At 55.3% G+C, this 57,671-nt stretch carries 46 protein-coding genes and 12 pseudogenes; 29 read left to right on the forward strand and 29 right to left on the reverse strand.

The genetic code is table 11. The features are described 5' to 3' along the window. Positions 1–126 precede the first annotated feature (126 nt). Together ABOC21_RS29755 and ABOC21_RS29760 are read left to right on the forward strand one after the other, a co-directional pair. Positions 127–810 carry a haloacid dehalogenase-like hydrolase gene (locus tag ABOC21_RS29755; protein ID WP_426815674.1) on the forward strand — a complete coding sequence of 228 codons (684 nt, stop codon included), beginning with the start codon at positions 127–129 and terminating at the stop codon, positions 808–810. Positions 811–1,318: 508 nt separating this feature from the next. Further along, positions 1,319–1,474: pseudogene (locus tag ABOC21_RS29760) on the forward strand (IS256 family transposase); the annotation flags it as partial. 149 nt (positions 1,475–1,623) lie between these two features. Here ABOC21_RS29760 and ABOC21_RS29765 read toward each other — a convergent pair. The 8 genes and pseudogenes from ABOC21_RS29765 to nifJ form a co-directional block, all read right to left on the reverse strand. After that, positions 1,624–2,839 (reverse strand): annotated as a pseudogene (locus tag ABOC21_RS29765) (IS91 family transposase). Between the two features lie 83 nt (positions 2,840–2,922). Beyond that, positions 2,923–3,276, reverse strand: a pseudogene (locus tag ABOC21_RS29770) (helix-turn-helix domain-containing protein); the annotation flags it as partial. A gap of 136 nt (positions 3,277–3,412) precedes the next feature. Continuing rightward, positions 3,413–3,577 (reverse strand): annotated as a pseudogene (locus tag ABOC21_RS29775) (riboflavin synthase); the annotation flags it as partial. 32 nt (positions 3,578–3,609) lie between these two features. Then, positions 3,610–5,224: pseudogene (tnpC, locus tag ABOC21_RS29780) on the reverse strand (IS66 family transposase). 20 nt (positions 5,225–5,244) lie between these two features. Further along, positions 5,245–5,592 (reverse strand): IS66 family insertion sequence element accessory protein TnpB, encoded by a 348-nt coding sequence (gene tnpB, locus ABOC21_RS29785; RefSeq protein WP_426811792.1) that lies wholly within the window; start codon positions 5,590–5,592, stop codon positions 5,245–5,247. Continuing rightward, entirely contained in the window at positions 5,592–6,005 is a 414-nt protein-coding gene (locus ABOC21_RS29790; RefSeq protein ID WP_426811791.1) for a transposase, read from the reverse strand. The genes tnpB and ABOC21_RS29790 overlap by 1 nt, the downstream gene beginning before the upstream one ends. Positions 6,006–6,092: 87 nt before the next feature. Further along, positions 6,093–6,167 (reverse strand): annotated as a pseudogene (locus ABOC21_RS29795) (riboflavin synthase); the annotation flags it as partial. A gap of 78 nt (positions 6,168–6,245) precedes the next feature. Then, positions 6,246–9,761: a pyruvate:ferredoxin (flavodoxin) oxidoreductase gene (gene nifJ, locus ABOC21_RS29800; RefSeq protein ID WP_426815675.1), complete on the reverse strand. Its 3,516-nt coding sequence runs from the start codon at positions 9,759–9,761 to the stop codon at positions 6,246–6,248. Between the two features lie 403 nt (positions 9,762–10,164). Between nifJ and nifH (ABOC21_RS29805) the strand changes: the two genes are divergently transcribed. The 14 genes and pseudogenes from nifH (ABOC21_RS29805) (at position 10,165) to nifM (ending at position 23,629) form a co-directional block, all read left to right on the forward strand. Further along, a complete protein-coding gene (nifH, locus tag ABOC21_RS29805) occupies positions 10,165–11,046 on the forward strand; it encodes a nitrogenase iron protein (RefSeq protein ID WP_100684997.1) in 882 nt (293 codons plus the stop codon). A gap of 16 nt (positions 11,047–11,062) precedes the next feature. Next, the gene (gene nifD / locus ABOC21_RS29810; RefSeq protein ID WP_426815870.1) at positions 11,063–12,511 is read left to right on the forward strand and encodes a nitrogenase molybdenum-iron protein alpha chain; all 1,449 of its coding nucleotides are present in this window, start codon (positions 11,063–11,065) and stop codon (positions 12,509–12,511) included. 55 nt (positions 12,512–12,566) lie between these two features. Then, a complete protein-coding gene (gene nifK / locus ABOC21_RS29815; protein WP_426815676.1) occupies positions 12,567–14,129 on the forward strand; it encodes a nitrogenase molybdenum-iron protein subunit beta in 1,563 nt (520 codons plus the stop codon). Between the two features lie 38 nt (positions 14,130–14,167). Beyond that, on the forward strand, positions 14,168–14,386 hold the full coding sequence (gene nifT / locus ABOC21_RS29820) for a putative nitrogen fixation protein NifT (protein WP_426815677.1): 219 nt from the start codon (positions 14,168–14,170) through the stop codon (positions 14,384–14,386). Positions 14,387–14,396: 10 nt separating this feature from the next. Further along, positions 14,397–15,060, forward strand: a pseudogene (locus ABOC21_RS29825) (NifB/NifX family molybdenum-iron cluster-binding protein). Positions 15,061–15,493: 433 nt separating this feature from the next. Beyond that, entirely contained in the window at positions 15,494–16,867 is a 1,374-nt protein-coding gene (nifE, locus tag ABOC21_RS29830; RefSeq protein WP_426815678.1) for a nitrogenase iron-molybdenum cofactor biosynthesis protein NifE, read from the forward strand. Positions 16,868–16,877: 10 nt separating this feature from the next. Beyond that, a complete protein-coding gene (nifN, locus tag ABOC21_RS29835; protein ID WP_426815679.1) occupies positions 16,878–18,263 on the forward strand; it encodes a nitrogenase iron-molybdenum cofactor biosynthesis protein NifN in 1,386 nt (461 codons plus the stop codon). Further along, positions 18,250–18,720, forward strand: a complete 471-nt coding sequence (locus ABOC21_RS29840) for a NifB/NifX family molybdenum-iron cluster-binding protein (protein ID WP_426815680.1) — start codon at positions 18,250–18,252, stop codon at positions 18,718–18,720. Before nifN ends, ABOC21_RS29840 begins: the two co-directional genes overlap by 14 nt. A gap of 196 nt (positions 18,721–18,916) precedes the next feature. After that, a complete protein-coding gene (gene nifU / locus ABOC21_RS29845) occupies positions 18,917–19,741 on the forward strand; it encodes a Fe-S cluster assembly protein NifU (RefSeq protein ID WP_426815681.1) in 825 nt (274 codons plus the stop codon). Between the two features lie 30 nt (positions 19,742–19,771). Continuing rightward, positions 19,772–20,974 carry a cysteine desulfurase NifS gene (gene nifS / locus ABOC21_RS29850; RefSeq protein ID WP_426815682.1) on the forward strand — a complete coding sequence of 401 codons (1,203 nt, stop codon included), beginning with the start codon at positions 19,772–19,774 and terminating at the stop codon, positions 20,972–20,974. Positions 20,975–20,986: 12 nt separating this feature from the next. Further along, a complete protein-coding gene (gene nifV, locus ABOC21_RS29855; RefSeq protein ID WP_426815683.1) occupies positions 20,987–22,129 on the forward strand; it encodes a homocitrate synthase in 1,143 nt (380 codons plus the stop codon). Beyond that, positions 22,129–22,389, forward strand: a complete 261-nt coding sequence (locus tag ABOC21_RS29860) for a nitrogenase-stabilizing/protective protein NifW (protein WP_080888735.1) — start codon at positions 22,129–22,131, stop codon at positions 22,387–22,389. The genes nifV and ABOC21_RS29860 overlap by 1 nt, the downstream gene beginning before the upstream one ends. After that, entirely contained in the window at positions 22,386–22,832 is a 447-nt protein-coding gene (locus tag ABOC21_RS29865; protein WP_426815684.1) for a nitrogen fixation protein NifZ, read from the forward strand. The genes ABOC21_RS29860 and ABOC21_RS29865 overlap by 4 nt, the downstream gene beginning before the upstream one ends. Then, on the forward strand, positions 22,829–23,629 hold the full coding sequence (nifM, locus tag ABOC21_RS29870) for a nitrogen fixation protein NifM (RefSeq protein WP_426815685.1): 801 nt from the start codon (positions 22,829–22,831) through the stop codon (positions 23,627–23,629). Before ABOC21_RS29865 ends, nifM begins: the two co-directional genes overlap by 4 nt. 23 nt (positions 23,630–23,652) lie before the next feature. On the opposite strand, the gene ABOC21_RS29875 is transcribed toward nifM, so the two are convergent. Next, on the reverse strand, positions 23,653–24,183 hold the full coding sequence (locus ABOC21_RS29875; protein ID WP_234580601.1) for a flavodoxin: 531 nt from the start codon (positions 24,181–24,183) through the stop codon (positions 23,653–23,655). 322 nt (positions 24,184–24,505) lie between these two features. Between ABOC21_RS29875 and nifL the strand changes: the two genes are divergently transcribed. The 4 genes and pseudogenes from nifL to ABOC21_RS29895 all read left to right on the forward strand — a co-directional run bounded on the left by nifL (position 24,506) and on the right by ABOC21_RS29895 (position 29,639). Beyond that, on the forward strand, positions 24,506–25,993 hold the full coding sequence (gene nifL, locus ABOC21_RS29880) for a nitrogen fixation negative regulator NifL (protein WP_426815686.1): 1,488 nt from the start codon (positions 24,506–24,508) through the stop codon (positions 25,991–25,993). Then, positions 25,990–27,564: a nif-specific transcriptional activator NifA gene (nifA, locus tag ABOC21_RS29885; protein WP_426815687.1), complete on the forward strand. Its 1,575-nt coding sequence runs from the start codon at positions 25,990–25,992 to the stop codon at positions 27,562–27,564. Before nifL ends, nifA begins: the two co-directional genes overlap by 4 nt. 164 nt (positions 27,565–27,728) lie before the next feature. Then, positions 27,729–29,136 (forward strand): annotated as a pseudogene (nifB, locus tag ABOC21_RS29890) (nitrogenase cofactor biosynthesis protein NifB). Further along, the gene (locus ABOC21_RS29895; protein WP_426815688.1) at positions 29,136–29,639 is read left to right on the forward strand and encodes a nitrogen fixation protein NifQ; all 504 of its coding nucleotides are present in this window, start codon (positions 29,136–29,138) and stop codon (positions 29,637–29,639) included. Before nifB ends, ABOC21_RS29895 begins: the two are co-directional and overlap by 1 nt. A gap of 46 nt (positions 29,640–29,685) precedes the next feature. Here the strand turns inward: ABOC21_RS29895 and ABOC21_RS29900 are convergent, their stop codons facing one another. From ABOC21_RS29900 to ABOC21_RS29960, 13 genes and pseudogenes are all read right to left on the reverse strand, one after another. After that, a complete protein-coding gene (locus ABOC21_RS29900; protein WP_426815689.1) occupies positions 29,686–30,759 on the reverse strand; it encodes a sigma 54-interacting transcriptional regulator in 1,074 nt (357 codons plus the stop codon). Between the two features lies 1 nt (position 30,760). Next, positions 30,761–32,269 (reverse strand): sigma-54 interaction domain-containing protein, encoded by a 1,509-nt coding sequence (locus ABOC21_RS29905; protein WP_426815690.1) that lies wholly within the window; start codon positions 32,267–32,269, stop codon positions 30,761–30,763. 308 nt (positions 32,270–32,577) lie between these two features. Beyond that, the gene (locus ABOC21_RS29910; protein ID WP_426815691.1) at positions 32,578–33,183 is read right to left on the reverse strand and encodes a Fe-only nitrogenase accessory AnfO family protein; all 606 of its coding nucleotides are present in this window, start codon (positions 33,181–33,183) and stop codon (positions 32,578–32,580) included. A gap of 13 nt (positions 33,184–33,196) precedes the next feature. After that, positions 33,197–33,697, reverse strand: a complete 501-nt coding sequence (locus ABOC21_RS29915) for a pyridoxamine 5'-phosphate oxidase family protein (protein ID WP_426815692.1) — start codon at positions 33,695–33,697, stop codon at positions 33,197–33,199. Next, a complete protein-coding gene (locus tag ABOC21_RS29920; RefSeq protein WP_426815693.1) occupies positions 33,694–34,116 on the reverse strand; it encodes a hypothetical protein in 423 nt (140 codons plus the stop codon). The genes ABOC21_RS29915 and ABOC21_RS29920 overlap by 4 nt, the downstream gene beginning before the upstream one ends. A 58-nt stretch (positions 34,117–34,174) precedes the next feature. Next, positions 34,175–35,563: a Fe-only nitrogenase subunit beta gene (gene anfK / locus ABOC21_RS29925; protein WP_426815694.1), complete on the reverse strand. Its 1,389-nt coding sequence runs from the start codon at positions 35,561–35,563 to the stop codon at positions 34,175–34,177. A 12-nt stretch (positions 35,564–35,575) separates the two neighbouring features. Next, the gene (anfG, locus tag ABOC21_RS29930; protein WP_426815695.1) at positions 35,576–35,920 is read right to left on the reverse strand and encodes a Fe-only nitrogenase subunit delta; all 345 of its coding nucleotides are present in this window, start codon (positions 35,918–35,920) and stop codon (positions 35,576–35,578) included. Further along, entirely contained in the window at positions 35,917–37,488 is a 1,572-nt protein-coding gene (gene anfD / locus ABOC21_RS29935; RefSeq protein ID WP_426815696.1) for a nitrogenase iron-iron protein, alpha chain, read from the reverse strand. Before anfD ends, anfG begins: the two co-directional genes overlap by 4 nt. Before the next feature lie 56 nt (positions 37,489–37,544). Continuing rightward, positions 37,545–38,372, reverse strand: coding sequence for a nitrogenase iron protein (gene nifH, locus ABOC21_RS29940; RefSeq protein ID WP_426815871.1), 828 nt, complete (start codon positions 38,370–38,372; stop codon positions 37,545–37,547). 256 nt (positions 38,373–38,628) lie between these two features. After that, a pseudogene (locus ABOC21_RS29945) lies at positions 38,629–38,844 on the reverse strand (IS30 family transposase); the annotation flags it as partial. Between the two features lie 174 nt (positions 38,845–39,018). Then, positions 39,019–39,750: pseudogene (locus ABOC21_RS29950) on the reverse strand (IS30 family transposase); the annotation flags it as partial. Between the two features lie 66 nt (positions 39,751–39,816). Further along, a complete protein-coding gene (locus ABOC21_RS29955; RefSeq protein WP_426815697.1) occupies positions 39,817–40,122 on the reverse strand; it encodes a hypothetical protein in 306 nt (101 codons plus the stop codon). A 403-nt stretch (positions 40,123–40,525) separates the two neighbouring features. Next, complete coding sequence (locus ABOC21_RS29960; RefSeq protein WP_426815698.1) at positions 40,526–40,891, reverse strand: hypothetical protein; 366 nt, start codon at positions 40,889–40,891, stop codon at positions 40,526–40,528. Here ABOC21_RS29960 and ABOC21_RS29965 point away from each other — a divergent pair. Continuing rightward, positions 40,873–42,282, forward strand: coding sequence for a hypothetical protein (locus tag ABOC21_RS29965; RefSeq protein WP_426815699.1), 1,410 nt, complete (start codon positions 40,873–40,875; stop codon positions 42,280–42,282). The two genes, ABOC21_RS29960 and ABOC21_RS29965, sit on opposite strands and share 19 nt — an antisense overlap. A gap of 171 nt (positions 42,283–42,453) precedes the next feature. On the opposite strand, the pseudogene ABOC21_RS29970 reads toward ABOC21_RS29965, so the two are convergent. After that, positions 42,454–42,755 (reverse strand): annotated as a pseudogene (locus tag ABOC21_RS29970) (IS30 family transposase); the annotation flags it as partial. 209 nt (positions 42,756–42,964) lie between these two features. Here ABOC21_RS29970 and ABOC21_RS29975 point away from each other — a divergent pair. The 3 genes from ABOC21_RS29975 (at position 42,965) to ABOC21_RS29985 (ending at position 44,544) form a co-directional block, all read left to right on the forward strand. Further along, positions 42,965–43,306 (forward strand): cupin domain-containing protein, encoded by a 342-nt coding sequence (locus ABOC21_RS29975; protein WP_426815700.1) that lies wholly within the window; start codon positions 42,965–42,967, stop codon positions 43,304–43,306. Between the two features lie 72 nt (positions 43,307–43,378). After that, the gene (locus ABOC21_RS29980; protein WP_426815701.1) at positions 43,379–43,816 is read left to right on the forward strand and encodes a ProQ/FINO family protein; all 438 of its coding nucleotides are present in this window, start codon (positions 43,379–43,381) and stop codon (positions 43,814–43,816) included. Between the two features lie 125 nt (positions 43,817–43,941). Further along, positions 43,942–44,544 (forward strand): DUF2913 family protein, encoded by a 603-nt coding sequence (locus tag ABOC21_RS29985; RefSeq protein ID WP_426815702.1) that lies wholly within the window; start codon positions 43,942–43,944, stop codon positions 44,542–44,544. Positions 44,545–44,549: 5 nt separating this feature from the next. Here ABOC21_RS29985 and ABOC21_RS29990 read toward each other — a convergent pair. Beyond that, a pseudogene (locus ABOC21_RS29990) lies at positions 44,550–45,510 on the reverse strand (Rpn family recombination-promoting nuclease/putative transposase). A gap of 241 nt (positions 45,511–45,751) precedes the next feature. On the opposite strand from ABOC21_RS29990, the gene tnpA reads away from it, so the two are divergent. Both tnpA and ABOC21_RS30000 read left to right on the forward strand, forming a co-directional pair. Further along, entirely contained in the window at positions 45,752–46,180 is a 429-nt protein-coding gene (gene tnpA / locus ABOC21_RS29995; RefSeq protein ID WP_426812394.1) for an IS200/IS605 family transposase, read from the forward strand. Between the two features lie 98 nt (positions 46,181–46,278). Beyond that, positions 46,279–47,084 (forward strand): IS5 family transposase gene (locus tag ABOC21_RS30000; protein WP_426815703.1). Its coding sequence is split into 2 segments (ribosomal slippage): positions 46,279–46,629 and positions 46,632–47,084, totalling 804 coding nucleotides; the frame shifts between segments, so codons are not numbered across the junction. Positions 47,085–47,087: 3 nt separating this feature from the next. Here the strand turns inward: ABOC21_RS30000 and ABOC21_RS30005 are convergent. The 5 genes from ABOC21_RS30005 to nifH (ABOC21_RS30025) form a co-directional block, all read right to left on the reverse strand. Beyond that, on the reverse strand, positions 47,088–47,792 hold the full coding sequence (locus ABOC21_RS30005; RefSeq protein WP_426815704.1) for an RBBP9/YdeN family alpha/beta hydrolase: 705 nt from the start codon (positions 47,790–47,792) through the stop codon (positions 47,088–47,090). After that, the gene (locus tag ABOC21_RS30010; protein ID WP_426815705.1) at positions 47,735–48,682 is read right to left on the reverse strand and encodes an IS30 family transposase; all 948 of its coding nucleotides are present in this window, start codon (positions 48,680–48,682) and stop codon (positions 47,735–47,737) included. The genes ABOC21_RS30005 and ABOC21_RS30010 overlap by 58 nt, the downstream gene beginning before the upstream one ends. Positions 48,683–49,064: 382 nt before the next feature. Then, the gene (locus ABOC21_RS30015) at positions 49,065–50,423 is read right to left on the reverse strand and encodes a nitrogenase component 1 (protein WP_426815706.1); all 1,359 of its coding nucleotides are present in this window, start codon (positions 50,421–50,423) and stop codon (positions 49,065–49,067) included. A 12-nt stretch (positions 50,424–50,435) separates the two neighbouring features. Continuing rightward, positions 50,436–51,962, reverse strand: a complete 1,527-nt coding sequence (locus tag ABOC21_RS30020; protein WP_426815707.1) for a nitrogenase component 1 — start codon at positions 51,960–51,962, stop codon at positions 50,436–50,438. A gap of 76 nt (positions 51,963–52,038) precedes the next feature. Continuing rightward, on the reverse strand, positions 52,039–52,890 hold the full coding sequence (gene nifH, locus ABOC21_RS30025; protein ID WP_426815708.1) for a nitrogenase iron protein: 852 nt from the start codon (positions 52,888–52,890) through the stop codon (positions 52,039–52,041). A gap of 540 nt (positions 52,891–53,430) precedes the next feature. Between nifH (ABOC21_RS30025) and ABOC21_RS30030 the strand changes: the two genes are divergently transcribed. From ABOC21_RS30030 to ABOC21_RS30040, 3 genes are all read left to right on the forward strand, one after another. Beyond that, on the forward strand, positions 53,431–54,729 hold the full coding sequence (locus ABOC21_RS30030; RefSeq protein ID WP_426815872.1) for an O-acetylhomoserine aminocarboxypropyltransferase/cysteine synthase family protein: 1,299 nt from the start codon (positions 53,431–53,433) through the stop codon (positions 54,727–54,729). Between the two features lie 6 nt (positions 54,730–54,735). Beyond that, positions 54,736–55,782 carry a homoserine O-acetyltransferase MetX gene (metX, locus tag ABOC21_RS30035; RefSeq protein WP_426815709.1) on the forward strand — a complete coding sequence of 349 codons (1,047 nt, stop codon included), beginning with the start codon at positions 54,736–54,738 and terminating at the stop codon, positions 55,780–55,782. A gap of 586 nt (positions 55,783–56,368) precedes the next feature. After that, entirely contained in the window at positions 56,369–57,409 is a 1,041-nt protein-coding gene (locus ABOC21_RS30040) for an IS481 family transposase (protein WP_426815710.1), read from the forward strand. Positions 57,410–57,671 lie beyond the last annotated feature (262 nt).

Below are 57,671 nucleotides of genomic sequence, written 5' to 3' on the forward strand. Positions count from 1 at the left end.
ACGATAATCAGTGAAAACGATGGATGAACGGCAATCATTTTAGTCATGAACAGAACAATCAATGATTAAATCGCACCTTCCTTAGCCGATCGACTTATTATAGTCTGAAGAGACGTGAGAAATTAAATGAATAAGACGTTAAATACTTCAGGGGTTGATATGAGTAGTGTAGTTGTTTTCGATATGGATAAAACATTGCTTTCTGGTGATGCTACCAAGGAATGGATGTTAATGAGGTTTAAAAGTGGAGTTATTAGATTCTCATTGGCGCTTGTATGTGCGCCATTCGCGTTACTTCTATTACGCACCAATAGATTTAAATCTATTGGTGCGTCAGCTCTTTTCTATGTTGCTTCTTTCGGAATGAATGAAAAAGAGCTTTTAGATAGTTTTCTTTGTTTTGCATCTGATCTTGCCGATGGAAACATGGCCAGCATTCATTGGATGAATGACGGGCTCCATGAAATATCTCTTCATCAGAGAGAAGGTCGACGGATTATTATTGTAACTGGATCGCCTGAGATTTTCGCTAAGGAAATATTTTCCGCAAAAAATATCGATGTTGAAGTTATTGGTACTATTTTATCAAAAAAAACATTAGGCGGATGGGTAGGTAAGCATCACTGTAGGAACCAAGAGAAAGTGAGGAGAATCCTTAACAGGGGGGTTGAATCTAGATGGCATTCTACATATACCGATGACATAGACGAAGACTATCCAATACTGGTCAATGCTCAGGAAAAATTCTTGATAAATTCACGGAGAGGAAAAGATAAGATAGGTGATATTAAATATCTATCATGGAAATAAGTTACTTCATAGCTTCTTATACCGTGAGACCAAAAACAAGCCTATATCAGATAACAGCCCTCCTTAGCAGAGGTTTTTTTTGCAGCCAGCGCAGAACCTGACATACTGCACTACTCTATAAGCCAGTATACGGGGTTCGACGCTCAACGGAACGGCTTCACACACTAAGACTATTTTGTCTTATAAATCAGAGTATTACTGACAGTTAAAATCATATTAAAAAACGGCACATAGTACACATGCGTGTGTGTTAATCGATTTTTCAGACGGATTTTTTCGCGTAACGTGAGATTTCGTTCGACTGAGCATCAAGCCCCTCTTATGACCTGTAAATATCTTGCGTGCGTTTTTTCTACGTATCTTTCAAAACTGCTAGAAGTGAAATTTTTATAAGTCCATCTAGCGATACTGAGTTATGTTCATTTGTGGTGTATGGGGATCCGAAGAGGGTGGCGTATCCTGCTGATTGATTTCTTCCCGGATTTCAACAACAGAGAGATGATACGCCATGACCAAGTCTACCCTACAGGTGTTGCCTGAGCTACTTGAGGCCACCGACCCACTCCATGATTTACTTCGAACCGGCGCACAGCAGTTGATCGCCAGTGCCGTTGAAGCAGAACTGGCAGTTATGCTCGCCCGGTTTGCCGGGCGCCGACTCGATGGTTAGGAATCTGGAAAAACGTTTTAAAAACTCACTGACCATGAACACAGGCTCCCGAAACGCAGTGATGGTATGTTGTCGGGGAAATCATGACAATAAAATACGGTTTTCGGTGTGTTTTTAACCGGAAACCCATTTTTCGGGCGCACTTATCGTGCGGCCTGTGTCAGAAGCCATCGTTTCCGGGCGATGTTATGCAGCCTTTCCGCCACTAATTCCGTGGCATGCCTGCCGGCCTGTGCGCTGACAAAGCGCAGCCGGTTGCCACAGAGGATGCATTGATACGGGTCCGTGCGCAGGAACCCTTTCAACAGCGAGGCGAAGCCGGGCTGTTCCGGTTTTTTCCGCGCTTCCGTCTGCAGGGCTTCATAGACTTTTGGCAGCAGCGAACCCCGTTTGCGGTTGGACAAAAAACCGTAGTAACGCACCATCTTAAAATGCTTTGCCGGCACGTGGCTGATATAGCGCCTGAGCATCTCTTCCTGGGTCAGCGACTGCTGGCGGTACTGCTGCGTGCGGTGGTCGTAGTAATGGTGTATCACTGCGCCGCCGCTGTAGTGCCTGAGCTTTGCCGCCGACACCGGCGGTCGCTTCAGGTAGCGGCCCAGGTATTTGACGCTCCGCCAGGCGCCCCGGGTCTTCTTCGCAAAATGCACCTTCCAGCGGCGCCCGTACTGCGCCTGCAGATAGCGCTGCCACTGCTTTTTGTCGCGGATATGCCCCAGCCCCGGCAGGCTGCCGGGATTTATCAGGTCATGGCTGTGGCGCAGCAGGCGGATGACGGCTCCGCGCCAGATTTCCTCGACGGCATGTTTCTTAAAGAAGAGGTCGCGCCAGACGCCATGCCTGATATCCAGCCCGCCGCGGGTGACGGAGAGGTGAATGTGCGGGTGCTGATTGAGCTGGCGGCCGTATGTATGCAGGGCGCAGAAGATCCCGACCTCCACGCCCTGTCTGCGGGCCCAGCGAAGCATGGCGCGGGTGGCGGCGCGGAAGAGTGCATTCAGTAATGGCCAGTTGTTGTTGAAAAAGGGCCAGAGGAGGTGGGGCATGGTAAAGGTAATGTGCTGCCAGTCGCAGTCGGGAAGGATATGACTCTGCCGGGCTACCCACTGCTCAGTGGCTTTGAAGCCGCAGGAGCTGCAGGCCTTTGATTTGCAGGCTCTGGCAGAAAAAGCGGGAGTGGGTGCAGTCCGGTGATGCACAGCAGAAGCGGCGTACGCCCATGGTCGTGGTGCCGCAGGCGAGCATGCGTTCTACGCAGAGGCGGGTCCAGGGAGTGACGCGGTCACTGAATTTTCCGAGAAACGAATTCCAGCCGTCATCGACGGTGAAGAGCAATTTTGCGGGGCGTGGAATATACATGCTGTAGAGTATAAAACGGGGTTCAGGGCATGCAAAGCCCCGGAACCGCGAAGCGGTGACGCTCGCCCTGTAAGGGCGCTACTGTTCTCCAGGTCGTGTCGTTGCCAGATGGAGCGCACGCCGCTGCCGGAGATAAACACGCCTTTTTTACGCAGTTCATTACTGGTCCGGTGCTGACCATGAGCCGGGAACTCAACGGCATACTCAACAACCGCGTGTTCAGTGGCTTCATCGGCGCGGTTCTTCAGGTTAGGGACTCTGCGGTTTTGATTAATCAGCGCGTCAATACCGCCTTCTTCAGCCAGCGCCTGATAACGATAAAAGGTGTCGCGTGACACGCCCATGATTTTACAGGCTTTTGAAACGTTACCGAGTTCTTCGGCCAGATTGAGCAGGCCGGCTTTGTGTTTGATGATGGGATTGTTAGTATAAAGCATGAGAGTTACCTCGCGTTTTGTATAAGGATTCGACACCCATATCAAAACCGGTAACTCTCAGCCTTTCAAGGCTCAGTGTCAGCTCAAGTCGCGACTAATACACTTAAAGTGATCTACTATTCCGCGCAGCTATTTAGCGAAGCGTTCCCAGATTGGTCACGCATAGCGTCTCTTGCATTAAGTCAAAACTGACTCTCGCCCCAACGATCCTGGTGACGGTCAGGCAACAAACGTTGTGTGCCACCGATCCACCGGTTTCCAACCCAGGGAGTAGTTGTGCAGGTAACTTCACCACATGAGTGTAAGCGCCCCATAATGAACGTGGCGTAAGGATTATTTTACGGAGGATAGGTTCCAGGGCAGCAGCTCATGTACCCGGTTTGAAGGCCAGTCGTTGATCTTGCTTATCACCTCGCACAACCAACCTTCCGGCTCCACACCGTTCAGTTTGCAGGTGCCAAGCAGGCTGTAGATGATGGCTGCTGCCTCACCCCCGTTGTCAGAGCCGAAGAACAGGTAGTTCTTTCTGCCAACCGCCACCGCGCGCAGCGCGTTTTCTCCGATGTTATTGTCGATTTCCACCTGACCGTTACGGCAGTACTCATTCAGGGCGTGCCACTGTTTCAGTATGTACGCGAACGCCTTCGCCGTCTCCGCGTGAACCGACAGCGTCGTCATTTGCGCCTCTATCCACTCGTGCAGCGATGTCATCAGCGGAACCGACCGTGCTTTTCTTATCTGCAGCCGTTTCCCGGCCGGGCTGCCGCGTATTTCCGCCTCGATGGCATACAACGCACCTATACGGTTCAGCGCTTCATTCGTCATTTCTGTCGGGCGTCGAACATGCTCATCGTGGATTTTCCTTCTGGCATGCGCCATGCACGCTGCTTCTCTGATGTGCCCGGACTCATACAGCGTGTCGTAAGCACCGTACGCATCTGCCTGAAGCACGCCTCTGTACCCTGAGAGATGTCGCTGAGGATGTTCCCCCTTACGGTCCGCTGAGTACGAGAACCAGACTGCCGGCGGTTCTGGCACCCCGGCGTTACGGTCATCCCGGACGTAGACCCACAGCCGACCGGTTCGCGTTTTACCACTCCCGGGCTCCAGCACCCTGACCGGCGTGTCATCAGTGTGCACCTTGCCAGCCTGCATAACGTACTGGTTGAGCGCCTCATGCAGCGGACGAAGCCGGTTGCCCATCATCGCGACCCAGCGGACCATCGTGTTACGGCTCAGCGCCAGTCCATGACGGGCGTAGATTTCTGTCTGCCGGTACAGCGGCGTATGCTCCACATATTTTCCGACCAGGATGCGGGCCAGCAGGCTGCTGCCCACACGACTGCCTTCTACCGGCTTTGCCGGGAGCGGGGCCTGCACGATAACGTCGCACCGGCTGCACGCCAGCTTCGGTCGGACCGTTTCGATGATTTTAAAGGCGGTTTTGATGATCTCCAGTTGCTCAGAGAGAGTTTCTCCCATCACCTTCAGACTCTCCACCACATGACAGGCAGACGCTGGTCGCTGGCAGTAAGGTCTGTGTTTCCCGAGGCAGGTCGGCTGGCAGCGGTTTTCGGGCGGTGTGGCGGGTGGGTTTTTCTGGCGTCGTTTGCGACACGACAACACTATCTGCTGGTATATCCGGTACCGGCTCGTTGCCATTCAGGCAGGTTTTTGCCGCCTCCAGTCGGCTTTCCAGCTCTGACAACCGTTTCTCTGCCTGGCGGATTTTGTTTTCCAGCTTATTACGGCTCTTTTCCGAACTCTGACCGAACAGCATTCGCCGTAGTTTATCCAGCTGTGCTTTCAGGCGGTTGATTTCCTGCTCATAACCCGCCACCTGGCCTGCATACTGGCGCAACCGGGTCTGCTGGTCGTTCAGCATCGCCCGCTGTTTACGCAGCATGGCTTTTAACTGGTCGATATCGTCAGGGAGTTCATTTTTCATACACCCGACATTACAACAGGTTACACCCGCAGGCCAGGACGTTGTGATGACTGTGGATGTTTCCAGTTGAGGCCTTCCAGCAGCATAGCCAGTTGCGCCGGGGTCAGATGGATCTTCCCGTCGCTGACAGCGGGCCAGACGAAGTGTCCACGCTCAAGACGTTTGATGAACAGGCACAGACCATCCTCATCGGACCACAGTAGCTTTACCATATCACCACGGCGCCCCCGGAAGATGAACAGGTGGCCGCTGAATGGGTCCTCGTTGAGGACATTCTGCACGCGGGAGGCCAGGCCGTTGAAGCCGTTTCTCATGTCGGTAACGCCCGTCACCAGCCAGATGCGGGAACCCGCAGGAAGGGATATCATCAGCCACCTCTCTTCAGTTCGCGAACCAGAGCCGACAGCATGGCCGGGGTGAGGTTGCCGGACAGCTTCAGGCGTGCACGGCCGATACTGACCTCACAGCATTGCCCGGCATCCGGTGGCAGGCTTTGCGCTGATGCTGCCGGGAGCTCGGGCAGCGCGGGTCGTGAGTATTCGGTGGTCACAACAGGAACGATATCGTCACTGATAATGGCCGGTGCTGGGGGTGTATCAGATGGCTCATCAACCAGATGACGATAGCGCTGACGCCAGGTGAACAGCAGGTTGTCATTAATCCCGTTCTGGCGGGCAAGCCGTGCCACGCAGGCACCGGGTTGCAGTGATCGCTGAACCAGGTCGAGTTTGAACGGCATGGAGTAGGTAGCCCGCTGGCGTGGGACTGTCGGTTGGGTCATTTGTGATAGAGTCCATTTAAAAATTAAGTGGACTCTATCATCACCGGATTAAAGGTACGTCGACAGACGTCGTTGCCGGGGCGCTTACACATGAGTACGAAAATTGTCTTTTTCGTCGATAGACAAGACCTCAGCGGTGCCGCTTACAATACCGGTGAACATATTTTGCTCCTGTTATCATTCGTGAGCGCATCATGGCCATTTGACAGTGAGGCGCCATCATCTGGCCCTCTAGTCCGGCTATTCCTCACCGGACAGCCGCCGATACTGCGCAAAACGGGCCCGTGCATCCTCCTCGGTTCGGCTGAAAAGCGCATCTGCAAGATGCGGCGTCATTTTGTGTAATGAGGCATAGCGAACTTCGCCAAGTAAAAAGTCGCGGAAGCTCTCTTCCGGCTCTTCGGAATCGAGCATAAACGGCGTTTTGCCTTCGGCTTCGCGCTGGGGATGATAGCGCCACAGGTGCCAGTATCCCGCTTCAACCGCCCTCTTCGCCTCACGCTGACTACAGCGCATCCCGGCTTTCAGTCCGTGGTTAATACAGGCGGCATAAGCAATCACCAGCGACGGTCCAGGCCAGGCTTCAGCTTCCGCAATAGCCCGTAGGGTCTGATCTTTATCGGCCCCCATCGCAATCTGTGCGACATAAACATTACCGTAGCTCATCGCCATCATGCCGAGATCTTTCTTACGCGTGCGTTTCCCTTGGGCTGCGAATTTGGCAATTGCCGCCACCGGGGTCGATTTAGACGACTGACCGCCAGTGTTGGAATAGACCTCAGTATCAAATACCAGAATATTGACATCCTCACCGCTGGCCAGTACATGATCGAGGCCACCAAAGCCAATATCATACGCCCAGCCATCGCCGCCGAATATCCACTGCGAGCGCTTGGTAAAATAGTCGCGGTTCTGCCAGAGCTGCTCCAGTAGCGGAGAGCCCTCTTTTTCCTGCGCGAGCCGTTCGCTCAACCGATCCGCACGCTCGCGGGTTCCTTCGCCCTCATCCTGCTGCGCCAGCCACTGGCGCATGGCGTCAATAAGCTCATCGCCTATCGGCAATTCCAGCGCGGCGGTGATATCCGTGGCGATTTGTTTACGCACGGCCTGGCCGCCAAGCATCATACCGAGACCAAATTCCGCGTTATCTTCAAACAACGAGTTCGCCCACGCCGGGCCGTGGCCGCGGTGGTTGGTGGTATAGGGAATTGACGGCGCGCTGGCCCCCCAGATAGAGGAGCAGCCGGTGGCGTTGGCAATCAGCATTCTGTCACCAAAGAGCTGGGTTATCAGACGCGCATAGGGCGTTTCGCCGCAGCCTGCGCAGGCGCCGGAAAACTCCAGCAACGGCGTTTCGAACTGGCTGCCTTTGACCGTCGTTTTACGAAACGGATTGCTTTTTGGCGCCAACGCCAGCGCATAGTCCCAGACTGGCGCCATCTGGCGCTGGCTATCGAGAGACTGCATTTTTAACGCTTTGCCGCGCGAAGGACAAATATCCACGCAGTTACCGCAGCCAGAGCAATCCAGCGGCGAGACAGCCAGGTGGTAGTGATACTCCTTCGCCCCCTGCGCTGGCTTGCTCAGCAGCGCAGGGGGGGCAGCGTCCTGTTCTGCGCAATTAAGCAACGCCGGGCGAATTGCCGCATGGGGGCAGATGAAGGCGCACTGGTTACATTGTGTGCAGCCGTCGGGCTGCCAGACCGGGACTTCCAACGCGATGCCGCGTTTCTCCCAGGCGGCGGTCCCCGATGGAAACGTCCCGTCTTCCATCCCGACAAAAGCGCTCACCGGCAGCTGGTCGCCACGCTGGCGGTTCATCGGTTGCAGAATATCGCGGATGAAATCCGGCATCATGGCTGAAGACTGCTCCACGGGTTCATCCAACGTCGCCCAGTGTGCCGGAATCGTAACCTGATGCAGCGAGGCCATGCCCAGCTCGATCGCCCGCTGGTTCATCTCGATCACTGCCGCCCCTTTGCTACCGTAGCTTTTTTCAACCGCCTGCTTGAGGTAATCCGCAGCGGTTTGCGGGTCGATAATCGCCGCCAGCTTAAAAAACGCCGCCTGCATCAGCATATTGAACCGTCCGCCCAGCCCGAGTTCGCGGGCGATATCCACAGCGTTCAGGGTATAAAAATGGATATTTTCCCGCGCCAGATAGCGCTTAACGCTAACGGGCAAATACTGCTCCAGCTCCGCATCGGACCAGCTGCAGTTGAGCAAAAAGGTTCCGCCCGATTTTAACCCGTCGAGCAGATCATAGCGTTCAACGTAGGATTGCTGCGAGCAGGAGATAAAATCCGCCCGGTGTATCAGATAGGGTGAGGTAATGGGCCGATCTCCGAAGCGCAGGTGCGAAACGGTAATGCCGCCGGATTTTTTCGAGTCATAGGAGAAATAGGCCTGGGCGTAGAGCCCGGTCTTGTCGCCGATAATCTTAATCGCGCTTTTATTAGCGCCTACCGTACCATCCGACCCCATCCCCCAAAATTTACAGGCGGTGATACCCGCGTGAGAAACCGTCAGCGTCGCCTGGCGTGGCGGTAATGAGGTAAAGGTGACATCATCGACAATGCCCAGCGTAAACCCGTCCATCGGCAGCGGTTTGTTCAGATTGTCAAAGACGGCGGCAATATCGTTGGGCAGAACATCCTTACCGCCCAGCGCGTAGCGTCCACCGACAATCAGCGGCGCATCATCGTGATGGTAAAAGGCATTTTTAACATCCAGGCACAGAGGCTCGGCCTGGGCACCCGACTCTTTAGTTCGGTCCAGCACGGCAACCCGCTGAACAGTTTTCGGCAACTGCGCAAAAAAATGCGCCAGCGAAAAAGGCCGGAACAGATGCACGCTGAGCAACCCCACTTTCTCTCCCGCCTCATTCAGCGCATCCACCACTTCCTGAATAGTGTCACAGACCGACCCCATAGCGATAATGACGCGTTCGGCATCCGGCGCGCCGGAATAGTTAAACAGATGGTATTCCCGTCCGGTTATGGCGCTGATTTGCGCCATATAGCTTTCGACAAGGTCGGGGAGCGCCTGGTAAAAGCGGTTGCTCGCTTCCCGCTCCTGAAAGTAGATATCCGGGTTTTGCGCGGTTCCGCGAATGACCGGGTGATCCGGGTGCAGTGCGTTACGACGAAAGCTGTCCAACGCAGTCCTGTCCAGCAGCGTCTCCAGTTGCTCATATTCCAGCACCTCGATTTTTTGAATTTCGTGCGATGTGCGAAAACCATCGAAAAAGTTCACAAACGGAATACGGCCCTTAATCGCCGCCAAATGTGCCACGGCGGATAAATCCATCACCTGCTGGACGTTGTTCTCCGCCAGCATCGCGCAACCGGTCTGACGAACGGCCATCACGTCCTGGTGATCGCCGAAAATATTCAGCGAGTTGGTGGCCAGCGCCCGTGCGCTAACGTGAAAAACCCCCGGCAGCAGCTCACCGGCAATTTTGTACAGATTCGGGATCATCAGCAGCAGCCCCTGGGAGGCCGTATAGGTGGTGGTGAGCGCGCCGGCCTGCAGAGCACCGTGTACCGCACCTGCCGCTCCGGCTTCTGACTGCATCTCCATTAAGCGTACCGGTTGGCCAAAGAGGTTCTTTCTCCCCTGCGCCGCCCATTCATCGACATTTTCCGCCATCGGCGTGGAAGGCGTGATGGGGTAGATAGCCGCGACATCAGTAAAGGCATAGGAGATCCAGGCCGCCGCAGCGTTGCCATCCATTGTTTTCATTTTTCCGGACATTGTTCAATCCTCAAAGGTGAGAGGCATCTTCACCGCGTCAGCGAGCGGCAAAACCTGTTTGAGGCTTAAGCACAGCCTGTGCCAGCTCGCGCATTACAAAACAATTTCCTTTAATTCAATTTGTTATGTGTATTTCTGCGCGGCATGGCGAGGAGAGATTGCGTGGAATAAGACACAGAGCGCGACAAGCTGTCCAACAGGCGACAAAGCGCCACAATTGGCCCGGCGAGCAGAATTGTTCTGTTTCTCACATTTGGTCGTCTTATTGTCCTGTTTTGTTTTACGCCTGCCGCAACCACTCACAAACAAAGTAAGACTAATCAATTAATTAAATGTAATTTCGCGACTGGTATGTTCCCTGCACTTCTCTGCTGGCAAACACTCAACAACAGGAGAAGTCACCATGACCATGCGTCAATGCGCTATCTACGGTAAAGGCGGTATCGGCAAATCCACCACCACGCAGAACCTTGTCGCCGCGCTGGCGGAGATGGGTAAGAAAGTAATGATCGTCGGCTGCGATCCGAAAGCGGACTCCACCCGCCTGATCCTCCACGCTAAGGCACAGAACACCATTATGGAAATGGCCGCTGAAGTGGGATCGGTTGAGGACCTCGAACTCGAAGATGTCCTGCAAATCGGCTACGGCGACGTGCGCTGCGCGGAATCCGGCGGCCCGGAGCCAGGAGTTGGCTGCGCGGGACGCGGGGTTATCACAGCGATCAACTTCCTTGAGGAGGAAGGTGCTTATGAGGACGATCTCGATTTCGTGTTCTACGACGTGCTAGGCGATGTGGTCTGCGGCGGCTTTGCGATGCCCATTCGTGAAAACAAAGCCCAGGAGATCTACATCGTCTGCTCTGGCGAGATGATGGCGATGTACGCCGCCAACAATATCTCCAAAGGGATCGTTAAATACGCCAAGTCCGGCAAGGTACGTCTCGGCGGTTTGATTTGTAACTCGCGCCAAACCGACCGCGAAGATGAGCTGATTATGGCGCTGGCGGAGAAACTCGGCACTCAAATGATTCACTTTGTGCCTCGCGACAACATCGTACAGCGAGCGGAGATCCGCCGGATGACGGTTATTGAGTACGACCCCGCCTGCCAGCAGGCCAACGAATACCGCACTCTGGCGCAGAAGATCGTCAACAACACCATGAAAGTGGTGCCGACGCCCTGCACCATGGATGAGCTGGAATCGCTGCTGATGGAGTTCGGCATCATGGAAGAGGAAGACACCAGCATCATTGGTAAAACCGCCGCCGAAGAAAACGCGGCCTGAGCACAGGACAATTATGATGACCAACGCAACGGGCGAACGCAATCTGGCGCTGATCCAGGAAGTACTGGAGGTGTTCCCGGAAACCGCGCGAAAAGAGCGCAGAAAGCACATGATGGTCAGCGATCCAGAAATGGAGAGCGTCGGCAAGTGCATTATCTCTAACCGCAAATCGCAACCCGGCGTGATGACCGTACGCGGATGCGCCTACGCCGGTTCCAAAGGGGTGGTATTTGGGCCAATCAAGGATATGGCCCATATCTCACACGGGCCGATCGGCTGCGGCCAGTATTCACGCGCCGGACGACGCAACTACTACACCGGGGTCAGCGGCGTCAACAGCTTCGGCACGCTAAACTTCACCTCTGATTTTCAGGAGCGCGACATCGTCTTTGGCGGCGATAAAAAGCTCAGCAAACTGATTGAGGAGATGGAGTTGCTGTTCCCGCTTACCAAAGGGATCACGATTCAGTCGGAATGCCCGGTGGGGCTTATCGGCGATGATATCAGCGCAGTGGCCAATGCCAGCAGCAAAGCGCTGGATAAACCGGTAATTCCAGTGCGTTGCGAAGGCTTTCGCGGTGTGTCGCAGTCGCTGGGGCACCATATCGCCAACGATGTCGTTCGCGACTGGGTCCTCAACAATCGTGAAGGCCAGCCCTTTGAAGCCACGCCTTATGATGTGGCAATTATCGGCGACTACAACATCGGCGGCGACGCCTGGGCCTCGCGCATTCTGCTTGAAGAGATGGGGCTACGTGTGGTCGCCCAGTGGTCAGGCGACGGCACGCTGGTGGAAATGGAGAACACCCCCTTCGTCAAGCTGAACCTGGTTCACTGCTACCGCTCAATGAACTATATCGCCCGCCATATGGAGGAGAAACATCAGATCCCGTGGATGGAGTACAACTTCTTCGGCCCAACCAAAGTCGCCGAGTCGCTACGCAAAATCGCCGATCGGTTTGACGACACGATTCGCGCTAACGCTGAAGCGGTCATCGCCAGATATGAGGCGCAAATGGCGGCGATAATCGCCAAATATCGCCCACGGCTTGAAGGGCGCAAGGTGCTGCTCTATATGGGCGGCCTGCGGCCACGGCACGTTATTGGCGCCTATGAGGATCTGGGTATGGAGATCATCGCCGCCGGGTATGAATTTGCCCATAACGATGACTACGACCGTACCCTGCCGGATCTGAAAGAAGGCACCCTGCTGTTCGATGACGCCAGCAGCTATGAGCTGGAGGCGTTTGTCAAAGCGCTGAAGCCTGACCTTATCGGCTCCGGGATCAAGGAAAAATATATCTTCCAGAAAATGGGGGTTCCGTTCCGCCAGATGCACTCGTGGGACTACTCCGGCCCATACCACGGCTACGATGGTTTCGCCATTTTTGCCCGCGATATGGATATGACCTTAAACAACCCGGCGTGGAACGAACTGATCGCCCCGTGGCTGAAGTCTGCGTGATTGCCCATTTATTGTCCCGTCTGTTCACCGATTTGTGGCGCGGGAGGAGAACACCATGAGCCAAACGATTGACAAGATTAATAGCTGTTATCCGCTATTTGAACAGGATGAATACCAGGAGCTGTTCCGCACTAAGCGGAAGCTGGAAGAGGCGCACGACGCCCGGCGCGTGCAGGAGGTATTCGCCTGGACCACCACCGCCGAATATGAAGCGCTGAACTTTCAGCGCGAGGCGCTAACCGTTGACCCGGCAAAAGCCTGCCAGCCGCTGGGCGCAGTGCTCTGTTCGCTAGGGTTTGCCAACACCCTGCCCTATGTTCACGGCTCCCAGGGATGCGTGGCCTATTTTCGTACCTATTTTAACCGCCATTTCAAAGAGCCGATCGCCTGCGTTTCCGACTCGATGACCGAAGACGCGGCGGTCTTCGGCGGCAACAACAATATGAATCTCGGGCTACGGAACGCCAGCGCGCTGTACAAACCGGAGATCATCGCGGTCTCCACCACCTGCATGGCGGAGGTTATTGGCGACGATCTGCAGGCGTTTATCGCCAACGCCAAAAAAGACGGTTTTGTCGACAGCAATATCGCCGTGCCGCATGCCCATACGCCAAGCTTTATCGGCAGCCACGTCACCGGCTGGGACAATATGTTCGAAGGGTTCGCCAAAACCTTTACCGCCGACTATCAAGGGCAGCCGGGCAAACTGCAAAAACTCAACCTTGTCACCGGCTTTGAGACCTATCTCGGCAACTTCCGTGTGCTGAAGCGGATGATGGCGCAGATGGCGGTGCCGTGCAGCCTGCTCTCCGATCCGTCGGAGGTCCTTGATACCCCCGCCGACGGCCATTATCGGATGTATGCGGGCGGCACCACCCAGCAGGAGATGAAGGAGGCCCCGGACGCCATCGATACGCTGCTCCTGCAGCCGTGGCAGCTGCTAAAAAGTAAAAAAGTGGTGCAGGATATGTGGAATCAACCGGCGACCGAGGTGGCGATCCCGCTGGGCTTGGCCGCTACAGACGAACTGCTGATGACCGTCAGCCAGCTCAGCGGCAGGCCGATCGCCGACGCCCTCACCCTTGAGCGCGGACGGCTGGTCGACATGATGCTCGACTCCCACACCTGGCTGCATGGCAAGAAATTTGGCCTGTACGGCGACCCTGACTTTGTGATGGGGCTGGCCCGCTTCCTGCTGGAACTCGGCTGCGAGCCGACGGTGATCCTGAGCCATAACGCCAACAAGCGCTGGCTGAAGGCGATGAAGAAAATGCTGGAGGCCTCGCCCTACGGTCGCGACAGCGAAGTGTTCATCAACTGCGACTTGTGGCACTTCCGTTCGCTGATGTTCACCCGCCAGCCGGACTTTATGATAGGCAACTCCTACGGCAAATTTATCCAGCGCGATACCCTGGCGAAGGGCAAAGCTTTTGAGGTACCGCTCATCCGTCTCGGCTTTCCGCTGTTCGACCGTCACCACCTGCACCGTCAGACCACCTGGGGCTATGAAGGCGCCATGAACATCGTCACGACGCTGGTGAACGCCGTGCTGGAGAAACTGGATAACGACACCGGCCAGTTAGGCAAAACCGATTACAGCTTCGACCTCGTCCGTTAACCATTTGCCGCCCCGCGAAAGCGGGGCCTGGAGGGGCTATGCCTATCGTGATTTTTCGTGAGCGCGGCGCGGATCTGTATGCCTATATCGCCAAACAGGATCTGGAAGCACGGGTGATACAGATTGAGCATAACGACGTTGACCGCTGGGGCGGCGCGATTTCGCTGGAGGGCGGCGGGCGCTACTACGTCAACCCGCAGCCGGAGCGGCCCGCCTTCCCGATAAGCCTGCGTGCGACCCGTAATACGCTGATATAAGGAGCTGGAGATGTCCGACAACGATACCCTTTTCTGGCGTCTGCTGGCGCTCTTCCAGACGCTGCCGGATCTGCAACCGGCGCAAATCTTAGACTGGCTGGCGCAGGAAAGCGGCGAGACGCTAACCCCTGAGCGGCTGGCCGCTCTGACGCAGCCGCAGCTGGTCGCCTCCTTTCCCTCAACCACCGCGGTCATGTCCCCCGCCCGCTGGTCGCGGGTGATGGCGAGCTTACAGGGCGGGTTGCCCGTCCATTTGCGCATCGCCCGCCCCGCCCAGCGCTCGCCGCAGTCTGCTGGTGGCATTTTGCTCCCGGGATGGCCTGATCATTAACGGCCATTTCGGCCAGGGGCGGCTGTTTTTTATCTACGCTTTCGATGAGCAAGGCGGCTGGCTGTACGACCTGCGCCGCTATCCGTCAACGCCCCATCAGCAGGAGGCCAGCGAAGTGCGCGCCCGGCTGCTTGATGATTGCCAGCTGCTGTTTTGTCAGGAGATCGGCGGCCCCGCCGCCGCCCGGTTGATCCGCCACCGGATCCACCCGATGAAAGCACAGCCCGGGACCACGATTCAGGCCCAGTGCGAGGCCATCAACGCGCTGCTGGCCGGGCGTTTGCCGCCGTGGCTGGCGAAGCGGCTTAACAGGGAGAATCCTCTGGAAGAACGGGTGTTTTAATCTCTGTTTTGTGCCTGTTGCCCGCTGACCCCGCGGGCTTTTTTTTAAGCCTACCGGTGGGTACATCAACAACCTTCCGCATGCAGGTCGTTGCAGGACAGAGCTAGTGCAGCAGCGATGGGTTTGGCGCATCAAGAAAATTGGCGAGAACGCAGGCACGCATCCAGTACTGGCCACCAGGACGGTGGCCAGAGGGCGGGCGCCCCCCATGCCGTTCACCCACAGCGGTCATCAATAAGACGCGCGGTATCGCCGTGATACGGAACATTCCACTTATCTTTATTCGCCAAAACAAGACACGCCCCGTTATCACCTTGTCTGATTGTTGGCTTTGTCGCAAAGCCAACAACATCTTTTCTTTAAAAATCAAGGCTCCGTTTATGGAGCGCGAATTGCATCTTCCCCCTTATCCCCCACCGTCAACGAGGTCACTATGAAGGGAAATGAAATTCTGGCGCTGCTGGATGAACCGGCCTGTGAACACAACCATAAACAGAAATCCGGCTGCAGCGCGCCCAAACCCGGCGCCACTGCGGGTGGCTGCGCGTTCGACGGCGCGCAGATAACCTTATTGCCTATCGCCGATGTAGCGCATCTGGTGCACGGTCCTATCGGCTGCGCGGGCAGCTCGTGGGATAACCGCGGCAGTATGAGCTCCGGACCTGTCATCAACCGACTCGGATTCACCACCGACCTCAACGAACAGGATGTGATTATGGGCCGCGGCGAACGTCGCCTGTTTCACGCGGTTCGTCATATCGTCACGCACTATCACCCGGCAGCGGTCTTTATCTACAACACCTGCGTGCCGGCAATGGAGGGCGATGACCTTGAAGCAGTATGCCAGGCCGCACAGACCACCACCGGCGTACCGGTTATCGCCGTTGACGCCGCCGGTTTTTACGGCAGTAAAAACCTCGGCAACCGGCTGGCGGGCGAAGTGATGGTTAAGCGGGTGATCGGCCAGCGCGAGCCCGCCCCCTGGCCCGACGCCTCGCCGTTCGCCCCGGAGCATCGCCACGATATTGGCCTGATTGGCGAATTCAATATCGCCGGCGAGTTTTGGCATATTCAGCCGCTGCTGGATGAACTGGGGATCCGTGTACTCGGTAGTCTCTCCGGTGATGGCCGTTTTGCCGAAATCCAGACTATGCACCGGGCGCAGGCCAATATGCTGGTCTGTTCTCGGGCGTTAATCAACGTCGCCAGAGCGCTGGAGCAGCGCTACGGCACGCCGTGGTTCGAAGGTAGTTTTTACGGCATTCGCGCCACCTCCGACGCCTTGCGCCAGCTGACGGCCCTGCTGGGTGATGGCGATTTATGTCGCCGCACCGACGCGCTGATTGCACGGGAGGAACAGGCCGTAGAACGGGAGCTACAACCGTGGCGCGAGCATCTTCGCGGACGCAAAGCGCTGCTCTATACCGGCGGCGTAAAATCCTGGTCAGTGGTGTCAGCGCTACAGGATTTAGGGATGACCGTGGTAGCAAGCGGCACGCGTAAATCCACCGAAGAAGATAAACAGCGGATCCGCGAATTGATGGGCGATGAGGCGGTCATGCTGGATGAAGGCAACGCCCGCACCCTGCTCGATGTGGTCTATCGCTATCAGGCCGACCTGATGATCGCCGGAGGGCGCAATATGTATACCGCGTATAAAGCCAGGCTGCCATTTCTCGATATCAATCAGGAGCGCGAACACGCCTTCGCCGGTTACCAGGGCATCGTCACCCTTGCCCGGCAAATCGCTCAGACCATCAACAGCCCCATCTGGCCGCAAACCCATGCCCGCGCCCCCTGGCATTAAGGAGTACACCATGGCAGAAATTTTCCACACCCATAAACCGCTGGCGGTCAGCCCAATCAAAACCGGCCAACCGCTCGGCGCGATCCTCGCCAGTCTGGGGATCGAACACTGCATTCCGCTGGTCCACGGTGCACAGGGATGCAGCGCCTTCGCCAAGGTCTTTTTTATTCAGCACTTCCACGACCCGGTGCCCTTACAGTCAACGGCGATGGATCCCACTTCGACGATTATGGGAGCGGATGGCAATATTTCCACCGCGCTCAATACCCTGTGCCTGCGCAACAATCCGCAGGCCATCGTACTACTCAGCACCGGGCTGTCGGAGGCTCAGGGCAGCGATATTTCCCGGGTCGTACGCCAGTTTCGCGAAGAGTATCCGCGGCATAAAGGGGTGGCGATATTGACGGTGAACAGTCCGGACTTTTATGGCTCGATGGAAAACGGCTTCAGCGCCGTGCTGGAAAGCATTATTGAGCAGTGGATCGCGCCGACGCCGCGCCCCGGACAGCGTAATCGCCGGGTCAACCTGCTGCTCAGCCACCTTTGCTCACCGGGCGATATCGAATGGCTGCGCAGATGCGTGGAAGCGTTTGGCCTGCAGCCCATTATTCTGCCGGACCTGGCGCAATCGATGGACGGGCACCTGGCGCAGGGCGATTTCTCGCCGGTCACTCAAGGCGGGACGCCGCTGCGTCAGATAGAGCAGATGGGGCAAAGCCTGTGCAGCTTCGCGATTGGCGTCTCCCTTAGTCGCGCATCATCGCTGCTGGCCCAGCGTAGCCGAGGGGAGGTTATCGCCTTGCCGCACCTGATGACCCTTGCACACTGCGATGCGTTCATCCACCAGCTGGCAAAAGTGTCCAGACGCGGCGTTCCGCAGTGGATTGAGCGCCAGCGCGGACAGCTCCAGGATGCGATGATCGACTGTCATATGTGGCTCCAGGATCGGCGCATGGCGATTGCGGCGGAAGGCGACCAGCTAGCGGCGTGGTGCGACTTCGCCAGCAGCCAGGGAATGCAGACCGGCCCGCTGGTCGCCCCTACCGGCCATCCCAGCCTGCGTCAGCTACCGGTTGAGCGCGTAGTACCGGGAGATTTGGAGGATCTGCAAAACCTGTTGTGCGCGCAGCCCGCCGACCTGCTGGTGGCCAATTCCCACGCCTGCGATCTGGCCGAACAGTTTGCGCTGCCGCTGGTTCGCGCTGGATTTCCGCTTTTTGACAAGCTCGGTGAATTCCGCCGGGTTCGTCAGGGATACAGCGGCATGCGCGATACGCTATTTGAACTGGCGAACCTGATGCGCGAGCGGCATCGCCACATTGCAATCTACCGTTCGCCGCTTCGCCAGAACGCGGAAAACCCACTCACTTCAGGAGCCGCTTATGTCGCCCATTAACCGTCAGTTTGATATGGTCCATTCCGATGAGTGGTCGATGAAAGTCGCCTTCGCCAGCTCCGACTATCGTCATGTCGATCAGCACTTTGGCGCCACGCCGCGGCTGGTGGTGTACGGCGTCAAAGAGGATCGGGTCACCCTCATCCGGGTGGTTGATTTCTCGGTCGAAAACGGCCATCAGGCGGAGAAGATCACCCGGAAAATTCATGCCCTCGAAGATTGCGTCACGCTGTTCTGCGTGGCGATCGGCGATGCGGTTTTTCGCCAGCTGCTGCAGGTTGGCGTTCGCGCCGAACGCGTGCCCGCAGACACCACCATTGTCGGTTTACTCCAGGAAATCCAACTCTACTGGTATGACAAAGGGCAGCGCAAAAGCGCACGCCAGCGCGACCCTGAGCGGTTTACCCGGCTACTTGAAGAGCAGGAGTGGCAGGAGGATCTGGACCCGCATCGCTAACCGTGTCGTTTCTGTGACAAATCCCACAAAAAATAACGACACTGTCGGCCGTCTCTTGTCATGTTAAGCGGCTAACAGATTAAAAAATAAACGATTTTACGCTTTGGTACTGCATTTGCTTGTTCGTTATCACCACCGTTTTTCTGCGGTGAACCGCGCCCCGGCGTTTTCCGTCATCATCCCTGGAGCTGACAGCATGTGGAATTACTCCGAGAAAGTGAAAGACCATTTTTTTAATCCCCGCAACGCGCGCGTGGTGGACAACGCCAATGCGGTAGGTGATGTGGGTTCATTAAGCTGCGGCGATGCGCTGCGCCTGATGCTGCGCGTTGACCCGCAAACCGAAGTGATTCAGGAGGCCGGATTCCAGACCTTTGGCTGCGGCAGCGCGATAGCCTCTTCATCCGCCCTGACGGAACTGATCATCGGCCACACCCTGACCGAAGCCGGGCAGGTCACCAACCAGCAGATCGCCGACTATCTTGACGGGCTGCCGCCGCAGAAAATGCACTGCTCGGTGATGGGCCAGGAGGCATTGCGCGCCGCTATCGCCAACTTTCGCGGTGAGAACCTCGAAGAGGAACATGATGAGGGCAAGCTGATTTGCAAATGCTTCGGCGTTGATGAAGGACACATTCGCCGCGCCGTGCTGAGCAATGGCCTGACCACGCTTGAAGAGGTGATCAACTACACCAAAGCGGGCGGCGGCTGCACGTCCTGCCATGAAAAAATCGAACTGACGCTGGCAGAGATCCTCGCCCAGCAGCCTGAGCCTCTCCTGCCCCAGGCCAGCAGTAAAGACCCGCACTGGCAGAGCGTCGTCGATACCATCGCTGAGCTACGCCCGCACATTCAGGTCGACGGCGGCGACATGACCCTTCTCAGCGTGGCTAACCACCAGGTGACAGTAAGCCTCTCCGGCAGCTGTAGCGGCTGCATGATGACCGACATGACCCTGGCCTGGCTGCAGCAAAAACTGATGGAACGTACCGGCTGTTATATGGAAGTGGTGGCGGCGTAGGCCGCGGTTAACTGACCCAAGGGGGACAAGATGAAACAGGTTTATCTCGATAACAACGCCACCACCCGCTTAGACCCGATGGTTCTGGAAGCGATGATGCCCTTTTTGACGGATTTTTATGGCAATCCCTCCTCCATTCATGACTTTGGTATACCGGCCCAGGCGGCTCTGGAGCGAGCGCATCAGCAGGTTGCGGCGCTGCTGGGCGCGGAATATCCCAGCGAGATAATCTTCACCTCCTGCGCCACTGAGGCAACCTCTGCCGCTATCGCTTCGGCGGTGGCGCTGTTGCCGGAACGCCGCGAAATTATCACCAGCGCGGTCGAGCATCCGGCGACGCTGGCGGCGTGCGAACACCTTGAGCGTCAGGGCTACATGATTCACCGTATTGCGGTAGACCGCGATGGCGCGCTGGATATGGCGCAGTTCCGCGCGGCGCTCAGCCCACGGGTCGCGCTGGTCAGCGTGATGTGGGCGAATAACGAAACCGGGGTTATTTTCCCGGTCGCCGAGATGGCGGAACTGGCTCATGAACAGGGCGCGCTGTTTCACTGCGATGCGGTGCAGGTCGTGGGAAAAGTGCCGATAGACATCGCTAAGACGCGTATCGATATGCTCTCCTGCTCGGCGCATAAGTTTCATGGTCCAAAAGGCGTTGGCTGCCTGTATTTGCGCCGGGGTACGCGCTTTCGCCCGCTACTGCGCGGCGGCCATCAGGAGTACGGTCGGCGGGCCGGAACGGAAAATATCACCGGGATAGTCGGCATGGGCGCGGCCTGCGAGCTGGCACACATTCATCTGTCGGGTATGGGGCAAATTAGCCAACTGCGCGATCGCCTGGAACATCGCCTGCTGGCCTGCGTCCCATCGGTCATGGTGATGGGCGGCGGCCAGCCTCGCGTGCCCGGCACGGTGAATCTGGCCTTTGAGTTTATTGAAGGCGAAGCCATCCTGCTGCTGTTGAATCAGGTCGGGATTGCCGCCTCCAGCGGTAGCGCCTGTACGTCAGGTTCGCTGGAGCCCTCTCACGTGATGCGAGCAATGAACATTCCCTATACCGCGGCCCACGGTACTATCCGTTTTTCTCTCTCCCGCTATACCCGGGAAAAAGAGATTGATTACGTCATCGACATGCTGCCACCGATTATTGATCGACTGCGGATGCTGTCGCCCTATTGGCAGGACGGTAAGCCGCGCCCGGCGGAAGCCGTATTCACGCCGGTCTATGGCTAGGCGGGGGTGGCGATGAGACATGTGCTGATTAACGATACCACCCTGCGCGATGGCGAACAGAGCCCCGGCGTCGCCTTTCGTACCAGCGAAAAGGTTGCCATTGCCGAGGCGCTATATGCCGCGGGGATCGCGGCAATGGAAGTGGGCACCCCGGCAATGGGAGATGAGGAGATCGCACGGATCCAGCTGGTACGCCGCCAGCTTCCTCACGCCACGCTAATGACCTGGTGTCGAATGAACGCGCAGGAAATCCGCCAGAGCGCCGATCTGGGCATCGACTGGGTGGATATTTCAATTCCGGCCTCGGACAAACTGCGGCAGTACAAACTGCGTGAGCCGCTCGCAGTGCTGCTGGAGCGGTTGACGACGTTTATCCATCTTGCCCATACCCTGGGTCTGCAGGTGTGTATTGGCTGCGAAGACGCTTCGCGGGCCAGCGGGGAAACCCTACGCGATATCGCCAGGGTGGCGCAGCAATCCGGCGCCGCGCGCCTGCGCTATGCCGATACGGTTGGCATACTCGACCCGTTCACGACCGCCGCGCAAATAGCCGCTCTGCGTGAAGTCTGGTCCGGCGAAATTGAGATGCATGCCCATAACGATCTCGGCATGGCCACCGCCAATACGCTGGCGGCGGTGCGCGCCGGCGCCACCAGCGTCAATACCACCATTCTTGGCCTCGGGGAACGGGCGGGCAACGCGGCGCTGGAAAGCGTCGCGCTGGGTCTTGAGCGCTGTCTCGGTATCGAAACCGGGGTAAATTTTTCGGCGCTTCCAGCGCTCTGTCAAAAGGTGTCGGAAGCGGCGCTGCGAGCCATCGACCCGCAGCAACCGCTGGTCGGCGAGCTGGTTTTTACCCATGAATCGGGCGTTCACGTGGCCGCGCTGCTACGGGATCGCGAAAGCTATCAGTCCATCGACCCGGCGCTGGTAGGCCGTAGCTACCGGCTGGTGCTGGGAAAACACTCCGGGCGCCAGGCGGTCAACGGCATTTTCGACCAGATGGGCTACCACCTCAATTCGGCGCAAATTAACCAACTGTTACCAGCCATCCGCCGCTTTGCCGAAAACTGGAAGCGCAGTCCGAAGGATTATGAGCTGGTAGCGATTTATGACGAACTCTGCGGCGAAGCCGCGCTACGGGCAAGGGGGTAATCATGGAGTGGTTTTATCAAATTCCCGGCGTAGACGAACTCGGATCCGCCGAATCGTTTTTTCAGTTTTTCTCCGTGCCCTATCAGCCCGAGCAGCTAGACCGCTGCTGCCTGCCGGTACTGGCCAGCTTCCACCTAAAATTACGCGCCGAGGTGCCGCTGCACAACCTGCTGGAGGAGAGCTCTCAGGACGCGTGGCTGCTGGCGCGGCGACTGCTTGCGGAGAGTTACCTGCAACAGTTTCAGGAGAGTGACACATGAGGCCAACATTCACCTTTAGCGACGAGGTCCGCGTAGTCCGTGCGATTCGCAATGATGGCACCGTTGCGGGCTTCGCGCCCGGCGCGCTGCTGGTCAGGCGCGGCAGCATCGGTTTTGTCCGCGACTGGGGCGTCTTTTTGCAGGACCAGATTATTTACCAGATCCACTTCCCGCAGAGCGGCCGGATAATCGGCTGTCGTGAGCAGGAGCTGATCCCTGTCTCCCAACCCTGGCTGGCCGGAAACTTGCAGTATGGCGATACCGTCATCTGCCAGATGGCGCTGGCGGTCAACGGTAATGTGGTCGTTACTGCTGGTCAACAGGGGCGCATTGAAGCCACGGACCAGGGCGAACGCGGCGACAGCTATACCGTCGATTTTAGCGGCCGCTGGTTTACCGTACCGCTACAGGCTATCAGCCTCGTCGAGGAGAGAGAATCATGAACGCATGGGAACGTTTTGGTCGGCAGCGGCTGGCGCGAAGCCGCTGGAATAGTGAACCTGCAGCATTAAACGCTGCCGATACGCAGGCTTTTGAGCAGGCCTGGCAGCGCCATCGCCAAATGGAGCAGGCTATCGTCGCGGCAGTTCCGCAGAGTGAAATCCCCGTCGCGCTGAGGGAAAACATCGCCGCCTCGCTCGCCATATGGCTCAATGAGGGAGATTTTACCGCGCCAGAACGCGCAGCCATCGTGCTGCATCACGCCCGGCTGGAAATCGCCTTTGCCGATATAGCCCGTCAGGCGCCGCAGCCGGATCTCTCGACGGTACAGACCTGGTACCTGCGCCATCAAGCGCAGTTTATGCGCCCGGAACAGCGCTTAACCCGCCATCTGCTGCTGACCGTCAATGACGATCGCGAGGCGGTTTATCAGCAAATTCAGGGCCTTTATCAGCAAATTAACGCCTCCCGTGAGGCGTTTGCGCCGCTGGCACAGCGTTATTCCCAGTGTCCAAGCGCGCTGGAAGACGGACGCTTAGGCTGGATTAGCCGGGGATTGCTTTATCCGCAGCTGGAGACCGCGCTGTTTTCGCTGGCGGAAAACGCGCTGAGCCCGCCCATCGCCAGCGAGCTGGGCTGGCATCTTTTATGGTGTGAAGCGATTCGTCCCGCCGTGCCGATGGATCAACAGCAGGCGCTGGAGAGCGCCCGTGATTATCTCTGGCAACAGAGTCAGCAGCGCCATCAGCGCCAGTGGCTGGAACAGATGATCTCCCGGCAGCCGGGTTTATGCGGGTAGCCGGAGCGGCTACCCGGAAAAGCTTACAGCACGCAGCTTTTAATCTCCGCAAGCCAGGTCGCCAGGCGCTCTTCGGTCTGGTCGAACTGGTTATCCTGATCGAGCACCAGACCAACAAATTTATCCCCCTCCAGCGCCGATGAGGCGCTAAATTCATATCCTTCATTCGGCCAGCTGCCAATTATCTGCGCGCCGCAGGCGCTTAGGGCGTCATACAGCGGGCGCATTCCGCTGACGAAGTTATCCGGGTAGCCTTTCTGGTCGCCAAGGCCAAACAGGGCCACGGTTTTTCCCCTCAGGCTCGCCCCGTTGAGACCACTGATAAATTCGCTCCATGATTCGCTTTCGCATCCGGCTTCCAGTCCCGGTAGCTGACCGTCGCCGAGCGTCGGCGTCCCCAGCAGCAGCACCGGATAGGCCATAAAGTCGTCCAGCGTCGTGCGGTTAATATTCATCGGGGCATCGGCTACATCGCCCAGCGCCTTGTGGATCATTTTCGCGATTTTGCGAGTTTTGCCGGTGTCGGTGCCAAAGAAAATACCAATGTTCGCCATGGTGTACTCCTGTCAGGGATGGGGTTCAAAAACATGCGTTATCTGCAGGGCTATTGCGAATGCTGTGCCAGGTTTATTTGCACCATGACGGCTCCCCCCTGCCCCATAACGATCGCCTGTTCTTCCCGTCCGCGCCCGCAACAGGCCTGCCGGGCGGATAAAAACGAAAAAAGCGCCTGATTTTCCCCTGCCGGATCAATGTTTCTGCAGGTCACCTTGATAAAGGCGCATGCTTTGCATGGTTATCGGAATTCGGATATAGCCGCGGTATCCCTGTCGCGGTGTCGGACAAAATGTCATAACTGCGACACTGGAGTTTGCGATGACCCTGAATATGATACGCAATAACGCCGTGCCGGAGGCGATTGCTGGCGCGCTGACTCAACAACATCCGGGGCTGTTTTTTACCATGGTGGAACAGGCATCGGTGGCGATTTCACTGACCGATGCCAGGGCCAATATTATTTACGCCAACCCGGCGTTTTGCCGCCAGACCGGATACTCGCTGGCGCAATTGTTAAACCAAAACCCGCGCCTGCTGGCCAGCAGCCAGACGCCACGCGCGATCTACCAGGAGATGTGGCAAACGCTGCTCCAGCGTCAGCCATGGCGCGGTCAGTTGATTAATCAGCGACGCGACGGCGGCCTGTATCTGGTGGATATCGACATCACGCCGGTGCTTAACCCACAGGGTGAGCTGGAGCATTATCTGGCGATGCAGAGAGATATCAGCGTCAGCTACACCCTGGAACAGAGGCTGCGCAACCATATGACGCTGATGGAGGCGGTGCTTAATAATATTCCCGCCGCCGTGGTGGTGGTGGATGAGCAGGATCGGGTGGTCATGGATAACCTCGCCTACAAAACCTTCTGCGCGGACTGCGGCGGTAAAGAGTTGCTGGTCGAGCTGCAGGTTTCGCCGCGCAAAATGGTCCCGGGTATAGAGCAGATCCTGCCGGTCGTAGTGCGCGGAGCGGTCCGCTGGCTGTCGGTGACCAGCTGGGCGCTGCCCGGCGTCAGCGAAGAAGCCAGTCGCTACTTTGTTGACAGCGCCCCGGCGCGAACGCTGGTCGTCATAGCCGACTGCTCGCAGCAGCGCCAGCAGCAGGAACAAGGCCGCCTCGATCGTTTAAAACAGCAGATGACCGCCGGTAAGCTGCTGGCAGCTATCCGCGAATCGCTGGATGCGGCGCTCATTCAGCTTAACTGTCCGATAAACATGCTGGCTGCGGCCCGTCGGCTAAATGGTGGAGGCAGCGGCAACGTGGCGCTGGATGCGGCGTGGCGCGAAGGTGAAGAGGCGATGGCGCGCCTACAGCGCTGTCGGCCCTCACTGGAGCTGGAAAACAATGCCGTGTGGCCGCTTCAGCCCTTCTTCGATGACCTGTGCGCCCTGTACCGTACCCGCTTTGATGAGCGTGCCCTGCTGCAGGTCGACATGGCGTCGCCGCATCTGGTGGGCTTTGGCCAGCGCACACAGCTGCTGGCTTGCTTAAGTTTGTGGATCGACCGCACGCTGGCCCTCGCCGCTGAACTGCCCTCCGTCCTGCTGGAGATGCAGCTCTATGCCGAAGAGGATGAAGGCTGGCTCTCGCTCTATCTCAACGACAATGTCCCGCTGTTGCAGGTGCGCTATACCCACTCCCCCGATGCGTTAAATTCCCCCGGCAAAGGGATGGAGCTGCGGCTGATACAGACGCTGGTCGCCCATCATCGCGGCGCTATCGAACTGGCTTCCCGCCCGCAAGGGGGAACCTGCCTTGTCTTACGTTTCCCTCTCTTTAATACCCTGGCTGGAGGTGAGCAATGATCCATAACTCTGATTCGGACACCACGGTCAGGCGCTTTGATCTCTCCCAACAGTTCACCGCCATGCAGCGGATAAGCGTGGTATTGAGCCGCGCCACCGAAGCAAGCAAAACGCTACAGGAGGTGTTGAGCGTTTTACACAACGATGCTTTTATGCAGCACGGGATGATCTGCCTGTACGATAGCCAGCAGGAAATTCTGAGCATCGAAGCGCTACAGCAAACGGAACATCAGACGTTGCCCGGCAGTACGCAGATTCGCTATCGGCCTGGCGAAGGGTTAGTGGGTACCGTGCTGGCGCAGGGCCAGTCGCTGGTGCTGCCGCGCGTCGCCGACGATCAGCGGTTTCTCGATCGTCTTAACCTGTACGATTATGACCTGCCGTTTATCGCCGTTCCGTTAATGGGCCCGAACTCCCGGCCCATTGGCGTGCTGGCAGCGCAGCCGATGGCGCGTCAGGAAGAGCGTCTTCCCGCCTGCACGCGGTTTCTCGAAACCGTTGCCAATCTGATAGCCCAGACGATTCGCCTGATGATCCTCCCGACTCCCACGTCGCAGCCACCTCAGCAGCCCCCCCGGGTCGAGCGGCCGCGCACCTGTGCGCCATCGCGCGGGTTTGGACTGGAGAATATGGTCGGTAAAAGCCCGGCGATGCGCCAGATTACGGATATTATCCGCCAGGTTTCCCGCTGGGATACTACGGTGCTGGTACGCGGTGAGAGCGGAACCGGGAAAGAGCTGATTGCCAATGCGATCCATCATAATTCACCGCGCGCCGCCGCCGCATTCGTCAAGTTTAACTGCGCGGCGCTGCCGGACACTCTTCTGGAGAGCGAGCTGTTTGGTCATGAAAAAGGGGCGTTTACCGGCGCGGTGCGTCAGCGTAAAGGTCGCTTTGAGCTGGCGGACGGCGGGACCCTGTTTCTCGATGAAATTGGCGAAAGCAGCGCCTCGTTTCAGGCCAAGCTGCTGCGCATCCTGCAAGAAGGAGAAATGGAGCGCGTCGGCGGCGATGAAACCCTACGCGTGAACGTGCGCATCATCGCGGCGACCAACCGCCATCTGGAGGAGGAAGTGCGGCTGGGTAATTTCCGCGAGGATCTTTATTATCGCCTGAACGTGATGCCTATCTCCCTGCCCCCGCTGCGCGAACGGCAGGAGGATATCGCTGAGCTGGCGCACTTTCTGGTGCGTAAAATTGCGCAGAATCAGGGAAGAACGCTGCGTATCAGCGATGGCGCGATCCGCCTGCTGATGGAGTACAGCTGGCCGGGAAACGTGCGCGAACTGGAAAACTGCCTTGAGCGTTCGGCGGTGATGTCGGAAAGCGGGCTCATCGATCGCGATGTAATTCTGTTTAACCATCGGGACAATCCGCCGAAAACGCTGCCTGTCGACGGCCCTGCGGAAGATGGCTGGCTGGATAATACGCTCGACGAACGCCAGCGGCTGATTGCCGCGCTGGAAAAAGCGGGTTGGGTGCAGGCCAAAGCCGCACGGCTGCTCGGGATGACGCCTCGCCAGGTCGCTTATCGCATTCAGATAATGGATATCACCATGCCACGGCTGTGAACCGCAGTGTGAGGTTCAGGACATTGTCGTCAATGCGGCGCAATTGCGACAATTCGCCGCATAGGATTCTCGATTAAAACATATATTTTTCAGTAAGTTGATATAATCGCGTCTGGTATAGCATTTGCAACGGGAAGGTATCGCCCAACCATGAAGGTACGACCATGACTTCCTGCTCTTCTCTCCCTGGCGGCAAAGCCTGTCACTCCGCGGACAATAGCGCTTTAACCCCGCTTGTTGCCGATAAGGCCGCCGCACACCCCTGCTATTCACGTAATGGGCATCATCGTTTTGCGCGGATGCATCTGCCGGTCGCGCCCGCCTGCAATTTGCAGTGCAACTACTGTAATCGCAAATTCGATTGCAGTAATGAATCGCGACCCGGAGTATCGTCAACGCTGCTGACGCCTGAACAAGCGGTACTCAAGGTGCGTCAGGTCGCGCAGGCTATCCCGCAGCTTTCGGTGGTGGGTATCGCCGGCCCGGGTGACCCGCTGGCCAATATCACCCGTACCTTTCGTACGCTTGAGCTGATACGAGAACAGCTTCCGGACCTGAAATTATGCCTCTCGACGAATGGTCTGATGCTGCCCGACGCGGTCGATCGCCTGCTGGAGGTCGGCGTTGACCATGTGACGGTCACCATTAATACGCTGGATGCGGATATTGCCGCGCAAATCTACGCCTGGCTCTGGCTGGAAGGCGAACGCTACAGCGGACGTGAAGCCGGAGAAATTCTTATCGCGCGTCAACTTGAGGGCGTACGCAGGCTGACCGCCAGCGGCGTACTGGTGAAGATAAATTCGGTACTGATCCCCGGTATTAACGATAGCGGTATGGCCGACGTCAGCCGTCAGTCTGCAGGCCAGCGGCGCTTTTATCCACAATATTATGCCGCTGATCGCCAGGCCGGAACACGGCACCGTGTTTGGCCTCAACGGCCAGCCGGAGCCGGACGCCGATATGCTCAACGCGATCCGCAGCCGGTGCGGGGAAGTGATGCCGCAGATGACCCACTGCCATCAGTGTCGTGCCGATGCCATTGGGATGCTGGGCGAAGACCGCAGCCAGCAGTTTACCCAACTTCCGGCCCCGGCGAGCCTCCCTGCCTGGCTGCCGATCCTCCATCAGCGCGCGCAGCTTCATGCCAGCATTGCTACCCGGGGTGAATCCGAAGCCGATGATGCGTGCCTGGTCGCCGTGGCATCAAGTCGCGGAGATGTGATTGACTGCCACTTTGGTCACGCCGACCGGTTCTATATTTACAGCCTGTCGGCCGCCGGAATGGTGCTGGTCAACGAACGGTTTACGCCCAAATATTGCCAGGGGCGCGATGATTGCGAGCCGCAGGATAACGACGCCAGGTTTACGGCGATCCTCGAACTGCTGGCAGACGTTAAAGCCGTATTCTGCGTGCGTATCGGCCATACGCCATGGCAGAAGCTGGAGCTGCAGGGTATTGAGCCGTGCGTTGACGGCGCGTGGCGGCCGGTATCTGAAGTGTTGCCTGATTGGTGGCAGCAGCGCCGGGGGAACTGGCCCGCTGCGCTGGAGCATCAAGGGGTCGCCTGATGCCGCCGCTCTACTGGTTAAAGCGCTTATGGCTGCTGTATCACGCGGGGAAAGGAAGTTTTCCTCTGCGGATGGGGCTGAGTCCGCGCGACTGGCAGGCACTGCGGCGGCGTTTGGGCGAAGTTGAGACGCCGCTGAATCATGCGGCGTTAACCCGCTTTCGCCTGATGGCGGAGCTGAACGCCACCCGTGAAGAGGAGCGCCAGCAGCTAGGATTATGGCTAATGAGCTGGATGCAGCAGGAAGCCGGACCGATGGCGCATATTATCGCCGAGGCCTCGCTGGCGTTTAATCACCTCTGGCAGGATCTTGGCCTTGAATCGCGGGCAGAATTGCGGCTGTTGATGAGCGACTGCTTCCCGCAGCTGGTGGTGATGAACGAGCACAATATGCGCTGGAAGAAATTCTTTTATCGCCAGCGCTGCCTGCTACAACAAGGGGAAATTGTCTGCCGCTCGCCGAGCTGCGACGAGTGCCGGGAGCGCAGTACCTGTTTTGAGTAATCGCATCCGTCGGGATCGGAAACGCACGGAATGTGTCATCGTCGGGTCAGAACTTGCGCACCTCGATATTCAGTTTTTGCAAGGCATAGTAGAGCTGGCGCGGTGTGATATTTAACAACCGCGCCGCTTTGGCTTTGACCCATCCGCTTTTCTCAAGCGCCGTAATAAACCGATGGCGAATCGGGTCATCCACATCGCTACCGCTTACCGATACCACCGCCGGAGCCTGAATATTCGACGACGCGCGACAGGGATCCCAGTCGTTAACCGATTCAGGCAGAGAGCTATCTTTTCGTTTTTTACGGTAGTGCTCAACGCGCAAATTGAGCTGTTTGCGCAGACAGGTGCCCTGAATACAGGGGAGTTGGGCGATAGCATCGCTCTGACGGTGCAGCACCGCATATTCGAGACAGTTTTCCAGGTCGCGCTGATTTCCCGGCCACTGGCAGACGTACAGAGGTGATAGCGCCTGCGGCGTGAACGAAACCTGAGTATGGTTACATCGATTAAAACGGTGCAAAAAATCCGCCACCAACCCGGGAAGATCCTCCATTCTGTCCCGCAGCGGCGGCAGTGGAATGCACGCCACGTGCAAACGATAGTAAAGCTCCCGCAGAAAGGCCCCCTGCGCGACGCGTTCTTCCAGACTCAACTCGCTGGCGCATATCAATCGGGTATCAGCGCGTTGCTCGCGGTTATCCACCGGAGAAAAAAAAGATCGCTGCTGAAGGAGCAGTATCAGTAATTGTTGCAGGCGTAGCGAGAAGCTGCCTATCTCGCTCAGAAATAAGGTCCCTCCCGCAGCCTGGGACAGAGCACCAGGCACGGGCACTGAACGCGTGGCATCACCGAGCAATAGATGCAATACCTCCTCTTCGTCTATATGCTCGCAGGCAAGCTTCACGAAGGCACCTTCCCGCCAGGGCGACCCGCTATGCAGGGCGCGGGCTATCGTATCTTTCCCGGTCCCCGGCTCGCCGCGCAGTAATACCGGCGTTCGCACCGGCGCGTACTGTTGCAACAGAACCATCACCTGATGCATCGCCGGCGAATGGGCGATTAACGGGCGGGATACGCCGTGTCGTGGTGCCGAACGCTCGGGCGTGTGGCGACGCGCCATGTCAGGCCTGTCCTCGAAAATGTTTGTAGTTCAGTCGGTATTTTTCCATCCTGAGCCCCAGTGCCCGACGCGTCATATTCAGGTGGCTGGCCGTACGGGAGATATTTCCCTGAAACATGCCCAGCGCCTCAATAATCAGATCGTATTCGACCCGCGCGAGACGTGCCTCCAGGCCATCCTGCTCAATAAGATGTTCAATAACCGGCTGTAGCGACAGCGGAAGATGCCAGGCGTGAATGATGCCCTCATCGGCCAGCAGCACCGCTCGCTCCATGACGTTTTCCAGCTCCCGTACGTTGCCCGGCCAGTCGTAATTAAGCATCATATTCAGCGCGGGCGTCGCGATAGTGGGAATATCAACGCCCTGCTCGCGCGCAAACCAGGCATTGAAGTGATCGGCAAGAATAAAAATATCGTTCCCGCGTTCGCGCAAAGGAGGAATGGTCACCGGGAAAACATTAAGGCGATAATAGAGATCTTCACGAAATGTCCCTTTCTCCACCATCTCGCTAAGATCACGATGGGTTGCAGCCAGAATGCGTACATTGACCTGCAGCGTGTCGTTGCTGCCTACCCGCTCAAAGCTGCGTTCCTGAATCACACGCAGCAATTTGGACTGAGCCGAGGGCGATAGTTCGCCAACTTCATCAAGAAAAATGGTGCCGCCATCCGCTTCTTCAAAGCGTCCGGCCCGCCGCGAAATTGCGCCGGTGAAGGCTCCTTTCTCGTGGCCGAAAAGCTCGCTTTCAATCACGCTCTCCGGCAGCGACGCGCAGTTAAATTTGATAAACGGACCGCCCGAACAGTGGCTATTCTGGTGTATCGCCGTTGCGACTCGCTCCTTACCAACTCCGCTTTCTCCGAGGATCAATACCGTGGTACGAGCATGACTGACTTTGTCAATCAGCTGATACACCGCCTGCATGGCACGGGAATTGCCAATAATATTGGTTGGTTTGAATTTTTCAGCATGCTGACTCAGGGCCGTATTGTGCGCCCGTAGCACTTTCTTATGCGCCCGTTCCAGCAAGTGTAACTCCACCGCCTGCGCAATAATGGCCGCGATCACCCGCAGGACTTCGAGATCCAAAAAACGCAGCTGGGCGTTGTTATACACGCGCTCAATGCCAATCGTTCCCATAACCTTTGCGCCACGGATGATGGGCACACAGATAAACGAGTGCTGCCCGTCACGCTGCTTATCCCAACTGCCGGTACGATTGAGAAACAAGGGGTCATCCGCAATATGCGGCACCACAATGGGCTGGCGAGTCTCAATGACCCGCCCGGTGATACCTTCTCCCGGCACATAGACCCCCTTTTCTACCTCTTCCGGCGACAGGCCGTAGCTTTCATGAATAAAAATTTGATCGCAGCTGGCGTCATAGAGAGTGATCATGGCGCGGATCACCTGCATATGTTTTTGCATCAGCTCCAGAACTAATTTCAGGGTGCGCGAGAGTTTACCCTCCGCGCTCACCACCTTACTGACCTCCGAAAGCAGTGGCATCAGTTCAGAACGGCATTCGCCCAAACGGCAACTAAACGATAGCGGCTCCGACAGCGGTGAAGGCACTATACCGGTCACGGTAAAACCTCTTTTCTCAAGTTGCATCGTCTTTCTCCCGATACATTGACGGCCAGACTCATGCGTGAGCGACATTAAAACGACCCGCGTTCACTGGTGCAAAATCAGCGCCATCGCTGCCAAAAACAGACATTATGTAACCTGTTGAATTAATGCCGTTTTAAAAAACGGACACCGTAAATGACAGGAGAATATGTTCCGCCCGGTACATTGTTGTTCGCTTTAGTACATTAGCGTACAGGCTCCACGATGACGCTGAGCGTACCGTCGCCATGCGGGATAATGCGCCAGGCGAAGCGCGCGGTATCCAGCTCGGAGAACCACCTTGGCAAATGGTCGCAGAGGATCTCAAGCGAGCTGAACGTCTGCTGCTGGAAGAACGGCATCAGCAGCCGCTTCGAGGTATGCGCCCCCCCGCTCTGTAGGGCGGCTAATAAATCCAGGCGAAATGCCCCGTCTTCCTCGGCAGGTACGATCGACACCGGGGGCGGAACGGTGACGGGTTCAGGTGCAGGTGGAATTTGCGCGACAATATGGTCAAGAAAATCTTCCGGCCTGCCGTGGGTTTTCCACATGGTCATCCCCATGCCGTCGAGCCATGCCAGCAGAGCACCGTGGATCTCGCTGGCGACAAAATGGCGACAGTGCGGCAGTTCAGCCAGCATCGATAGCGTACGCTGGCGGATCTGGTTAAGCGTCAGCCCGGATGGGAGGGAGAAAGGGAGCCGTTGACAGATTCGCCACAGCCCCTCCTCGCGGGTGAAAACGTTGACGACGCCGGACTCTCCCAGTGGGGCAGTCATGCCCAGTTCATCAACAAATACCGCAATTTTCATCGCCTTCTCCCGTTTAAAAGCCGTGCTGTTTGCCTTTCATCGACGAAATGTCGATGCGGATAACCTGCGTCGCCGTCAGATTCGCCGCCGGAAACGTAAAGGATTTATCGCTAAAGCCCGCCATCAATTGCTGCAGCATGGCGATTTTTTCCGCGTCATCATCGACGAAATGCACTTGCCCTAAGCCAATGACGGTCCGGTGGCGAGCTTCGTAATTACAGGCCAGCTCATCTTCCACCACCCCGCCGTACTGGGAGATAGCAAAACAGATTGCGCGGTTTTTTTTCATGATCTCAATTTTGCTACCGGCACGGGCAGAGTGAAAATAAAGCGATGTGCCATTCCAGACATAGAAAACTGGCAACAGAAACGGCACGTCATCGCAGGACAAGGCAATGTACATCACCCTTTCGCAGCTAAGGATGGCGTCGATTTCGGCCGGATCGGTGATTTCACGTTCATCCCGGCGCATTTCGCCGTGCGGGTGGCCGGGCATTAATGGCAGTGCATTCATCGCATTTTCTCCTCCATCGCTGTCTGTTCAATGCGGATCAACGCGTCCAGCTCTTCGCAAAGTGCGAGAATGCGCACTTTGTCATTTTCGTCAGGGGCGCCGTGGTGGTAATCATCGACAGAGCAGATGCCGAAAACGGTATCCAGTGACAGAATGCTCTGGCGTAGCGCGTCGTCGATCGCAATATGCTCTTCAATGCTGCGCAGCAAGCTGCGGTAGTTGTGATTGAGCGGCATATCGCCGTGCAGGGCGCACAGAGCGATGAGATAACACTCCACCGCAATGGCCGCGACGTTGAATACCAGGCTGGATGAACGAGTCTGGTTTACCAACAACCGCGCCCGGTGATGATAGCCGCTGGCGTGTTCATAGCAGCGGGTAAAACGCTGATCGTCGCTTTCAAACAGTAACGTGGGCATCGGCATCCTCCTGGGGGGGAAAAGCCGGGGCAATAAGCCCCGGTGTTGGACGTGGTGACTACCAAACGTTGAGGATCCACTCCTTATTTTTCTTGTATTCCATGTCGGTGAAGAGCGTATTAGCCATCTGTTCGGCGAGCCAGATGGCCCCCGCATAACCCACCACCGGATGACGATAGTGGCCGGCGCGGTCATAGGTGGGAAAGCCGACTCTGACCATTGGGATCTGGTTGTCGATGGCGGTAAACCGCCCTTTCGAGTGCCCGAGGATCAAATCCAGAGCCAGGGAGCCCTCGGTGATGCGTTTTTCCATTTCCCAGAGATCGGCGTTGGTGACGATCTCCATTTTATAATCCACCTGCTGCTGCAGCGCCTGGATACGCGGGTCGTTGCCATATCCGGCGTTATCATCCCCCAGCAGCAGTAACATTGGCTTCATCTCAAGGTCGAGACAAAACTCCGCGAGCCCCACGACCAGGTCCGGGTTGCCGTAAATTGCCACCTTTTTATCGGCAAGAAACATGTGCACCAGGTCAGTCAGTGCGTCAAGCGCAATGCCGCGCTCGCGGACCAGCGATGGCGGAATGGGCTTGCCGGTCAGGTTCTTGAGGTTTTGCAAAAACGTGTCAGTGTTACGAATGCCAATCGGTGTCGGGCCAATCAACGCCGGGACCTCAAAGGTCTCCTCCAGGTAACGCGCCGCTTTTGTCCCTTCATAACGGTTGAGGACAAGAGTTGCCGTCGCGTTAGCGGTATCAACCAGGTCGGCAATGGTCGTGTTGCCGTGAGAAACATGGTTGCCGGAAGGCATCAGCGGTGAGTCAAAGGCTTCGATTTCAAACAGCACCGTCGCGTCGATGTCCATCTCTGCCAGCAGATGCTTGAGCGCCGTAACATCCCCGGGATTAACCCAGCCGGTTATCAGGTTGAGCTTGCCGTTGGGTTCGCTTTTGCGGGCAAAGTATTTCACCATGTCCCGCACGGCCACGTCATATCCGCTAATCATGCTGCCGACAAAACTCGGCGTATGAATGGGGATCAGGTGCACTTCACGGCCGGCATATTTTTCCTTTAACAGGCCGTCGTTGAGCTTACGCACCACGCCGTCCACATCATCCCCGATGACCTCCGTGGAGCAGGTGGTGATAATCGGGATCACCTTGACGTGGGGGTAGCGCATCAGCAGTACATCTACCGCCTGCTCCACCCGGTCTAACGCACCAAATACCGCGCCATCTTCGTGAACCGACGAGGAGGCAATCTCGAAGCTCTCTTTCAGATGCTGGGAAATCAACAGGCGGACAAACATCACGCAGCCCTGCCCTCCGTGCACAATGCCAATACAGTCCTTAATGCCAATACTGACGTACTGCGCGCCCGCCGGCTGACAGGTAAAAATGGGATTGATCACCCCGGTGCGATCTTTCGCTTTCAGTTCACAAGACATGGTCACTTCCTCTTAATAGCGCTTATCGGTCAGCTCGGCGTTAAGTGAACCGGTAATGGTCAGATAATCCAGACGCTGATGCAGCGCATCCATCAGCTCGGCAATCGCCTCAATGGTCATCGACTGCAACCATGAAAAGCGCACGCGCCAGGCATCGGCTAGCACCATCGCATCCACCCAATAACAGCGGTCTGCGGGCGTTTCCAGCGTGACCGGCTGGCCGCAAAGCAGTTCGCGCGTTTTTCCCAACACGCCATCATTCTGCTTTTCCCGGTCCCAGCTTCGGGAGTGAAACTGCCACAGACAGTTCTTCATGATGTAATCCACCATCTGTTCGACTTTTTCATCCTGGCTCATACAGCCTCCTGTCGGTTTGGCGCATCGGCGGAATAATCCGGGTACGCCCGCTGGCGCAGCTTCGTGACGCTGTCATAACCGCCGGTGTACTCACGGATGTCCGGGTTGTTAAGCACCGTGTCGCTCAGGCCGGCGTCAGAGAGCATGCGCGCCGTGGCAAAACCCTGATTGAGCGGAATGTCATCCTGGCTGATATCCAGCTTCGCCAGTTGATGGATGGGGGAATAAATCGCGTTGTAGATATCGCGCGCGAAACGAACCCAACCTTCAAAGCCTTTGTAAGGACCGTTGTGGTAGGCGTGCGCGTTGAGGTACGGCACGCGAATTTTCTTCGCCACTTCACCCGGGCGCTTGCCGGTAAAGATGACATCCGGTTTCAGGTTGTACATGGCCTCCAGCGACTCCAGCTCATTTGGGTCGTCAATAGCGAGCGCCCCGGCTTCGCAGCGGGCAATGCCTTTTTCCATGTCACCCTGATGGCCGAATTTGGTATAGAGCGAGACCACTTCGACGCCCATCTCTTCGTGAATCACGTGCGCCCAGTGCCACAGTTTTGACCCTCCCGGCCAGAGGCAGACTTTCTTGCCTTTAAGGCGTTCTTTGTACCACTCCAGCTCCGGTTTCCAGCGGGCCACTTCTTCATCGATAATCGCCTGTGCACGATCTTCAATGCCGAAAAAGAGGCCAATTTTGCGCAGTGAATCGGACAGCGGGCCGAAACCAAAGCCATCGATATCCAGACGAGGAATGCCATAGCGCACCCGCAGTTCATTACAGATGTACTCTGCGGAACGGGCACACTCCAGCACGTTCAGATGGGCTTTGTGCATGCCGCGCAGGTCATCATACGAACCGTTACCGGTGAACGTAGAGAGCACCTGGATTCCCATCCGTTTGAAGAAATCCACCATCACTTCCTGGTCGCCCTGGATGTTGTATTCACCGACATAGTTAATGACGTAATCGCCGGTAATAACCGGTTCAACGGTGCCCACTTTCTGGTTAATCCAGGCAATGTTGATTTTATGGTGCCCACCAGACTGGCTGGGGCCAGCAAACCCCGGCGAGTTGCAGACGAAGATGTCGACCTCCGGACGTTCATCCATCACTTCCTGGGCGATGGCGGCAATATCATCACCAATTAAGGCTGAAGCGCAGGTCTGGTAAATGGTCATGCGTTTAATCGTCGGATGCGCGTCAAAGGCTTCGTTAATGTTATTTTTAAGCACTTTCTCCGCACCAAACACGATATGCTTTTCTTTCATATCGGTCGCAAACGTATATTTAAGCTGAAAGTTATCGTTATCGCTAATATAACGTTTAGTCTGCCAAGTATCATAGGTGCACCCCACCGGACCGTGACTAATGTGTATAACATCTTTCATCGGGGTGCCAATAACATGCTTGGCCCCGCAATAAGCACATCCGCGTTCAGAGATGGTACCCGGAATGGTATTTAAATACCCCAGCGGTAGTGCGGAGGTAATATCTTCATCCGGACCTTTGACAACGGCATGCTGTTTACGCTCAGGAATGCATTTACTGCACTCAAACTCATGGTAAGGCATAATACCCCCCTATCCGGGAAATTCGGCTATTGACAGAAAATTAAGGACGGCGAGAATTAATCCATCATACCGTATTTAATCACCATTTTTTCCAGCTGATCCATTGTCAAAGGACGGGGGATCACGAAATCTTCATTTTCAATTATTTTGCGACCCAGTTCGCGATATTCCTGCGCCTGATTCGCTTCCGGGTCAAATTCCGTGACGGTTTTTTTATTGAATTCCGCTTTCTGCACAATATTATCGCGCGGCACAAAATGAATCATTTTGGTGCCAATGGCCGCCGTAAATTCCTCAAGGAAATCCCGCTCTCCGTCAACGTTACGGCTGTTGCAGATGATCCCGCCCAGACGAACGCCGCTCTGCCTGGCGTACTTCACCAGCCCTTTGCAAATGTTGTTGGCGGCATAAATCGCCATCATCTCGCCAGAGGCGACAATATAAACCTCCTGCGCCTTGCCATCACGAATTGGCATTGCAAACCCACCGCAAACTACGTCTCCCAGCACGTCAAAGAAAATAAAATCGAGGTCATCGGTATAGGCTTTATTATCCTCCATCAAATCAATGGCGGTAATAACCCCACGACCCGCGCAACCAACGCCAGGCTCCGGGCCACCGGACTCAACGCAGCGAATATCAAAGCAACCGGTTTTAACTACCATTTCATTGGTTATTTTCTCTGCACCCTGGTCGCGAAGAATATCCATTAGAGTTTCTTGCGGTTTACCGCCAAGAATAAGACGAGTCGAGTCGGCTTTCGGATCGCAGCCATGAATAAAGACTTTTTTAGCGTGAAAATAGGCGAGCGCGGCAGCGGTATTTTGCGTGGTTGTCGATTTACCGATGCCCCCTTTTCCATAAATAGCGAGTTTCCGAGTCATTTTATTTCCCCTTGAAATATAAGTTCGTGTTTGCATTTGCAAAACCGGGGCCAGACCTACGCTCTTCAGCAAAGATAATCAAAAAACCACGTAACCAAATGAGTTAACTGGTTTTTATTCTTGCGAAAATGTTAGCAATGAGAACATGACGGTGATGCCATTCGACGATAACTGTTCAAACAGGAACTTTTCGTGAAAACGCAGTACGCAATGGTAGAAATAGAGGGGGTGGCGGATTCAAGTTCAAAGTGCAACGCTAAGCCGCCTTTCTTAACTCTGCAAATACCACTGAAGGCTGCCGGAATTCGAAGCATTTTCGTGGCCTGCTGTTCAGTGCTCCCTGGTACTTGCGGAGCTCGTCATCCGTCACTGCTGTCAGGTCAGTTCCTTTGGGGATAAACTGCCTCAACAGCCCATTGGTATTCTCATTTAGCCCACGTTCCCACGAAGCATAGGGGTGAGCGAAGTAGGCTGTGTCCCTTAACCTCCCTTCATACCAAAAGATTCCTACGGAATCTTTTCCGAAATGTGATTTCTGGTTGAGTATTGAGCGTTTTCGGACGTTCTTTATAGCTTAAGAGCATTTTTTGGACAGCCATGCCAATGCTGAACTGTACAAAAAATAGTTACGGGACACGGCCTAGGTATCCGTTTCCAGGGCCGCTGCGATCTCTTTGTGCTGAGTAAACTCCCCGCCATTGTCGAACGTGATGGTATGGCAGACATCTTTGTAACCGCTCAGCATCGAGATAATGGCTGTGGCCACTTCGGCTGAATCTTTCGAAAACACCTTTTTCGTCAGATAAATACGGCTTTTACGCTCGACCAGCGTCACGATGGCTCCGGTGCCTTGTTTACCCGGAACCAGATCCGCTTCCTGGTCACCCGGTCGGGTACGAGCATCAACAACGGCCGGTCTCTGTTCGATGGATACGGCGTCAGGTATCGGACTTCGCTTTTTACCATAGCCTTTGCGATAGCGGCGTTTACCCTGCCGGAGGAGCTTGTATAGTTCGCCGCCAATGGCTTTATCAGCCTGAACATGCTGGTAAATCCACTCGTGACTAACCGGTCTGCCGATGATACGGCCAACGGCGCTGATCTGTTCCGGACTCCACAGCCAGTTTAGCGCAGCCTCAACAAAGAAGACCGTATCCTCGTGCATCCTGCGTTTGCCGGCCGCTTTACGGCGGCAGGTACTGAGCTTCTGTGCCGCGGCTGGCTGGTAGCCATCTACAGAACGATTACGACGCAGTTCCCGCGAGACCGTTGATTTGCTCACGCCTGAGCGGCGGGCAATCTCTGCCTGACTCACTTTATCTTCACACAACAGGGCTATCTGGTATCGTAACCCTTCGGTTAGCTGCTGATATTTCATAGTGACTCGCTCATCTTTGGTCGGAAGAGCAGGATAGCTTATCGGCAGCTAACCGTCCCTCCATCCTCATGACCGAGCGTTGCACTTATTATCTGAATTCGCGCCTTTACGGCGACAGTATTCAGCCACAGCATGAGCAGAAAGCGGTGCGGTTTCAACAAGAACGGCGAAGCGGGCCTCGAGGGACGACTCAGAGGCCCCTTTGGCATCATTGGTCACCGACGGTGTCGAAATACCTGCCCGAGACCGCCAGTCATAGAGCGTATTGACGGGGATGCTTTCCTGTCGAGAAATCGGGTAAACCGACTGGCTATGTGGTGGCAGCATTCTGGCGATCACCGCCGCTTTACGTTCTGGCGAATAACTTCCCATAACAGCTTCTCCGGCCCCCTGGTTTTTTTAGTCAGAGGCGACAACTATCCTGACATGGGGGGGGTATTTCCCATCCGTAAAGGGTGTACAGTATTGTGCGACTGTACATAAAATAAAACCCTTATACACGGTTATATCTGGCGGCGGGTGTCCGTATACGATAATATACGGACACGATGGATTTGATTTATATCGATGATTATTAAAATTTAATATTATTTCAATTGAGTGGCTTTTGTTGTGTGGCTGTAGGTCCGGGTCATGCCGGGCCATGTCGCCTCACCTTTACAGCTCATAAAAACAATCCCCTCCCCCCACTTTCAGATAAACCAGGTATACGTAAATACATTATGTCAGGCATGGAGCATGCCCCATCAGGCTGATGAGGCATGGATTACCCGGGTCAAAATTGTGTTATTAATTCTTCCGCCAGCGCTTTCAGCGCAGGCTCATAACCGTACTGGAAAGCTTTTACACTGTCTTGACGGATTCGGCCCTTGCAGACGCCTTCGGCGTTGTACAAAATGAGTTGATTGCTGAGCGGAGCCATTTGTTGGGCTGCTGTACTTCTCAATTTTTTCAATTGTTTTGCATCAAAAAGGTTGAATTCCAAATCCAGGTGCCATCCGTCTCTGTCCAATAGCGGTGTAGCTGAATCTTGCGAGATTCTGGCTCTCGATGCAGCCGTTGCCGGTTGATCATTGCAAAAAACGCAGATGAATGGCGACAATCGAAACCAGGGAGAAAGCGATGAGCGTTTATTCTGCATTCCAATTCCTGTTGCAAGGATCGGCAGCAATTCTTCTGACAGTTACACTGATCCCTGATGCGACTCTGGCGCAAACGAGATGCCAGACGTCCGTCGGTGGGCCGGATATGCTGCGGCCCGGGGAAATACCGACAATGAATGCAAATAACGGCGCTCCGCCACCGTTGACCAGTGGCAAAAACATGTCGTGTCCGCCGTCCGGCGAAAACAAGTCGTTCAGGCTGGCCGGTGTGGTGTCCATCGGCGAAGGCGTGCGAAAATCGATCCATCAGGAGAAGATTTCATCAACGAAAGACGATGTGTCAGCGATCTATGCGTTCGATAAAGCCGAGGTCGTCCTTGATGCGCTGGATGTCACGACTAGCGGCAATGCTTCGTCTTTCGAAAATGCGAGTTTCCATGGCCTGAACGCCGGCGTTCTTGCCGCACGTGGGGCGTCCGTGATGATCAAAGGCGGCACGATTACCACGACAGGTGCAGCCGCAAACGGTGCATTTGCCGTCGACAATGGTTCCAGGATTGCGCTTAAAGGCGTCAAGGTCAGGGCAAGCGGTGAGAATGCCCATGGAGTGATGGTAGCGGGTGGTGGTGTCGCAATCATCGAAAACGGAGACATGTCTACAACCGGTAGCCGGAGTGCTGTCATTGCGACCGATCGCGGCGGTGGAGAAGTGACGGTTCGAGGAGGCAAATATAACACCACGGGGACGACGTCCCCGGTTCTTTACTCAACAGGAGCCATTCGTGTTAGCGATATTAAGGGGACTGCGGAGACTGCCGAAGCAATCGTCGTTGAAGGCTCGAACAGCGCGTCCGTCAGCAACTCCACCCTGCACTCGGGAAGAAATGGTGTGATGCTTTATCAAAGTTTTTCCGGCGATGCGAAAGGCATCGATGGAAAGCTGACGATCGACGGGGGGGAAATTTCTGTCGAGAGTGGTCCGCTCTTTTACATCACCAACTCGCGCGCGGACATTCGCCTCACGCGGGTCAAGTTGTCTGGGAAATCCGGTGATCTGATCACTGCATCGGCAGACCGTTGGGGCCTGAATGGCAGAAACGGAGGCAAAGTCGGAGTTGTCGCTGTCGACCAGAAATTACTCGGGCGTATAACGGCTGATGATATTAGCGATATATCTCTCCGGCTGGAGGGAAAATCACGTTTTATTGGGGCGACAAAAGGAAACGTCAGCATTTCGATCGCGTCCGGGTCTAGCTGGACTGTGACAGGAGATTCCCATGTCGAAAAACTGGACGTCGGTGGAAATCTTCTCGAACGTGTCCTCAGCAAAGGTCACATCGTCACCTATAGTACGAAACTCAATCAATGGGCGAAGGGGCGAGAAATTCGGCTGCGCGACGGTGGAAAACTCGTACCTCAGATGTATTAGTCGCGACCTGCTCTGACTCTGGACCCTGAAAGGTTGAAAGTTACCGGTTTTATTGAGGGAGTACCCGCAGCGGAGTGCTACATTCTGTAGTGGAACATTTAAGTATACCTAAATGCTACATTCTGGCGCGCCCAGCGATCTTGTCGGCGGATTCAAGTTCGAAGTGCAACGTTAAGCCGCCTTTCTTAACTCTGCAAAGACCACTGAAGGCTGGCGGAATTCGAGGCATTTTCGTGGCCTGCCGTTCAGTGCTCCCTGGTACTTGCGGAGCTCGTCATCCGTCACTGCTGTCAGGTCAGTTCCTTTGGGGATAAACTGCTCAACAGCCCATTGGTATTCTCATTTAGCCCACGTTCCCACGAAGCATAGGGGTGAGCGAAGCAGGTTTCCGTTTCCAGGGCCGCTGCGATCTCTTTGTGCTGAGTAAACTCCCTGCCATTGTCGAACGTGATGGTATGGCAGACATCTTTGTAGCGCTCAGGTGTGGCTTGCCATCCAGGCCGCGTCCCGGAAACGGACAATGCCCCTTCAGGACTGGCGCATGGCGATGAGCCGCTTTATTATCGAGTTCGGTGGCCGCCTGAACGGTCACTACTGAGAAAAGGCGAATTACACAGAATGGTGTACAGGGTCTCACGGGACGGTAATATCAGACCTTCTCAACATCTATGAGGTTTCTGCCATGCAAAAAATGACACTCACGGAGCTGCCTTATGACAATATGCCCTGTGAAGGGATTCATTATCATATCCTGAAACGCTGTCAGTACGGGCATACCGCATTGCTGCGCCTTGACGCCGGCTGCCGGTTACCCGCACAACGGCATCCGGGATGGGTCAAGCTGGTTGTGCTCACGGGCAGACTGGTCGTCAATGACCACTCCCTGCATTCTCATGACGTGCTGATGCTTCCGGCCGGGACGGTTTACACCGCGCATGCTGAAAACGATGTCCTCTGCCTTGCTGTTTCGGAGGCTGGACGGCGTGGAGCTGGTTTTGTGATGCTGTCGTCGTGGGGTAGTTGATATAATCATGATTAAAATCATCAGGATATACTAAAATAAGACAGGGAAAATCCGTTCTGCATGGAGGTCCGTATGCCGGAAACCATCTCTTCCGCTGACCCGGTGGTCACCGTGTCTGACACCGCAAAACCCGGGCTCAGCAAAAAGCAGCGCCGGACTTACCGCCGGTGGGGGCTGGTCCGTAAGGTCGCCGCCCTGCTCCCCCTGCTGTGGCCGGAATTCAGAAACGGGCAGTTCCGCCCCCTGAAAAGCGGTATCAGCGCGGACGTCCGCGCATGGATTGCCGCTAACCCGCAGGTCGGGCTCAGCGAGGAGGAATGGCAGCAGGCGGTGCGCTTTGTGGTCAGCCGGCTGGCGTACCTGCGCACGGTCACCGAAGGGACAGCCCGCGTGGACCTCAGCGGCGAGCCCGCCGGGACGGTCACCGCCTCCGAGGAGCAGCATGCCCGGCGCAACGTCGCTGCCATACGCGCCCGGTTTACAAAAAAACCGCCGCAGGACGGAAAATAACGTGTCCGTTGACTGTTCTCCGCCTGAAAAGCCCGAATCAGACCACTCTGCTGTGCCGGCCCCGGCAGAGCAGCTACACTTTTATGACAATCCCTACTGAACGAACCACAGGATATTTTCCGGCAGTGACACAGACTGAAAAAACCGGCCATCTGGCATGGTGCGCCCTCGTCGCGCTGGGTTTCGCCCGGCGGGACGGCACCCTGACCTCGCCCGCGCAGGAAAACCTGTTTCTTACCCGCTGGCTGGCCACCGCCCTGAAGCAGCGGCGCTTTTCCCGTGACGTCACCCCGGATATCGAATGGCTGCTCAGTCAGGGCCGGCTGTACGGCGTGCGGGCGAACCTGCCCGGGAAGCTGGATTATTTCTGGCGCGCCTGTAGCAGCGAACTCACGGAGCAGAATGACCTGTTCCGTCTGACGTATGCGGTGGAGACGGCGAAGGAGATGCAGTGGCAGTACCGGGTGCTCAGTGACCGCGAGTGGTCCGGCCGTCATGCCCTGCCCCTGAGTGAGGCGGTGAACGGGGTGTATCTGTTGTGCACGAATCTGGACGCGGCCTTTGACGAGGACGGTAACCAGACCGGGCCGCTGATGGCGCGCATCACCGGCAGTACAGAAGGACTGGTGGCGCTGCTGAGTTCCTGCGGCTGGCAGGCGGTGGCAGAAAATGACGCCCTGCCCCGGCAGTACCGGCTGACCGCCGGGCAGGAAAAAGGTCAGGACTAAAACACTCAGTGGCGCAGCTGCGACAGGTCGTCTTCGGACAGGCCGGTCATTTTCATCACCGTGCTGCGGTCCAGACCGTTGTCCAGCATCGTGCGGGCGATTTTCAAGGCCGCCACACGCTCCCCTTTTTCGATACCGCGCTGCTCGCCCAGCTGAATGCCTTCCTGACGCCCTTCGACACGGCCACGTTCAAGGCCCTTCTCGATGCCCTTCTGTTCCAGCTGCTGTGCAATTGTCATCAGTGTGTCCCCGTGCTGCGGCACCCGCTGTGCCAGTTGACGAACAAAGGCTTCGGCGTCGTCGGTCTCGCCGGCCTGTACCAGATAGTTTATCAGCGATATCAGCTGCTGTCCCGTGAGATGTCCGGTCAGCAGAACCGTGGCCAGCCGGTCGAGCAGGCCGGCCAGGTCACGCCGGTGAATGTGTTTCTGCAGCAGCGTCAGGGCGGCCATGCTGCGGTGGGTCATGATGTCGTCGTCCGGAATGACGGTGACGTCAACCAGCGGGAACGGCCCGGCATACAGCCTGTCCGGCCAGTGCCGGGTCGTCAAACTCATCCAGCCAGCGGGTGGAGTACGGGTACGGGCTGCGCTTCCCGGTGTAGAACAGCACCGGAATGACCAGCGGCAGCTTTTTATGCCCCGCATCGAGATGGCGCTGCATCGCGGCCACGGCATAGCGCAGCAGGCGGAAGGCCATGTGTTTGTCCGGCGAACTCTGGTGCTCAATCAGCACATGAATGTAGCCGTCGCCGGCGGTGGTCTTCAGGCTCCAGAGGACATCGCTGTAATAGGCCCGCAGGCTCTCCTCGACAAAGCTGCCGGATTCGAGTTTCAGGGTGCTGAGGTCGCAGACGGCGCGCAGCTCTGCCGGGAGGTGAATGGCGATAAAGTCCCGGGCGGTGTCGGGGTTTGTCAGGAAGGCCCTGAAGGCCGCGTCATGCGGCATCGGAGTGGATTTTTTCATGCGCCATTTCAGTCTGTTCAGAAAGGACCAGCTTACCACACCGGCCGGCGTGATTCAGCGACAGCAACTCCGGGAGAACTGCCAGGCGCAGGTAAGAGCCTATCCCAAAAGGAATTGCAGTATACTGCGTTACGGTAATTAAATCCGGTAAACCCCCGGCTTTGCCGGGGGACTCCGAAAGGTTTGACCTTTAAGTCAGTCGCGCGAATCTGAAATCTCCGCCAAGAGATGAGGATTCGTGATGAGAGACTATCAGAGCTTAAGCCATACGAAATGGGACTGTAAATATCACGTGGTTTATATCCCTAAACGCCGGAAGCAGCGGTTATATGGTGCGCTGCGGCATGAGTTGGGAAAAATATTCCACGAGCTTGCGAGCCAGAAGGGCTGTCAGATTCTGGAGGGGCATCTGATGCGCGATCATGTCCACATGTGCATCAGCATACCGCCAAAGTACTCGGTATCGACAGTAGTCGGCTATCTGAAGGGAAAAAGTGCGATAGCGATAGCACGACACTTCGGCAGAGGTAAAAACTTCACCGGTGAAGTTTTCTGGGCTCGAGGTTATTTCGTTTCAACCGTTGGTTTGGATGAAGCCACGGTCAGGGCGTACATACGCAACCAGGAGAGAGAAGACGAACGATACGATCAAATGAAACTGAACGTATAGCAGCCGCCCTGGGCGGCTCATGGTTTGTCGGCGCCTTTGAGGCGCTCACCCTAAAGCCTCCGGCTCTGCCGGAGGATACTTACTGATGAGGGAAAAGCATGGCAGGCATTAAATGGCAGATTAGCGATGAACTCTGGGAAAAAATGGCTCCACTGCTCCCGGAACACAAGACCAACCATCCGTTGAGCACGCATCGCAGGCGTGTTGATAATCGTGCCGCGATGAACGCCATTTTCTTCGTGCTCAGAACAGGGTGTCAGTGGAATGCGCTGAATGTGACAGGTATTTGCTCATCAAGCTCAGCCCATCGTCGTTTCCAGGAGTGGCGGGATGCCGGCGTTTTCGAGCGGTTCTGGCAGAACGGATTGCTGGCCTGTGAGAAGCCTGATGCCATTGACTGGTCATGGTTGTCGATGGATGGTTGCATGACAAAATCGCCGCTTTCAGGCTCAAAAAAACGGGGCGCAACCCCACTGACCGGGGAAAACAGGGAGTAAAACGCAGTCTGATGACCGATGGTAACGGTCTGCCACTCTCAGTCGTTGTCAGCGGAGCCAATACTCACGATATCCGGTTAGTTGCAGAGACGCCTGATGCACTTCAGACGGGCCGACCCGGTAAAAGGTTGAGACTGTGTATGGACAAAGGTTATGAAGCCGAATGGCTTGCGGCATATCTGAAGCTTCGTCGGCATGAACCTCATATACAGTCACGGAAAGAGGAGTCAGAAGCCCTCAGAACGACAGAATTTAAAGCGCACCGTAGGGTAGTGGAAAGAACGCATAGCTGGATGAACCGGTTCCGGCGGATACTGACGCGGTGGGAGAAAAAAGTCGGGAACTACGAAGCCATGCTGCATTTTGTCTGCGGTGTCATTGTCTGGAATAAGCACCTATTGGGATAGCCTCTAAGGCTGCGTCACGACCTGATTTTGAGATCTATTGGGTATAAGATGATTATTAATCAGGATTTCTTTAATCTGTGGAAAATCCTTAACGCCATCATTTTGAGTGAAATGACCACAGTTATGATAGCAATACAACTTACTATCAATGAGTTTACTAAGTCGGATGGTATGAAGAGGAGGAACAATGTCGTCATCACTGGAATATATAACCAGTTTATGTTGGATCCTTATTCTTAATCTCTCGTAGTCGAGCTTTTGTGCAACAAAAGAATCAACCTCTGGTATGTTTTTAATCCTGTCAACAAAACCAGCAACCAGGACTGTACCACCTATCGCAGTATCAGTATCGAGAGATGATAAGTAACGTAGAACCGCAATGCATCCGAGGCTATGGCCAATAAACAGCGTTTTTTCATCTGGCAATGGGACTACGTCCCTGAGTGTCCTGACCCAATATTCCGGGTGCGGATTTCGGGAACAGGGCATTAAAGGGATATTAATTTCATCAAAATAAGATGAAAAATCTTCTTTGATACTACGATACCAGTGATGTTTTGGAGTCGATGAAAATCCATGCACGATAACTAACTTATTGAAAGAAGACACAAACACCTCCCTGATGGCGGATTCAAGTTCGAAGTGCAACGCTAAGCCGCCTTTCTTAACTCTGCAAAGACCACTGAAGGCTGCCGGAATTCGAGGCATTTTCGTGGCCTGCTGTTCAGTGCTCCCTGGTACTTGCGGAGCTCATCATCCGTCACTGCTGTCAGGTCAGTTCCTTTGGGGATAAACTGCCTCAACAGCCCATTGGTATTCTCATTTAGCCCACGTTCCCACGAAGCATAGGGGTGAGCGAAGCAGGTTTCCGTTTCCAGGGCCGCTGCGATCTCTTTGTGCTGAGTAAACTCCCCGCCATTGTCGAACGTGATGGTATGGCAGACATCTTTGTAGCCGCTCAGCATCGAGATAATGGCTGTGGCCACTTCGCCTGAATCTTTCGAAAACACCTTTTTCGTCAGATAAATACGGCTTTTACGCTCGACCAGCGTCACGATGGCTCCGGTGCCTTGTTTACCCGGAACCAGAGCCGCTTCCCGGTCACCCGGTCGGGTACGAGCATCAACAACGGCCGGTCTCTGCTCGATGGATACGGCGTCAGGTATCGGACTTCGCTTTTTACCATAGCCTTTGCGATAGCGGCGTTTACCCTGCCGGAGGAGCCTGTATAGTTCGCCGCCACTGGCTTTATCAGCCTGAACATGCTGGTAAATCCACTCGTGACTAACCGGTCTGCCGATGATACGGCCAACGGCGCTGATCTGTACCGGACTCCACAGCCAGTTTAGCGCAGCCTCAACAAAGAAGACCGTATCCTCGTGCATCCTGCGTTTGCCGGCCCCTTTACGGCGGCTGGTACTGAGCTTCTGTGCTGCCGCTGGCTGGTAGCCATCTACAGAACGATTACGACGCAGTTCCCGCGAGACCGTTGATTTGCTGACGCCTGAGCGGCGGGCAATCTCTGCCTGACTCACTTTATCTTCACACAACAGGGCTATCTGGTATCGTAACCCTTCGGTTAGCTGCTGATATTTCATAGTGACTCGCTCATCTTTGGTCGGAAGAGCAGGATAGCTTATCGGCAGCTAACCGTCCCTCCATCCACATGACCGAGCGTTGCACTTATTATCTGAATTCGCGGATAACCGCTCCATTTAAGGAAGGTGCGATTAATTCGATGGGAACAATTTTTTCGCCCTGTCATCGTATCATAAATGAGCAAAAAACCACCAAAATCAGTGAAAACGATGGATGAGCGGCAATCATTGTAGTCATGAACAGAACTATGAATGATTAAATCGCACCTTCCTTAAGTAATGACAACATAAAATTTTTACAAAATTATGACCTTTTCTCGATAGCATCGTAGTCGGTACATGTGAACAGTATCCCAGTATCAGCCATGACCGGTATGCGCCGTTATGCACTATTGCTGATAGCGGTGGTAAAGATTTTTTCCAGCAAGGTCAACGCGCCCCGATAACCGATATAGCTCTTATTCAAGACAACTTCATAAGAGGCGGGAAACCCTACCTCCACGATATACCCCTGCAATTCCTTTGCCGTATCCCGCTCCCAGGTCGTCCCGAAAAGCAAGGGCGGCTTATGGCCGAAATTCACCGCTTGCAATGTTTTCCTCACCAAGTAGCCATCTTCGATAAAATCGACGTCCGAACGCACATCCTCGGCCAGATGTTCATACTCAGCGGCAATTTGCGCGCGGTACTTCTCCGGTACGTTATCTGTAATGATCTGTCTGCCCGGGATTAGCCCAAGTTGATTGACCAAGAATTTATTAAGGGCCAGATTATAGGCGCTGTCGCCGACGACGGCATAGGATGCCGGCAAACCCCACCAGTATTCGGCATAAAAATCCGTAAAGGCTTCCAGGTAATAATAATATTGCGCCTCTTCCTGGTGTATAAACAATTCCGATTCATTGTTGTCATTACCCGAGAATTCGACAACCTGGCGAAGAAACTCCGCCGATTGCCCGGCACCGATGGGTAAAATCGGGATATGCAGGTAAGGCTGCTGGTACTTTTTCTGCAAGTGAATTGCTGTTTGCAGACCCAGCCAAGGTGAAACCACCAGATTGAACTGGGCGTTCGGAATGGTTTTCCATTCCTCCACGCCGGCGGAGCCGCTGCCGAACAGAATATTCACCTGGAAGCCGGCCCCCTGCAGAAGACGCTTCAATTCCTGCAGGTCGCCGCGCCAGAAGGTATTCTGAAACGGCAGCTCCGACCAGACATTGATCAGCCCTTTGATTTTTTTCTCTTTATCCACGGCATATTTATCGACATATTGATCAATAATGGCTGCGGTGACGATTTCGTGGCCGATAAAATTGTTGCCTTTAAACCCACCGGTTTCGGCATACACGATCGGTACGCCCCGATCCTGGTATTTACCCACCACTGAAGCGACATCATCACCCACGATTTCACCGATGCAGCCGTTAAGGACCACGAACAAATCGCCGTCCATCATCTTCAGGGTCGCTTTAATAAGATTATCCAGGCGTTCCACCCCGCCGAAGATGACATCGTTTTCCCGCAAATTGGTACTGGGGGTAACGGCGCCGCCGGCATAACCGCCGCCCTGGAATCCATTGTAAAAACCCAAGGCCATATATTGTTTATCCACGCATCCTGGTCCGCAGTGAGCGATGGGAATAGCACCCGGGATAGCATCCACCGAATGTATGGCGCCTAGCGCACAGCCATAGCGTACCTGGCTGATTGAATTGGTTTGCTCACAAACGATCTCCACCATAAATACGCTCCTCTAATCGTCGATTAATTCCGGATGCCGCGCCAATATATAAGGGTCCTGTTGGTCCAACCACCATTTTTTATAAGGAAGCTTGACGTGCTTTTTAATATCGTCATGAAATTTTTTGTGCGCCATAATATCTAGGATGGATTCCCCCAGATTGATCATTCCCTGATAGCCGATGGCGATATGCTCATCTCCCAGCGGGGCCGCCGGAATACCCAAGCGCGAGGCCAATGGTGCGAGTCCGTTATGCCGGATCAACAGGAAATCCGGTTTAACCTGCTGCAAAAAACCATAGAGCTGATACTGCTGGCGATTACTAACCTGGAAATGATTTACATCGCCATAATTCTCGGTCAAATGTCCCAGGGAATCTTCCCGGACATCCCCGCTGTCATAGACCGGGTCATGATGGAATACCAGCGATCCGTCGACACTGACGCCCAACTCCCGCAAGACCTGAATCAACCCATGGGAATAAGCGGAACCCGTCGCTACATAACCTTTGATGCCCTTGAGTTTTTCCTTTAATTCCGCAATTCGCGGGGCGACGCGCGCATGTTCGGCAGCGATATAGTCTTCAGCCAGTGCTTCCCGGTGCGTGACCTTGCCGATTTCCCGAAGCCAGGCATCCGTGCCGACAAAACCGTACGGCATGGGCGCTTTTATTTCCGGCACACCGAAATGCTGCTCCAGCGCCGCAGCCATATACGATGAAAGCGTATAGCAAAAACCCACCGTGGCCGCGGCGGCAGATAATTGCGCCAAATCATCCACCGAGGCCAAATCAATGACGTAATTGACCCGCAAATTGAGCTTCGCCAGCATCGGCGTAAAGATATCCGACCCCCAGAGGTTGATGACATTGACCAGGTCCTCTTGCTTGGGGGGATTGACCTTGACTATCTGGCGTAAGATCCCATGCTGCACCGCGTCGAAACCGGTGCTCCAATGCTTAGAGCGAAAGCCTTCGCACGCCAGGGGGAGAACCGGGATGCCGTATTCCTCTTCCTTTTCCTTGGCGACGCTTTCCATATCCTCGCCTATAATGCCGGTGGCGCAGGAGGACGAAAGAAAGACCGCTTTGGGCTGATAGCGTGCCATCGCGTCATCTATCGATTGCCGCAGTTTATCCGACGCGCCGAAGACCAAATCATCTTCCAGCAAATTGGTGACGATACACCGGATGTTTTCCACCGCGTGCCCGCGCATGGCAAGCCCGTTGCGGTACAGCGAATTATAGGGAACCTGGCCCGCCCCGCAGCCTATGGGGGCATGCTGGATAAGCACCGCATCGCGAACATGACCCGCCTGGCATTCGACCATCTGCTCGCTGCACACCGAACCCTGGGAAAACGGCCCCTCTAATTCGCATAACCGGCAACTGCCCTTGCCAGGGCCGCCGCCACAGCCTCTCGCCTCGAAATCGGATTGCCGGCGCAGCTCGCAGGCGGTGCCTGACCATGCAATAATGGTCCCCAAACGCTGCTCGCGGTTCTCTACTTCCACCATATCTAGATTAATCTTCTTAGGCATACCGAGTCCCTCGTGAATCTCTTTGCCATCAACGAGCAGTTTCTTGCCGCGGCCAGCGCGGAAGGCCTCTCAGGCGCTAATCTTCTTCCAAGGCGGCGATCAGGCCATATTCCTTGAAAATCTCTTCCAAACGATCCTGCGTCATGGGCGTCGGGATGGAGAATCGGGTATTGGCTTCAATTTTCTTCGCCAGCCCCCGGTATTCATCGGCCTGCGGGGTAGCCGGCCGATATTCAATGACTGTCTTACGATTGATTTCCGCCCGCTGTACGATATTGTCGCGCGGCACAAAATAGATGAGATTAGTATTGATCTCCTCGGCAAAGGCCTGGAGTAATTCAATTTCGCCATCTACCTGACGGCTGTTGCAAATAATACCGCCTAACCTCACATCACCTTTTTTTGCATACTTTTCGATGCCTTTGGCGATATTATTTGCGGCATAAAGGGACATCATCTCACCGCTGGCGACAATATAGATCTCCTTGGCCTTGCCTTCGCGAATCGGCATGGCGAAACCACCGCAAACGACATCGCCCAACACATCATAAAAGACATAATCCAAATCTTCCGTATAGGCTCCCAAGCGCTCCAAAAGCCCGATGGAAGTGATGATGCCCCGCCCGGCGCAACCGACGCCCGGCTCCGGACCACCGGATTCCACGCAGCGCGTTCCCTGGAATCCTCTCTTCATGATGCGTTCTAGCGCCACCACCCCGGAGCCCACCTCACGCAAGGTGTCCAATACGGTTTTCTGCGCTAGGCCTCCCAGTAAAAGCCGGGTCGAATCCGCTTTAGGATCGCAACCCACCACCAGAACCTGTTTGCCAAGTTCAGCAAGCCCCGCCGTCAGGTTTTGCGTGGTCGTCGATTTGCCGATACCGCCTTTGCCGTAAATCGCAATCTGTCTTAAGGTGTGTTCCGACATATATGAATTCCCCATTTAATTTACCCACGGTAATGCTCCCGAATACAATAAAAGAGTTTCAAGTCTAAGGATTTCTTTCCGGAATCAAACTGCTCAATCCGCATATTCATATGTGAAATATACACATAACCTTTGCGTGCTTTTGAGTGTTTTTTTGAAAAATTGACATACACACGAATTCGGAAAATTGTCGGCCGCAGTTAATATCAGGTAAGCTTGATTATATCAAGAAAACGATATATCGACCTGATCACATTATGAGGACTTGAATCCGCCGTTTAGCCAAATACATAGGATTTATCCCAGTAGGATATTTTATTTGCCATTTTGGCCGCAGGCAGTGGCTCACAATCCTCATGTACTGCGTGTACGCTCCGGTTTTTCTGCACTGTCCGTGGCCAAACTGGCTGCATCAATCTACGCCAACTGGGATTGGTTCATAGTATGAAATTTACAATCCATATTCTTTTAAGTCAGTTAACAAATAACCCCGCCTATGTTGTTCTGATTGCCTCACTCTTCGACTATTACGGATATATTATGGCATCCTTAAAATTTGAAACATTGCAACTCCATGCTGGCCAGGAACCCGACTCCACTACCGGCGCACGGGCCGTGCCTATCTATCAGACGACATCCTATGCCTTCGAGAACGCCCAGCAGGGCGCGGATCGGTTTTCATTGCGGGAATTCGGCAATATCTATACCCGGATTCAAAATCCCACCAACGATGTGTTTGAAAAGCGTATTGCCGCTTTGGAAGGGGGCGTTGCCGCGCTGTCGGTGGCCTCCGGCCAGGCCGCGCAATTTATCGCGTTGAACAACATCCTCAAGACCGGCGATAATTTCGTCACATCGCCCTCGCTATACGGCGGGACCTGGGCGCAATTCCAGCACTCATTCAAACGCTTAGGCGTGGAAACCCGCTTTGCCAAAGATGATAATGTTGACAGTTTCGAGCGCCTGATTGATGAAAACACCAAGGCCCTTTACCTCGAAACCATCGGTAACCCGAGCCTGGGTTTCCCGGATTTCGATCATTTTGCCGAATTGGCGCAGAAATACAGCTTACCCCTGGTGGTCGATAATACCTTTGCCGCCGGGGGGTATCTTTTCCGGCCGCTGGAGCATGGTGCGCACGTGGTGGTGGAATCCGCCACCAAGTGGATTGGCGGCCATGGCAACAGCATCGGCGGCGTGATAGTGGATGGCGGCAACTACCCGTGGGGCAATGGAAAATTCCCACAATTCTCCACGCCATCAGAGGCTTACCATGGCCTGGTTTATAACGCTGTCTTCGGCCCGGGCAGCGAATTCGGCAATATTCAGTTTATCATCCGCGCCAGGGTCGAGGGCCTGCGCGATTTCGGCCCGGCGCTGTCGCCATTCAATGCCTTCCTGCTGTTGCAAGGGCTAGAGACCCTCTCCTTGCGGGTAGAACGTCATGTGGATAATGCGCTGGAACTGGCCTGCTGGCTGGAAAAACATTCAGAAGTGGCGAGCGTGAACTATCCGGGATTACCCTCCAGCCCCGCTTACGATATTGCCCATAAATACCTGAAAAGAGGATTCGGTGGCGTGCTGACCTTCGAAATCAACGGCGACAAAGCACGCGCCGGCCGTTTTATCGACAACCTGCGGCTGATTACCCATCTGGCGAATGTGGGCGACGCGAAGACCTTGATTATCCAGCCGTCGGCCACGACCCATCAACAGTTGAGCGATGCGCAGCAGATATCCGCCGGCGTGACGCCGGCCGGGCTACGGATTTCGGTAGGCATCGAGCATATTGATGATCTGAAGTCAGATATCGAACAGGCTTTTAAGGCCAGCAAATAGCCCGGTATGCCGATGACACGCCATCATTTTCACTCGGCTTCGCCCTTTACCCTGGAGAACGGTTCGGTTCTCCAGGGCATCGATATTGCTTACCACACCTACGGCACGCTGAACGCCGACAAATCCAATGTTATCTGGGTATGCCATGCCTTGACGGCGAGCTCGGAGGTGGTCGCTTGGTGGCCCGGACTGGTCGGCCCTGGGAAATGCTTGGATACCGACCGCTGGTTCGTGATCTGCGCCAATGTGCCCGGTTCGCCTTATGGTTCTAGCAGCCCGCAAAGCCTTAACCCGGCGACCCGCCAACCTTATCTGCGGGATTTCCCCGCAGTGACCATTCGCGATATGGTTTTCGCGCACAGCCTGCTGGCCAGCCACCTAGGAATAGACAGTATCTTTTTATTGATCGGTGGTTCCATGGGCGGACAGCAGGCGCTGGAATGGACTATCCAGGAACCCCAGCGGATACGGCAGATGGTGCTGCTGTCTACCAATGCCGTCAGCTCGCCCTGGGCGATTGCCTTCAATGAAAGCCAGCGGATGGCTTTGCTGGCCGATAAAACATTTAACGGTACAGACCCCAACGGCGGCTCTGGGGGATTGCAGGCGGCCAGAAGTATCGCCCTGTTGTCTTACCGTTGTTTCGATACCTATATCCACACCCAATCAGAAAGTGAGCGCCATAAAAGGGAGGGCTTCCTGGCCGCCACCTATCAGCGCCATCAGGGGGAAAAATTTATCCGGCGATTCGATGCCTATTGTTACTGGTGTTTGCTGAGCGCCATGGACAGCCACAATATCGGCAGAAACAGAAATACACCGGAAACCCTGCTGGCAAAGATAACCGCACGGACCCTGATTATCGGTATCAGCTCCGATAACCTGTTCCCGGTCAGGGAGCAACGCTATCTGTCAAAGCATATACAAAATGCCCAGTTTACCGAAATTAATTCACTGTACGGCCATGATGGTTTCCTGACCGAGGTGCGGACGCTGGGTAAATATATTTCCCGTTTTTTATCCAGTCAGCATTGTCTGCCGGCAATAACGTAGGGGACCGGAAGGCAAGCAGTACCGATGGCCTGGAGAGTATAGGAACTAAGCAGCCTGGCGGCTGCAAATCGAAGTATGGCAGAATATGCACGGAACTGAGGCGCTCCTGTGAGCCGCCATTCCCGGAGGTCAGTTTACCGTCATCAAGATAATCCGCGATATGGCGCAGGATGGTGGTCTCATGGATAAGCTGGGACTCCGCAATCATGGCCGTGGATCAGCCCTGAGCAGAAAGGAGCACGCAGCGAATTCTATCGCGGACGCGGCGGTCACGACTTTGTCGGTGCTGAGCCTCAAGGGCTGCTATCTGTTCAGGTGAGAGTCTGATGTTCATGGCTTGAGCATGATCCCGTGGAAGCATGAAATCAAGCAGTTTCAATGATCACGGGTATAGCTCGTTTTGGTGGGATATTTACAGTGAGACGGAGCGGACAGGCGCAGATCGTCAGAGTCTGCCGATGTGTGTTTAGAGACTATCCTAATATGTATTAGTCGCGACTTGATCTGACACTGAGCCTTGAAAGGCTGAGAGTTACCGGTTTTGATATGGGTGTCAAATCCTTATACAAAACGCGAGGTAACTCTCATGCTTTATACTAACAATCCCATCATCAAACACAAAGCCGGCCTGCTCAATCTGGCCGAAGAACTCGGTAACGTTTCAAAAGCCTGTAAAATCATGGGTGTGTCACGCGACACCTTTTATCGTTATCAGGAGCTGGCTGAAGAAGGCGGTATTGACGCGCTGATTAATCAAAACCGCAGAGTCCCTAACCTGAAGAACCGCGCCGATGAAGCCACTGAACACGCGGTTGTTGAGTATGCCGTTGAGTTCCCGGCTCATGGTCAGCACCGGACCAGTAATGAACTGCGTAAAAAAGGCGTGTTTATCTCCGGCAGCGGCGTGCGCTCCATCTGGCAACGACACGACCTGGAGAACTTCCGTAAGCGCCTGAAGGCGCTTGAGGCAAAAGTCGCCAGAGAAGGCATCGTGCTGACCGACGCTCAAATCGCAGCGCTGGAGAAGAAGGCGCTCGATGACGAGGTCAGCGGTGAAATCGAGACGGCACATCCGGGGTATCTGGGATCGCAGGATACCTTCTGCGTGGGCAATCTGAAAGGTGTGGGCCGTATCTACCAGCAGACGTTCGTGGATACGTACTCAAAAGTGGCGCACTGCAAGCTGTATACGACTAAAACGCCGATCACTGCCGCTGACCTGCTCAATGATCGCGTCCTGCCGTTCTACGAGTCTCAGGGACTGCCAATGCTGAGAATACAGACCGACAGGGGGACGGAGTACTGTGGCAAAGTGGAGCAGCATGATTATCAGCTTTATCTGGCCATCAACGATATCGACCATACGAAAACGAAGGCGATGTCTCCGCAGACGAACGGTATCTGCGAGCGGTTCCATAAAACTATTTTGCAGGAATTTTATCAGGTTACGTTCCGCAAGAAGCTCTATGCAGACGTGGAAAGCCTGCAAAGGGAGCTGGACAACTGGTTGTGGCATTACAATAATGAGCGAACTCATCAGGGGAAAATGTGCTGCGGGCGTACGCCAGTGGCGACTTTACTTGATGGAAAACGGGTCTGGGCAGAAAAAAATCTGAACCAGATTTAATCTGACAGACACCTGTATAAATAACCGGTAACTGTCAGATCAGGTCTGAGCTAGTACACCTTATGTTCACGGCGTGGTGGAGCGATAGCGAACGAAGTAGGGCAGCGTCGGGGTATCCCCATCATAACCATAAAGGTGTGTTGCCACGCTTGAAATGACCACGATCAACAACCTATTTGACCGCTTCAATTTTAAACTCGTCGGGATAACACTTACCGCTCATGGGCACCTCTTTTTAAGCCATTTTAAATGACTCTGAGGG

Source organism: Klebsiella sp. WOUb02, assembly GCF_050058015.1.
Taxonomy (GTDB): domain Bacteria; phylum Pseudomonadota; class Gammaproteobacteria; order Enterobacterales; family Enterobacteriaceae; genus Klebsiella.

Bases quoted from the DNA above. Each gene is read 5' to 3' on its own strand.
- ABOC21_RS29755 (WP_426815674.1), top strand. From the start codon at position 127: ATGAATAAGACGTTAAATACTTCAGGGGTTGATATGAGTAGTGTAGTT.
- tnpB (WP_426811792.1), bottom strand. From the start codon at position 5,592: ATGATATCCCTTCCTGCGGGTTCCCGCATCTGGCTGGTGACGGGCGTT.
- ABOC21_RS29790 (WP_426811791.1), bottom strand. From the start codon at position 6,005: ATGACCCAACCGACAGTCCCACGCCAGCGGGCTACCTACTCCATGCCG.
- nifJ (WP_426815675.1), bottom strand. From the start codon at position 9,761: ATGTCCGGAAAAATGAAAACAATGGATGGCAACGCTGCGGCGGCCTGG.
- nifH (WP_100684997.1), top strand. From the start codon at position 10,165: ATGACCATGCGTCAATGCGCTATCTACGGTAAAGGCGGTATCGGCAAA.
- nifD (WP_426815870.1), top strand. From the start codon at position 11,063: ATGACCAACGCAACGGGCGAACGCAATCTGGCGCTGATCCAGGAAGTA.
- nifK (WP_426815676.1), top strand. From the start codon at position 12,567: ATGAGCCAAACGATTGACAAGATTAATAGCTGTTATCCGCTATTTGAA.
- nifT (WP_426815677.1), top strand. From the start codon at position 14,168: ATGCCTATCGTGATTTTTCGTGAGCGCGGCGCGGATCTGTATGCCTAT.
- nifE (WP_426815678.1), top strand. From the start codon at position 15,494: ATGAAGGGAAATGAAATTCTGGCGCTGCTGGATGAACCGGCCTGTGAA.
- nifN (WP_426815679.1), top strand. From the start codon at position 16,878: ATGGCAGAAATTTTCCACACCCATAAACCGCTGGCGGTCAGCCCAATC.
- ABOC21_RS29840 (WP_426815680.1), top strand. From the start codon at position 18,250: ATGTCGCCCATTAACCGTCAGTTTGATATGGTCCATTCCGATGAGTGG.
- nifU (WP_426815681.1), top strand. From the start codon at position 18,917: ATGTGGAATTACTCCGAGAAAGTGAAAGACCATTTTTTTAATCCCCGC.
- nifS (WP_426815682.1), top strand. From the start codon at position 19,772: ATGAAACAGGTTTATCTCGATAACAACGCCACCACCCGCTTAGACCCG.
- nifV (WP_426815683.1), top strand. From the start codon at position 20,987: ATGAGACATGTGCTGATTAACGATACCACCCTGCGCGATGGCGAACAG.
- ABOC21_RS29865 (WP_426815684.1), top strand. From the start codon at position 22,386: ATGAGGCCAACATTCACCTTTAGCGACGAGGTCCGCGTAGTCCGTGCG.
- nifM (WP_426815685.1), top strand. From the start codon at position 22,829: ATGAACGCATGGGAACGTTTTGGTCGGCAGCGGCTGGCGCGAAGCCGC.
- ABOC21_RS29875 (WP_234580601.1), bottom strand. From the start codon at position 24,183: ATGGCGAACATTGGTATTTTCTTTGGCACCGACACCGGCAAAACTCGC.
- nifL (WP_426815686.1), top strand. From the start codon at position 24,506: ATGACCCTGAATATGATACGCAATAACGCCGTGCCGGAGGCGATTGCT.
- nifA (WP_426815687.1), top strand. From the start codon at position 25,990: ATGATCCATAACTCTGATTCGGACACCACGGTCAGGCGCTTTGATCTC.
- ABOC21_RS29895 (WP_426815688.1), top strand. From the start codon at position 29,136: ATGCCGCCGCTCTACTGGTTAAAGCGCTTATGGCTGCTGTATCACGCG.
- ABOC21_RS29900 (WP_426815689.1), bottom strand. From the start codon at position 30,759: ATGGCGCGTCGCCACACGCCCGAGCGTTCGGCACCACGACACGGCGTA.
- ABOC21_RS29905 (WP_426815690.1), bottom strand. From the start codon at position 32,269: ATGCCACTGCTTTCGGAGGTCAGTAAGGTGGTGAGCGCGGAGGGTAAA.
- ABOC21_RS29910 (WP_426815691.1), bottom strand. From the start codon at position 33,183: ATGAAAATTGCGGTATTTGTTGATGAACTGGGCATGACTGCCCCACTG.
- ABOC21_RS29915 (WP_426815692.1), bottom strand. From the start codon at position 33,697: ATGAATGCACTGCCATTAATGCCCGGCCACCCGCACGGCGAAATGCGC.
- ABOC21_RS29920 (WP_426815693.1), bottom strand. From the start codon at position 34,116: ATGCCCACGTTACTGTTTGAAAGCGACGATCAGCGTTTTACCCGCTGC.
- anfK (WP_426815694.1), bottom strand. From the start codon at position 35,563: ATGTCTTGTGAACTGAAAGCGAAAGATCGCACCGGGGTGATCAATCCC.
- anfG (WP_426815695.1), bottom strand. From the start codon at position 35,920: ATGAGCCAGGATGAAAAAGTCGAACAGATGGTGGATTACATCATGAAG.
- anfD (WP_426815696.1), bottom strand. From the start codon at position 37,488: ATGCCTTACCATGAGTTTGAGTGCAGTAAATGCATTCCTGAGCGTAAA.
- nifH (WP_426815871.1), bottom strand. From the start codon at position 38,372: ATGACTCGGAAACTCGCTATTTATGGAAAAGGGGGCATCGGTAAATCG.
- ABOC21_RS29955 (WP_426815697.1), bottom strand. From the start codon at position 40,122: ATGGGAAGTTATTCGCCAGAACGTAAAGCGGCGGTGATCGCCAGAATG.
- ABOC21_RS29965 (WP_426815699.1), top strand. From the start codon at position 40,873: ATGAGCGTTTATTCTGCATTCCAATTCCTGTTGCAAGGATCGGCAGCA.
- ABOC21_RS29960 (WP_426815698.1), bottom strand. From the start codon at position 40,891: ATGCAGAATAAACGCTCATCGCTTTCTCCCTGGTTTCGATTGTCGCCA.
- ABOC21_RS29975 (WP_426815700.1), top strand. From the start codon at position 42,965: ATGCAAAAAATGACACTCACGGAGCTGCCTTATGACAATATGCCCTGT.
- ABOC21_RS29980 (WP_426815701.1), top strand. From the start codon at position 43,379: ATGCCGGAAACCATCTCTTCCGCTGACCCGGTGGTCACCGTGTCTGAC.
- tnpA (WP_426812394.1), top strand. From the start codon at position 45,752: ATGAGAGACTATCAGAGCTTAAGCCATACGAAATGGGACTGTAAATAT.
- ABOC21_RS30005 (WP_426815704.1), bottom strand. From the start codon at position 47,792: ATGCCTCGAATTCCGGCAGCCTTCAGTGGTCTTTGCAGAGTTAAGAAA.
- ABOC21_RS30010 (WP_426815705.1), bottom strand. From the start codon at position 48,682: ATGAAATATCAGCAGCTAACCGAAGGGTTACGATACCAGATAGCCCTG.
- ABOC21_RS30015 (WP_426815706.1), bottom strand. From the start codon at position 50,423: ATGGTGGAGATCGTTTGTGAGCAAACCAATTCAATCAGCCAGGTACGC.
- ABOC21_RS30020 (WP_426815707.1), bottom strand. From the start codon at position 51,962: ATGCCTAAGAAGATTAATCTAGATATGGTGGAAGTAGAGAACCGCGAG.
- nifH (WP_426815708.1), bottom strand. From the start codon at position 52,890: ATGTCGGAACACACCTTAAGACAGATTGCGATTTACGGCAAAGGCGGT.
- ABOC21_RS30030 (WP_426815872.1), top strand. From the start codon at position 53,431: ATGGCATCCTTAAAATTTGAAACATTGCAACTCCATGCTGGCCAGGAA.
- metX (WP_426815709.1), top strand. From the start codon at position 54,736: ATGCCGATGACACGCCATCATTTTCACTCGGCTTCGCCCTTTACCCTG.
- ABOC21_RS30040 (WP_426815710.1), top strand. From the start codon at position 56,369: ATGCTTTATACTAACAATCCCATCATCAAACACAAAGCCGGCCTGCTC.